The 56904-nt window shown below is 73.0% G+C and carries 55 protein-coding genes (2 of these 55 only partly in view); 38 read left to right on the forward strand and 17 right to left on the reverse strand.

The features are described from left to right. Positions 1-30, forward strand: the final stretch of a protein-coding gene (gene pcrA, locus LBW97_RS14460; RefSeq protein WP_224500046.1) for a DNA helicase PcrA. Its footprint begins 2271 nt before the window's first position; 30 of the gene's 2301 nt are visible here — the last part of the coding sequence; its start codon lies off the left edge, out of view; its stop codon occupies positions 28-30. A 136-nt stretch (positions 31-166) separates the two neighbouring features. On the opposite strand, the gene LBW97_RS14465 is transcribed toward pcrA, so the two are convergent. Further along, positions 167-1009, reverse strand: a complete 843-nt coding sequence (locus tag LBW97_RS14465) for a M23 family metallopeptidase (RefSeq protein WP_224500047.1) — start codon at positions 1007-1009, stop codon at positions 167-169. A gap of 215 nt (positions 1010-1224) precedes the next feature. Beyond that, positions 1225-2016 (reverse strand): triacylglycerol lipase, encoded by a 792-nt coding sequence (locus tag LBW97_RS14470; protein ID WP_224500048.1) that lies wholly within the window; start codon positions 2014-2016, stop codon positions 1225-1227. 284 nt (positions 2017-2300) lie between these two features. Between LBW97_RS14470 and LBW97_RS14475 the strand changes: the two genes are divergently transcribed. Continuing rightward, positions 2301-3317 carry a hypothetical protein gene (locus LBW97_RS14475; protein ID WP_224500049.1) on the forward strand — a complete coding sequence of 339 codons (1017 nt, stop codon included), beginning with the start codon at positions 2301-2303 and terminating at the stop codon, positions 3315-3317. Positions 3318-3372: 55 nt separating this feature from the next. Further along, positions 3373-3774 carry a cobalamin B12-binding domain-containing protein gene (locus LBW97_RS14480; RefSeq protein ID WP_224500050.1) on the forward strand — a complete coding sequence of 134 codons (402 nt, stop codon included), beginning with the start codon at positions 3373-3375 and terminating at the stop codon, positions 3772-3774. On the opposite strand, the gene LBW97_RS14485 is transcribed toward LBW97_RS14480, so the two are convergent. Then, complete coding sequence (locus LBW97_RS14485; protein WP_224500051.1) at positions 3771-5651, reverse strand: CocE/NonD family hydrolase; 1881 nt, start codon at positions 5649-5651, stop codon at positions 3771-3773. The two genes, LBW97_RS14480 and LBW97_RS14485, sit on opposite strands and share 4 nt — an antisense overlap. Positions 5652-5799: 148 nt before the next feature. On the opposite strand from LBW97_RS14485, the gene sucC reads away from it, so the two are divergent. The 8 genes from sucC (at position 5800) to LBW97_RS14525 (ending at position 14019) form a co-directional block, all read left to right on the forward strand. Further along, on the forward strand, positions 5800-6963 hold the full coding sequence (gene sucC / locus LBW97_RS14490) for an ADP-forming succinate--CoA ligase subunit beta (protein ID WP_224500052.1): 1164 nt from the start codon (positions 5800-5802) through the stop codon (positions 6961-6963). A 30-nt stretch (positions 6964-6993) separates the two neighbouring features. Beyond that, positions 6994-7872 carry a succinate--CoA ligase subunit alpha gene (sucD, locus tag LBW97_RS14495; protein WP_224500053.1) on the forward strand — a complete coding sequence of 293 codons (879 nt, stop codon included), beginning with the start codon at positions 6994-6996 and terminating at the stop codon, positions 7870-7872. A 212-nt stretch (positions 7873-8084) separates the two neighbouring features. Then, positions 8085-9134, forward strand: a complete 1050-nt coding sequence (locus LBW97_RS14500; RefSeq protein ID WP_224500054.1) for a phage holin family protein — start codon at positions 8085-8087, stop codon at positions 9132-9134. Positions 9135-9208: 74 nt separating this feature from the next. Then, entirely contained in the window at positions 9209-10405 is a 1197-nt protein-coding gene (locus LBW97_RS14505) for a DUF6350 family protein (protein ID WP_224500055.1), read from the forward strand. Between the two features lie 48 nt (positions 10406-10453). After that, a complete protein-coding gene (gene purN, locus LBW97_RS14510; RefSeq protein ID WP_224500056.1) occupies positions 10454-11065 on the forward strand; it encodes a phosphoribosylglycinamide formyltransferase in 612 nt (203 codons plus the stop codon). After that, positions 11062-12615 carry a bifunctional phosphoribosylaminoimidazolecarboxamide formyltransferase/IMP cyclohydrolase gene (purH, locus tag LBW97_RS14515; protein ID WP_224500057.1) on the forward strand — a complete coding sequence of 518 codons (1554 nt, stop codon included), beginning with the start codon at positions 11062-11064 and terminating at the stop codon, positions 12613-12615. The genes purN and purH overlap by 4 nt, the downstream gene beginning before the upstream one ends. Positions 12616-12683: 68 nt before the next feature. Continuing rightward, positions 12684-13295, forward strand: coding sequence for a pentapeptide repeat-containing protein (locus LBW97_RS14520; RefSeq protein WP_224500058.1), 612 nt, complete (start codon positions 12684-12686; stop codon positions 13293-13295). A gap of 250 nt (positions 13296-13545) precedes the next feature. Beyond that, entirely contained in the window at positions 13546-14019 is a 474-nt protein-coding gene (locus tag LBW97_RS14525) for a PH domain-containing protein (protein ID WP_224500059.1), read from the forward strand. 66 nt (positions 14020-14085) lie between these two features. Here LBW97_RS14525 and LBW97_RS14530 read toward each other — a convergent pair whose 3' ends face one another. Further along, entirely contained in the window at positions 14086-14613 is a 528-nt protein-coding gene (locus tag LBW97_RS14530; RefSeq protein WP_224500060.1) for a hypothetical protein, read from the reverse strand. Between the two features lie 69 nt (positions 14614-14682). Here LBW97_RS14530 and LBW97_RS14535 point away from each other — a divergent pair, with 69 nt between their 5' ends. From LBW97_RS14535 to LBW97_RS14555, 5 genes are all read left to right on the forward strand, one after another. Then, positions 14683-15537 carry a bifunctional methylenetetrahydrofolate dehydrogenase/methenyltetrahydrofolate cyclohydrolase gene (locus LBW97_RS14535; RefSeq protein ID WP_224500061.1) on the forward strand — a complete coding sequence of 285 codons (855 nt, stop codon included), beginning with the start codon at positions 14683-14685 and terminating at the stop codon, positions 15535-15537. Beyond that, positions 15534-15833 (forward strand): DUF3017 domain-containing protein, encoded by a 300-nt coding sequence (locus LBW97_RS14540; RefSeq protein ID WP_224500062.1) that lies wholly within the window; start codon positions 15534-15536, stop codon positions 15831-15833. The genes LBW97_RS14535 and LBW97_RS14540 overlap by 4 nt, the downstream gene beginning before the upstream one ends. Positions 15834-15876: 43 nt before the next feature. Beyond that, positions 15877-16830 carry a malate dehydrogenase gene (mdh, locus tag LBW97_RS14545; RefSeq protein WP_224500063.1) on the forward strand — a complete coding sequence of 318 codons (954 nt, stop codon included), beginning with the start codon at positions 15877-15879 and terminating at the stop codon, positions 16828-16830. 81 nt (positions 16831-16911) lie between these two features. Then, positions 16912-18126: an NADP-dependent isocitrate dehydrogenase gene (locus LBW97_RS14550; RefSeq protein WP_224500064.1), complete on the forward strand. Its 1215-nt coding sequence runs from the start codon at positions 16912-16914 to the stop codon at positions 18124-18126. Positions 18127-18340: 214 nt separating this feature from the next. Then, a complete protein-coding gene (locus tag LBW97_RS14555; RefSeq protein WP_224500065.1) occupies positions 18341-18922 on the forward strand; it encodes a hypothetical protein in 582 nt (193 codons plus the stop codon). A gap of 20 nt (positions 18923-18942) precedes the next feature. Here LBW97_RS14555 and LBW97_RS14560 read toward each other — a convergent pair whose 3' ends face one another. Together LBW97_RS14560 and galE are read right to left on the reverse strand one after the other, a co-directional pair. Beyond that, entirely contained in the window at positions 18943-19731 is a 789-nt protein-coding gene (locus LBW97_RS14560; RefSeq protein WP_224500066.1) for a CAP domain-containing protein, read from the reverse strand. 315 nt (positions 19732-20046) lie between these two features. Continuing rightward, positions 20047-21003 (reverse strand): UDP-glucose 4-epimerase GalE, encoded by a 957-nt coding sequence (galE, locus tag LBW97_RS14565; RefSeq protein ID WP_224500067.1) that lies wholly within the window; start codon positions 21001-21003, stop codon positions 20047-20049. 32 nt (positions 21004-21035) lie between these two features. Here galE and hisC point away from each other — a divergent pair, with 32 nt between their 5' ends. From hisC to LBW97_RS14585, 4 genes are all read left to right on the forward strand, one after another. After that, a complete protein-coding gene (gene hisC, locus LBW97_RS14570; RefSeq protein WP_224500068.1) occupies positions 21036-22145 on the forward strand; it encodes a histidinol-phosphate transaminase in 1110 nt (369 codons plus the stop codon). 83 nt (positions 22146-22228) lie between these two features. Next, positions 22229-23251 (forward strand): tryptophan--tRNA ligase, encoded by a 1023-nt coding sequence (gene trpS, locus LBW97_RS14575; RefSeq protein WP_224500069.1) that lies wholly within the window; start codon positions 22229-22231, stop codon positions 23249-23251. Beyond that, positions 23248-23817, forward strand: coding sequence for a 2'-5' RNA ligase family protein (locus LBW97_RS14580; RefSeq protein WP_224500070.1), 570 nt, complete (start codon positions 23248-23250; stop codon positions 23815-23817). The genes trpS and LBW97_RS14580 overlap by 4 nt, the downstream gene beginning before the upstream one ends. 36 nt (positions 23818-23853) lie before the next feature. Then, positions 23854-24852, forward strand: a complete 999-nt coding sequence (locus LBW97_RS14585; RefSeq protein WP_224500071.1) for a YihY/virulence factor BrkB family protein — start codon at positions 23854-23856, stop codon at positions 24850-24852. Here LBW97_RS14585 and LBW97_RS14590 read toward each other — a convergent pair. Then, a complete protein-coding gene (locus LBW97_RS14590; RefSeq protein ID WP_224500072.1) occupies positions 24737-26014 on the reverse strand; it encodes a D-alanyl-D-alanine carboxypeptidase family protein in 1278 nt (425 codons plus the stop codon). The two genes, LBW97_RS14585 and LBW97_RS14590, sit on opposite strands and share 116 nt — an antisense overlap. A gap of 241 nt (positions 26015-26255) precedes the next feature. On the opposite strand from LBW97_RS14590, the gene LBW97_RS14595 reads away from it, so the two are divergent. The 11 genes from LBW97_RS14595 to LBW97_RS14645 all read left to right on the forward strand — a co-directional run bounded on the left by LBW97_RS14595 (position 26256) and on the right by LBW97_RS14645 (position 38644). Continuing rightward, a complete protein-coding gene (locus tag LBW97_RS14595; RefSeq protein ID WP_224500073.1) occupies positions 26256-27323 on the forward strand; it encodes a BMP family protein in 1068 nt (355 codons plus the stop codon). 267 nt (positions 27324-27590) lie between these two features. After that, entirely contained in the window at positions 27591-29162 is a 1572-nt protein-coding gene (locus LBW97_RS14600) for an ABC transporter ATP-binding protein (protein WP_224500074.1), read from the forward strand. Further along, complete coding sequence (locus tag LBW97_RS14605; protein ID WP_224500075.1) at positions 29159-30337, forward strand: ABC transporter permease; 1179 nt, start codon at positions 29159-29161, stop codon at positions 30335-30337. The genes LBW97_RS14600 and LBW97_RS14605 overlap by 4 nt, the downstream gene beginning before the upstream one ends. After that, positions 30334-31608: an ABC transporter permease gene (locus tag LBW97_RS14610; protein ID WP_224500076.1), complete on the forward strand. Its 1275-nt coding sequence runs from the start codon at positions 30334-30336 to the stop codon at positions 31606-31608. Before LBW97_RS14605 ends, LBW97_RS14610 begins: the two co-directional genes overlap by 4 nt. 53 nt (positions 31609-31661) lie before the next feature. Next, positions 31662-32030 carry a cytidine deaminase gene (locus LBW97_RS14615; protein ID WP_374490036.1) on the forward strand — a complete coding sequence of 123 codons (369 nt, stop codon included), beginning with the start codon at positions 31662-31664 and terminating at the stop codon, positions 32028-32030. After that, entirely contained in the window at positions 32030-33316 is a 1287-nt protein-coding gene (locus LBW97_RS14620) for a thymidine phosphorylase (RefSeq protein WP_224500078.1), read from the forward strand. The genes LBW97_RS14615 and LBW97_RS14620 overlap by 1 nt, the downstream gene beginning before the upstream one ends. A 59-nt stretch (positions 33317-33375) precedes the next feature. Then, positions 33376-34284, forward strand: coding sequence for an ABC transporter ATP-binding protein (locus LBW97_RS14625; RefSeq protein WP_224500079.1), 909 nt, complete (start codon positions 33376-33378; stop codon positions 34282-34284). After that, positions 34281-35111 carry an ABC transporter permease gene (locus LBW97_RS14630; protein WP_224500080.1) on the forward strand — a complete coding sequence of 277 codons (831 nt, stop codon included), beginning with the start codon at positions 34281-34283 and terminating at the stop codon, positions 35109-35111. Before LBW97_RS14625 ends, LBW97_RS14630 begins: the two co-directional genes overlap by 4 nt. A 34-nt stretch (positions 35112-35145) precedes the next feature. Then, positions 35146-36207: an adenosine deaminase gene (locus tag LBW97_RS14635; RefSeq protein WP_224500081.1), complete on the forward strand. Its 1062-nt coding sequence runs from the start codon at positions 35146-35148 to the stop codon at positions 36205-36207. 4 nt (positions 36208-36211) lie between these two features. Then, positions 36212-36913, forward strand: a complete 702-nt coding sequence (locus LBW97_RS14640) for an MgtC/SapB family protein (RefSeq protein WP_224500082.1) — start codon at positions 36212-36214, stop codon at positions 36911-36913. Positions 36914-37156: 243 nt separating this feature from the next. Next, positions 37157-38644, forward strand: coding sequence for a DEAD/DEAH box helicase (locus tag LBW97_RS14645; protein WP_224500083.1), 1488 nt, complete (start codon positions 37157-37159; stop codon positions 38642-38644). A gap of 68 nt (positions 38645-38712) precedes the next feature. Here LBW97_RS14645 and LBW97_RS14650 read toward each other — a convergent pair whose 3' ends face one another. The 5 genes from LBW97_RS14650 to deoC all read right to left on the reverse strand — a co-directional run bounded on the left by LBW97_RS14650 (position 38713) and on the right by deoC (position 45081). Next, a complete protein-coding gene (locus tag LBW97_RS14650; protein WP_224500084.1) occupies positions 38713-40104 on the reverse strand; it encodes a hypothetical protein in 1392 nt (463 codons plus the stop codon). A gap of 94 nt (positions 40105-40198) precedes the next feature. After that, a complete protein-coding gene (gene lpdA / locus LBW97_RS14655; protein WP_224500085.1) occupies positions 40199-41602 on the reverse strand; it encodes a dihydrolipoyl dehydrogenase in 1404 nt (467 codons plus the stop codon). 148 nt (positions 41603-41750) lie between these two features. Beyond that, entirely contained in the window at positions 41751-42623 is an 873-nt protein-coding gene (locus tag LBW97_RS14660; RefSeq protein WP_224500086.1) for an aldehyde dehydrogenase family protein, read from the reverse strand. Next, a complete protein-coding gene (locus LBW97_RS14665; RefSeq protein WP_224500087.1) occupies positions 42620-44062 on the reverse strand; it encodes an aldehyde dehydrogenase family protein in 1443 nt (480 codons plus the stop codon). The genes LBW97_RS14660 and LBW97_RS14665 overlap by 4 nt, the downstream gene beginning before the upstream one ends. A gap of 5 nt (positions 44063-44067) precedes the next feature. Continuing rightward, positions 44068-45081, reverse strand: a complete 1014-nt coding sequence (gene deoC, locus LBW97_RS14670; RefSeq protein WP_224500088.1) for a deoxyribose-phosphate aldolase — start codon at positions 45079-45081, stop codon at positions 44068-44070. Between the two features lie 238 nt (positions 45082-45319). Between deoC and LBW97_RS14675 the strand changes: the two genes are divergently transcribed. The 4 genes from LBW97_RS14675 to LBW97_RS14690 all read left to right on the forward strand — a co-directional run bounded on the left by LBW97_RS14675 (position 45320) and on the right by LBW97_RS14690 (position 48576). Further along, positions 45320-46558, forward strand: coding sequence for a DUF222 domain-containing protein (locus LBW97_RS14675; protein ID WP_308010479.1), 1239 nt, complete (start codon positions 45320-45322; stop codon positions 46556-46558). Positions 46559-46649: 91 nt separating this feature from the next. After that, the gene (gene upp, locus LBW97_RS14680; RefSeq protein WP_224500089.1) at positions 46650-47273 is read left to right on the forward strand and encodes a uracil phosphoribosyltransferase; all 624 of its coding nucleotides are present in this window, start codon (positions 46650-46652) and stop codon (positions 47271-47273) included. A gap of 2 nt (positions 47274-47275) precedes the next feature. Then, the gene (locus LBW97_RS14685; RefSeq protein WP_224500090.1) at positions 47276-48166 is read left to right on the forward strand and encodes a Gfo/Idh/MocA family protein; all 891 of its coding nucleotides are present in this window, start codon (positions 47276-47278) and stop codon (positions 48164-48166) included. Further along, positions 48163-48576: a DUF805 domain-containing protein gene (locus tag LBW97_RS14690; protein WP_224500091.1), complete on the forward strand. Its 414-nt coding sequence runs from the start codon at positions 48163-48165 to the stop codon at positions 48574-48576. Before LBW97_RS14685 ends, LBW97_RS14690 begins: the two co-directional genes overlap by 4 nt. 23 nt (positions 48577-48599) lie before the next feature. On the opposite strand, the gene LBW97_RS14695 is transcribed toward LBW97_RS14690, so the two are convergent. From LBW97_RS14695 to LBW97_RS14715, 5 genes are all read right to left on the reverse strand, one after another. Then, a complete protein-coding gene (locus LBW97_RS14695; RefSeq protein WP_224500092.1) occupies positions 48600-49196 on the reverse strand; it encodes a hypothetical protein in 597 nt (198 codons plus the stop codon). A 316-nt stretch (positions 49197-49512) separates the two neighbouring features. Continuing rightward, complete coding sequence (locus LBW97_RS14700; RefSeq protein ID WP_224500093.1) at positions 49513-50094, reverse strand: DUF6318 family protein; 582 nt, start codon at positions 50092-50094, stop codon at positions 49513-49515. A gap of 94 nt (positions 50095-50188) precedes the next feature. Then, positions 50189-51820 (reverse strand): phospho-sugar mutase, encoded by a 1632-nt coding sequence (locus LBW97_RS14705; RefSeq protein ID WP_224500094.1) that lies wholly within the window; start codon positions 51818-51820, stop codon positions 50189-50191. Further along, positions 51817-52638, reverse strand: a complete 822-nt coding sequence (locus tag LBW97_RS14710; protein ID WP_224500095.1) for an NAD-dependent epimerase/dehydratase family protein — start codon at positions 52636-52638, stop codon at positions 51817-51819. Before LBW97_RS14710 ends, LBW97_RS14705 begins: the two co-directional genes overlap by 4 nt. Continuing rightward, entirely contained in the window at positions 52635-53444 is an 810-nt protein-coding gene (locus LBW97_RS14715; RefSeq protein WP_224500096.1) for a purine-nucleoside phosphorylase, read from the reverse strand. The genes LBW97_RS14710 and LBW97_RS14715 overlap by 4 nt, the downstream gene beginning before the upstream one ends. 126 nt (positions 53445-53570) lie before the next feature. Here LBW97_RS14715 and LBW97_RS14720 point away from each other — a divergent pair, with 126 nt between their 5' ends. The 3 genes in view from LBW97_RS14720 to LBW97_RS14730 are tightly spaced (each overlapping or abutting the next) and all read left to right on the forward strand, a layout consistent with a single transcriptional unit that may run on beyond the window. Then, positions 53571-54737: a glutamate--cysteine ligase gene (locus LBW97_RS14720; protein WP_224500097.1), complete on the forward strand. Its 1167-nt coding sequence runs from the start codon at positions 53571-53573 to the stop codon at positions 54735-54737. Next, the gene (locus tag LBW97_RS14725; protein WP_224500098.1) at positions 54734-56020 is read left to right on the forward strand and encodes an amidohydrolase; all 1287 of its coding nucleotides are present in this window, start codon (positions 54734-54736) and stop codon (positions 56018-56020) included. Before LBW97_RS14720 ends, LBW97_RS14725 begins: the two co-directional genes overlap by 4 nt. Continuing rightward, positions 56017-56904 carry the start of a methylmalonyl-CoA mutase family protein gene (locus LBW97_RS14730; RefSeq protein WP_224500099.1) on the forward strand. The gene runs 1053 nt beyond the window's last position, so only the first 888 of its 1941 coding nucleotides appear in the window; its start codon is at positions 56017-56019; its stop codon lies beyond the right edge, outside the window. The genes LBW97_RS14725 and LBW97_RS14730 overlap by 4 nt, the downstream gene beginning before the upstream one ends.

Below are 56904 nucleotides of genomic sequence, written 5' to 3' on the forward strand. Positions count from 1 at the left end.
CTCCGCTACGCCCCCCTCGTCAAGCTCTGACCTGTCGAGCGGGGCCCGGCGTGTCCCCGACGAGCGTCAGGGACACGCTCGACGCAGTAGGGGAACGGCATGTGGCCGCGGTGTCGGCCGTAGGTCGACGAGAGACCTGGCCGCGGTGATCGGCGGAGCCGATCGATCAGATACCGACGCCCCGGTCGCGCAGGTACTTCGCCGGGTCGATCGGGCGGCCGTCCATGCCACCGCGGTGGATCTCGTAGTGCAGGTGGGGGCCGGTGGACTGGCCCTCGTTGCCGATCTTCGCGATCTGGTCGCCGGCGGTGACGAGGTCGCCCTCGCTGACGTTGTAGTAGCGCATGTGGCCGTAGATGTGGACGTTGCCGTCCGCGTCCTGGATGTAGACGGCGTTGCCGTAGCCGGAGGCGCGGCCTGCGCGGATCACGACGCCGTCGGTGGCGGACACGATGGGGGTTCCGAGCGGTCCGGCCAGGTCCAGGCCGTAGTGCATGGTGCCCCAGCGCATGCAGAAGCAGGTGGTCATCACGCCACGCGTCGGCAGCGCGGTCTTGGGCTGACGGGCGGCGCGGGAGGCGGCCAGCTCGTTCAGGCGGAGAGCGGCCTCGGCCTCGGAGATCCCTCGGCGCGCGTCGGCGCCCTCGAGACCGCCGGCGAAGCTGACCTCGGTGCTCTCGCCCAGCCCGTAGTCCGACGCGGTGGCGTCGACCGCCGGCGGCTCACCCAGCGTCGCGGGGACGTAGGCGACGAGGGCGCCGGCGACGAGGGCGGCGAACCAGATCGGTGCCCGGCGGCCCGGAGGGTGGGGGAGACGGCGCCCGGCGAACAGCCGCCCCAGCGGGGAGGTCTTCTCGGTGGCGGGCGCCTCGTCGGGCGCGGCGTCCGTCTCGGCGCGCGAGGCGCGTGCGGCGCGTCGGCCGGCGAGCGCGCGGGCCACGGCGGACGACTGCTTCTCGACGGCGTCGGTCGCCGGTCGCTCCAGCACCTGTGCACTGCTGAGAGACACGGCGAACCTTCCCGGACTGTGTATCCGGCGAGCGCTCGGGGGCGTTCGTCGGGGGAGCGACGACGGCGGGGACACCGGGCTGGCGTCCGCCGGTTCTCACCGGCGCCGTGATCGAACCGTAACGATCCGTGAGGGGGCGTCCAAGCACCGGACGCTGCGTGTCGTGATGTGTGCGAGTCGTGATGTCGATGAGTCGACGGCGACCTGTGTGCCGCTCAGGCGACGGCGGCGATGTGCCGGCCCGTGCGCGGCGTCTCCCGGTGGCCGGCCAGTGTCGCGGCGACCTCGTCGAGGACCCCCCGGTGCATGGGGAGCGACATGTGCCCCACGCCGCGGAACAGGAGATTGCGCGCGCCGAGGTCGGGGTGGTCGCAGCGTCCGGACTGGGTCGGCAGCACCATCTGGTCCAGGTCGCTGTAGACGGCGGTGACGCGCGTGCGGCAGCGGGGTGCGGGCTGCTCCAGCTCGCGGAGCACAGGGGAGCCCGGGCGGAGCTGCCGGACCAGCGGGGTGGGCAGTGCGTGTGCCAGGACCGAGCCCTGGTGCGGCGTGCCCAGGGTGATCAGCGAGTCGACGTGCCGGTCGCCGCCCTGGCGCTGCACGTGGTACCGGGCGATCAGGCCGCCGAGGCTGTGGCCGACGACGTGCAGCCGGTCGTGCCCGGTCTGCGCGCAGATCTGCTCGATCTGGCGGCCGAGGTCGGCGGCGGCCTGGGCGATGTCGGTGAGGAACGGGCTGTAGTTCCAGGAGCAGACGTGGGCGAACCCGCGGCGACGCAGGTTCCGGCGCATCACGGCGAAGATCGACCGATTGTCGACCAGGCCGTGCACGAGCAGGACCGGGACGCGGGCGGCCAGGGGATCGGCGGAGAAGAGGGCGCGGACGGCGGGCGGCTGTTCGCCGGTGCGCCGGCGCGGGTCCGGCCGCAGGGCCTCCATCCGGGTGCCCAGCGGGTACATGAGCACGTGCGCACCGACCCAGGCGAGCTCGGTCAGCCCACCGGTCACGGTGGTCCGTGAACACAGTCCGCGAAGCCCTCGCGCCGTGCCTTCGCTGTGTGAGCCGGTGTGCGACGCTGGAGCGGAGACCGGATCGATCGATGGCCGCATCACTACTTCTCCCCGTTCGTTCTGCGGCGGATCGTGGGCTCGAGCCGTCCCGCTGGTGGCGGTGCACATGCTGTGCTCCGTTCACGCGACGGTAATGCCTAGGTGTGACAGACGTCACACGGATGCCTTCGACGGTCCGCCGATCGTGGCCTGTTCGTGACCAGCCAGCTGAGGGGGAGACCGTGCCCGCCCGCGACGCCCGCACCGGGACCGACCGCACCCGAGCCACCGCCCGCCGAGTTGGGGGAGGAACCAAGCCCGAGGCTCCGCGGCTCACCGGCGACCGGCTGGTCGTCGGCACCGTTGCGCCGCTGGTCCGGGTGTCAGGTGTCCTCCTGGTGCTCGCCGGACTGGTCGGGCTGGCCGCCGCGTTCCCGACCTACCTGACCGTCGACGGCGAGCAGCTCCGCCAGGTGCGCGGACTCGGGAGTGTGCTGGTCGCCCTGCTCGTGCCTGCGGTGCAGCTCGCCGTGGGGACGACGCTGGTGCGGCGCACGCTGCCCAAGTTCGGGCTCGCCTACGCCGGGGTCGCGGCGGCGCTCGCCGTCGGGCAGCTGCTCATCGAGGTCTACCGCGGCCAGAGCTCCACCTCCCGGCCCGGCGTCGAGGTGCTGGCCGGCGAGGTGGTCCTCACCAGCGGCGTCCAGGTGGGCCCCGGCTGGGTCCTCGGGATCGTCGCGCTCGTGCTCACGGTGCTCGCCGGCGCCACCGGCATGGCGGCCTGGGGCCGGACCGTGATGGACGACCGCGGTCCGATCGACGGCGTCCGGTCGCTGCTGGCGGGACCGGCGGTGCTGCTCGGGGTGGCCACGGTCATCTGCCTGACCGTCCCCGCCGCCGACGTCCCGGACGAGCTCAGCACCGATCCGGCCACCGGCATGCAGACGGTGGTGACGCAGGAGGGGCCGCAGGCGCTGCTCGAGCGCCCCGGCCTCGCCCTGCTCGGCGGCCTGCTGCTGGCCGGTGCGCTGCTCCTGTGCTCGGTGGTCGCTCCCTCGTTGCGGCCGCGTCTGGCCGTCGTGGGCGGGCTGCTCGGCGTCGCCGTCGCAGTCCTCGCTGCCGGGCTCGGCGGCCTGCGGGACGCCGCGTCCTCCGACGAGCTGGAGTGGACGGTGCCCGGCGTCGGGCTCGTCGTCCTCGGCCTGGCGTTCACGGCCCTGACGGCCGTGGCGTGGCGGATCCGCCGCTCCGCCGGCTGAGCGGTTCGGGGCTCGGTAGTTCCCGAGCCGGGCCGCCGGCCATAAGCTCCGGTGCGTGGACGAACGCATCCGGGTGGTCATCGCCAAGCCGGGTCTCGACGGGCACGACCGCGGCGCCAAGGTGGTCGCGCGGGCACTGCGCGACGCCGGCATGGAGGTCGTCTACACCGGCCTCCACCAGACGCCCGAGCAGATCATCGAGACCGTGGTCCAGGAGGACGCCGACGCCGTGGGGCTCTCGGTCCTCTCCGGCGCCCACATGACGCTGTTCGCCCGGCTCGCCGAGCTGATGCGCGAGCGGGGCATCGACGACGTCGTCGTCTTCGGCGGCGGCATCATCCCGGCCGACGACGTGCCGGAGCTCGAGCAGCTCGGCGTCGCCGGGGTCTTCACCCCCGGTGCCACCACCACCGAGATCGTCGACTGGGTGCGCGCCCACGTGGGCGCCCCCGCCTAGCGCTGGGGGACGACCGGCACGGTCAGCTTCTGCCCCGCGCCCGGGCCGGTGGCCAGGGTGGTCACCAGCGGGAGCGTGGAGCCGCGGTAGGCGAGGTCGCCGCCGGCGAGGACGACCGCGAGCCGGTGGCCCTTGTCGAACCGGTGCACGATCCCCGGCAGCTCGATGGTCACCGGCTTGCTCACGTCGGTGACGCGCACCGGCGAGATCAGCCGGTTCGGGAGCTCGATCGCCTTTCCGTCCGGGCCGATGTCGTAGACCTTCGCGTAGGCCACCAGCTGCCCGATCGGCCCACCGTCCTGCGTCGCCTGGGCGGTCGACGAGAGCCGGACGGTCAGCCGGGGCGAGCCGACGACGTCCAGCGGGGCGGTCAGGCGCGGGGTGGCGAACCGGATCGCCGTACCCGCGGGATCGACGACCGGGAACGACTGGTCGATCGCCGAGGTCTCGGTGTAGTTGGGCCCGATCGGCGCGAGGGTGCCGAACGTGCTCAGGCCCGGCACCACCGGCGCCCCGCCGGTCACCAGAGCGCCGTCGGCCCCCGGCGTGCTCGTCCCGGACAGGTGGAAGGTCTTCTCGGTGCCCACCGGGTAGGACGACGCGACGCCGTAGGACTTGGCGATGTTGCCGGTCGCCTCGTAGACCCAGTCGCGGTAGTAGGCGAAGCCCTGCGGCGGCTTGGGCCCGCGGTCGCGCACGTAGTGGTCGAACCACACCAGCGCCGCCTTGCCCTGCAGCGACCGGGCCGGGTGGCGCTCGTCCAGCTCGCCGGGCTGCGGGGAGGAGTCGCTGTGACCCCACGACTGCCACATCAGCGAGACCGGCGTCCCCTGCCGCTTCAGCGCTGTGTAGGTGGCCACCGACTCCTGCAGGTTGAACAGGGTGTCGGCCTGGCCCTGACCCAGCAGCGTGGGCACCCGGACCTTCGACATGTAGCTGGCCACCGAGTTCGAACGCAGGTAGTCGATGGACGCCTGGCTCGGGAAGCCGACGGTGGCGACCTCGGACAGAGCGATGCAGACCTGCGGCTCGAAGTTGGCGCAGTTCTCCGCCCGTGACGCCTGATCGAAGAACTGCTGGAACTTCACGGGGTCGGCGAGGGCCCGCAGGTCCTGGGCGCCGTTCGCGGCGCCGAGCGCGGTGAAGAGCGCCGCCCACTGGTACTTGAAGACGCCGGTGCCCGAGGCGCTCACCGACCCGCTGCGCGCGGTGCCCTGCGGCAAGCTGCTGTTCTCCGGCGCCAGGGAGTAGGAGAGGTCGTTCCAGGTGATCTGCGGGACGATCGCGTCCAGCCGGTTGGTGCCGGCGGCCTTCTCGAACCCCGCTGCGGCGAACTGGATCTGGCCGCCGTAGGAGCCGCCGATCATCCCGACCTGCGGGTCGTGCCGCACGCGAGTCCGGGCGTCCTCCCGGACGACCTCGCTGACGACGACGCGCTTGCCGGTCGCGTCGTCGACGGCCTTGATCGCCGGGTCGCCACCGAAGAAGCGCAGCAGCTGGCTGGCGGCCGCTCCGTCGTGCTCGACGTCGTCGAGGGTGATGGGGCAGAGGTCGTCGTCGACGAACCCGAGGCCGGTGTAGGCGAGCGTCACGTAGCCGTGGTCGCCGAAACCGAGGGCGAAGTCGGCCTGGTCGTCCTTGGTGCCGCCGAAGCCGTTGGTGGTGAGCAGCGCCGGCCCCGGCTTCTTCTTGCTGACGCCGGCCGGGACGTACAGGTCGGCGTCGATCCGGCACGTGCGCTTCTCGGGCCCGATGCCGGTCACCGTGATCGTCAGGTCGCGCACGGTGGGCTGGGTCGCGGCGGCCATCGGCGCGAGCGTCACCAGGCCCCCGGCCGCGAGCGCGGAGGACAGCAGGACGGTCGCGGTGCGGCGCACGGGGGCTCCTCGGGTCGGGGACACGCGGCGGGCCTGCACCGTTCCTGCTGCGAACGGGTGAGGAGTCGTGTGATGCACCCCACGCGGGACCCGTCTCTGTAACGCCCGGGGCAGCGCGGAGGTTACGGGCGGTCTACGGTGCCTGTTCGTGGATCTCTTCGAGTACCAGGCCCGTGACCTGTTGGCCTCGCACGGCGTCCCCGTGCTCCCCGGCGGCGTCGCCGACACCCCTGACCAGGCGGAGGCGATCGCCCGCGAGATCGGGCAGACCGTCGTCGTCAAGGCGCAGGTGAAGGTGGGCGGACGCGGAAAGGCCGGCGGCGTCAAGCTCGCCGACAACCCCGAGGACGCCAAGGCGCGCGCCCAGGACATCCTGGGGCTGGACATCAAGGGGCACATCACGCACCGCGTGATGGTGGCCCAGGCCAGCGACATCGCCGAGGAGTACTACTTCTCCTACCTGCTCGACCGCTCCAACCGCACCTTCCTGGCCATGGCCTCGAAGGAGGGCGGCATGGAGATCGAGCAGCTCGCCGTCGAGCGGCCCGAGGCCCTCGCCCGCATCGCGATCGACGCCAGCGTCGGCGTGGACGCGGCCAAGGCCGCCGAGATCGTCGACGCCGCGAACTTCCCCGCCGAGGTGCGTGACCAGGTCATCGCCATCGCCGTCCAGCTGTGGGACGTCTTCTCCAAGGAGGACGCCACGCTGGTCGAGGTGAACCCGCTGGCCAAGGCGCCGGACGGCACGGTCCTGGCCCTCGACGCCAAGGTGACCCTCGACGAGAACGCCGGCTTCCGGCACACCGAGCACGCCGCGCTCGAGGACGCCGCCGCCGCCGACCCGCTCGAGGCGCGCGCCAAGGAGAAGGACCTCAACTACGTCAAGCTCGAGGGCTCGGTCGGCATCATCGGCAACGGTGCCGGGCTGGTCATGAGCACCCTGGACGTCGTCGCCTACGCCGGCGAGGAGTTCGGCGGCGTCAAGCCGGCCAACTTCCTCGACATCGGTGGTGGCGCCTCGGCCGAGGTCATGGCCAACGGCCTGGAGATCATCCTCTCCGACCCCGCCGTGAAGAGCGTGTTCGTCAACGTCTTCGGTGGCATCACCGCCTGCGACGCCGTCGCGAACGGCATCGTCTCCGCGCTGAGCATCCTCGGCGACGAGGCCACCAAGCCCCTGGTCGTCCGTCTCGACGGCAACAACGTCGAGGAGGGCCGGCGGATCCTCGCCGAGGCCAACCACCCCCTGGTGACCGTGGTCGACACGATGGACGGCGCCGCGCGCCGGGCCGCCGAACTCGCCGCCGCCTGATCGCCCCGACTCCGGACTAGGACACAGCAGATGTCGATCTTCCTCAACGAGAACAGCAAGGTCATCGTCCAGGGCATGACCGGCTCCGAGGGCAGCAAGCACACGTCGCGCATGCTCGCCTCCGGCACCGCGATCGTCGGCGGCGTGAACCCCCGCAAGGCGGGCACCAGCGTCGACTTCGACGGCACCAGCGTGCCGGTGTTCGGCTCCGTCGCCGACGCCATGAAGGAGACCGGCGCCGACGTCAGCGTCATCTTCGTGCCGCCGCCGTTCGCCAAGGCCGCCGCGATCGAGGCCGTCGACGCCCAGATCGGGCTCGCCGTCGTCATCACCGAGGGCATCCCGGTGCACGACTCGACCTACGTCTGGGCGCACGCCCAGGGTGGCTCGACCCGCATCATCGGCCCGAACTGCCCCGGCCTCATCAGCCCCGGGCGCTCGAACGCCGGCATCATCCCGGCCAACATCACCAAGCAGGGCAAGATCGGCCTGGTGTCGAAGTCGGGCACGCTGACCTACCAGATGATGTACGAGCTCCGGGACATCGGTTTCTCGACGGCCGTCGGCATCGGTGGCGACCCGGTCATCGGCACCACGCACATCGACTGCCTCCAGGCCTTCCAGGACGACCCGGAGACCGAGGCCATCGTGATGATCGGTGAGATCGGTGGCGACGCCGAGGAGCGGGCCGCCGACTTCATCAAGGCCAACGTCACCAAGCCGGTCGTCGGCTACGTCGCGGGCTTCACCGCCCCCGAGGGCAAGACGATGGGCCACGCCGGCGCGATCGTGTCCGGCTCGGCAGGCACCGCCGCCGCCAAGCAGGAGGCCCTCGAGGCCGCCGGCGTCCGCGTCGGCAAGACCCCGTCCGAGGCCGCGCGCCTCATGCGGGAGATCGTCGGCGCCTGACGAAGGACCGCACTTCCCCCCACGCCTCGCGAGCTCGGCGCGGGACCCTGAAGGGCGGCCGTTCCAGTCCGTCACCAGCTGCCCGGTACCCCGTCGAGGGGTGCCGGGCAGCGTCGTTCCCGGCTCCGGGGACGGCGCGCCGCGCCCCGGCGTTGCGCCCTTGTGAGCGCCGCCGTCAGATCATGGAGTCCCACCGTTCCGGAGGAGAGCCTGTGACCGCCAACCAGCCCCCGCACCAGCCCGAGGGCGGGCCCCCGCCGGACGGTGGGCGGCCGGAGGCGCACGGGTCCCCGGCGGCGGGTGCCCCGATGCAGCCGCAGGCCCCGCAGCCGCAGGGGCCGCCCCAGTACTACGGCGGGCCTCAGGGTCAGCCGCCCCACGGCCAGCAGCAGTACGGGCAGCCGCGGCAGTGGCAGCCTCAGCACCCCGGCCAGCCGCCCGCCTACGGGCAGCCCCCGTACGGCCAGCCCCAGTACGGCCAGCCGCCCGCCTACGGGCAGCCCCCGTACGGCCAGCCCCAGTACGGACAGCCGCAGTACGGGCAGCAGTCGCAGTGGCAGCCCCAGTACTACGGGCAGCCGCCGGCCTACGGGCAGCCCCCGCTCTACGGACAGCCAGGGGCGCAGCACCAGCAGCCTCCCTACGGAGCGCCCAACCCCTACCTGCGGAAGCCGGGGCCGAGCGCGGAGTTCTCTGTCGACCTCAAGCGGGTGCGGGTGCTCGACTGGATCGTCGCCGGTGGGGCCCTCGTGTTCCTGGGGGTGGCGCTCCTGCCCTGGTGGCGGCTCGGCAACGAGACGTTCGGCGTGAGCCTCAGCGGCTTCAGCAGCAGTTCGGTCGCCACGGCGTTCGTGCTGTTCCTGCTCGCCGCCCTCTGGGCGCTGCTGCCCGGCATCGTGAAGGCGACGGTGACGTTCCCGCGGGCCGCGGTGACGGTCGGACTGGCCTCGTTGGGCCTGGTGCTCACGTTCTTCGCCTGGCTCGACACGCTGCAGCTCGCCTTCTCGTTCTGGGCGCTGCTCGGGTTCCTCACGGCGGTGGGAATCACCGTGGCCGCTGGGCTCGCCCTGCGCCGTGACCTGGCGGAACGGCCCCCGAAGCCGAGCCCTCCGGCCGGCGGCGGGTACTGGCCGGGCGGGTACCCGCAGCAGCCCTACCTCCAGCCGTACCCGCCGCAGTCGGCGCCGTGGCCCGCGGCGCCGGGTCCCGCGCAGGGCCCTGCTCCGCATGCGGAGGGTGAGCGTCCCCGCACGGACACCTGATCCCGGCCGGTCCGCGGGTGTCGGCCCGGCGCGTGCGCCCGGCATCTGCTCCGCCCGCTTGGGAGAGTGGACCCGTGGTCGCCCTGCTCGCACGCCTGCCCTTCCGGCGCGGCGACGGCGAGGCCGCACGGCCGGCGCCCCCGGCCCTCCTGGCACTGGCCGCCGCCGTTGCCGTCACCGTCGTCGGGTTGATCGGCCTGGGGCTCGCGGTCGTCGTCGTCAACACCCTGGATCCGGCCGGCGGCATGTCCACCGGCGCCTCGGCGGTGCTGTCCGCGCGGCTGTGGCTGCTGGCCCAGGGGGCCGAGCTCACCCTCGCGTCGGGGCCGCTCGTGCTCGCCCCGCTGCTGCTCAGCGTCCTGCTGGCCTGGGCGCTCTCCTGGGCCGGGCGGGTCGCGGTGCGTGTTCTGGACGACGACGCCTCACGGGGTCAGGTGCTGCGGGCCGCCGCAACCGTGGTCGCGCTCCACGTCGGCCTGACCCTGCTGGTCGCCCTGCTCGCGCAGGGGGACGGCGTGGGCATCGGCTGGCCGCGCACCGTCCTCGGTCCGCTCCTGGTCGCCCTGGTCGCCGTCGGCTGGGGCGCCGGCCGGGAGTCCGGTCTCCTCGACGTGGCCCTCGACCGGCTGCCCGGCGTGCTCCGGCCGGTCCTGCGGGGCGTGCTCGCCGGGCTGTTCACGGCGTTGGCGCTGGCGACCTGCGTCGTCGCGATCGCGCTGGCCAGCGACACGTCCGGTTACGCGGCGGTCTCCGGCTCGCTCGGCGGAGCGGCGGCGGGCGCGGCGGGCCTCGTCGCCCTCGGCGCCCTGCTGCTCCCGAACGCCTCGCTCGCGGTCCTCGGCCTGGCCGCCGGCCCCGGCTTCGCCGTCGGCACGGGCACGCTGGTGTCGGTGCACGGCGTCACGCTGGGGGCCGTCCCCGCGCTGCCGCTGCTCGCGGCGCTCCCGGACACCCAGGCGGTGCCGCTGGTCGCCTTCGTCTCCCAGGTGATCCCGGTCGTGGCCGGGCTGGTCGCGGGGACGACGGTCGGCCGCTGGTGGGGTGACGCCGACGGCGGCTCGGTCACGGCGGGTCTGACCGGGGTGCTCACCGGTGTCCTGCTCGGCGTCGTCGTGGGCCTCCTGGCCTGGATCGGCGGCGGCACGCTCGGCGACGGCGCGCTCGCGGTGGTCGGCGCCCCGGCGGTTGCCACCGGCATCGCCGTCGCCGCGCAGAGCGGGATCGCCGCGGCAGTGGCCGCGGCGGTGACCCGCTGGCGGGCCCTCGGCTGAGCGGGTAGGCCCTCGGGCGCTTCCGGAGCCCCGGCTACTGTCGGCACCGTGCCCGCCGACGAGCCTGCCCACCGGGCACGCGTGGTCGTGCTGATCTCCGGCACCGGCTCGCTGTGCGCCGCCCTGCTGGCCGCCACCGACGACCCCGCCTATCCGGCCGAGGTCGTCGCCGTGGGGGCCGATCGGGACGCGCCGGGGCTCGAGCACGCCCGGAACCGGGGCCTGCCCACGTTCGTCTGCGCGCTCGGGGAGCTGACCGACCGCGCCGCCTGGGACCGAGCGCTGGCCGAGCGGATCGCCGCCTTCGAGCCCGACCTCGTGGTCTCGGCGGGGTTCATGAAGATCGTCGGGCCGGCGGTGCTCGACCGCTTCGAGGGCCGTCTGATCAACACCCACCCGGCGCTGCTGCCGCTGTTCCCCGGCGCGCACGCCGTGCGGGACGCGCTGGCCGCCGGTGCCGGCGTGACCGGATCGACCGTGCACGTGGTCGACGCCGGCGTGGACACCGGGCCGGTGCTGGCACAGCGCGAGGTGCCGGTCCTGCCGGGCGACGACGAGGCGAGCCTGCACGAGCGGATCAAGGACGTGGAGCGCGAGCTCCTGGTGGAGACGGTGGCGGCCTTCGTCACCTCCAGAACGACGAGGAAGAGCCCCGAATGAGCGAGCGCAGCCCCATCCGTCGTGCCCTGCTGGGCGTGTACGACAAGACCGGGATCGAGGAACTGGCCCGTGGGCTGGCCGCCGCGGGCGTCGAGCTGGTCAGCACCGGCGCGACCGCCCGCCGGATCGCCGAGGCAGGGGTGCCGGTCACGCCGGTGGAGCAGGTGACCGGGTTCCCCGAGTGCCTCGACGGCCGCGTGAAGACGCTGCATCCCGCCGTGCACGCGGGCATCCTGGCCGACCGCCGCAAGCCCGACCACGTGGCGCAGCTCGAGGACCTCGGCATCGCCGCCTTCGACCTCGTCGTCGTCAACCTCTACCCGTTCACCGAGACCGTCGCCTCGGGCGCGACGTCGGACGAGTGCGTCGAGCAGATCGACATCGGCGGGCCCGCGATGGTGCGCGCCGCGGCGAAGAACCACCCCTCGGTCGCGGTCGTCGTCGACCCGGCGAACTACGACGACGTCCTGGCCGCGGTCTCCGCCGGCGGCTTCACCCTCGCCGGGCGGCAGAAGCTGGCCGCCGCCGCGTTCCGGCACACCGCGAGCTACGACACCGCCGTCGCCTCCTGGATGGGCAGCGTGCTCGCGCCCGACGAGGAGACCGCCTTCCCGGAGTGGGTCGGCGCGACCTGGGAGCGGGCCGACGTCCTGCGCTACGGCGAGAACCCGCACCAGCAGGCCGCCCTCTACCGGGGTGGAGCGGCGCTCGGCCTCGCGCACGCCGAGCAGCTGCACGGCAAGGCCATGTCCTACAACAACTACGTCGACACCGACGCCGCCTGGCGGGCCGCGCACGACCACGACGAGGCCTGCGTCGCGATCATCAAGCACGCGAACCCGTGCGGGATCGCCGTCGGCGCCGACATCGCCGCCGCGCACCGCAAGGCGCACGCCTGCGACCCGCTGTCGGCCTTCGGCGGTGTCATCGCGGCCAACCGCGAGGTGGACCTGACCATGGCCGAGCAGGTCTCGGAGGTGTTCACCGAGGTCGTCGTGGCGCCGTCGTTCACCGAGGACGCGCTGCGCGTGCTGACCGGCAAGAAGAACGTCCGGCTGCTCCGCCTGCCGCACGCACCCGCCGGCGGGGCGGAGATCCGCCCGATCGGCGGGGGACTGCTGATGCAGACCGTCGACCGGATCGACGCCGAAGGTGACGACCCCACGACCTGGACCCTCGCCACCGGCGAGCCCCTGGACGCCGCGGGCCTGGACGACCTGGTCTTCGCCTGGCGGGCGGTGCGCGCGGTCAAGAGCAACGCGATCCTGCTGGCCCACGACCGCGCGACGGTCGGCGTCGGCATGGGCCAGGTCAACCGGGTCGACTCGGCGCGGCTCGCCGTCTCCCGGGCGGGGGAGCGGGCCGCGGGTTCGGTCGCCGCGTCCGATGCGTTCTTCCCGTTCGCCGACGGCCTGCAGGTGCTGCTCGACGCCGGCGTGCGAGCGGTCGTGCAGCCCGGCGGCTCGGTGCGGGACGAGGAGGTCGTCGCCGCCGCGGCGGCCGCCGGCGCGTCGCTGTACCTGACCGGCACACGCCACTTCGCGCACTGATGAAGGACCCCCTCGCCCCCCGTCCCTCGCAGGCCCGGGCCGGGTCCCTGCGAGGGGGCCGGCCTCATGTGGGGCCACCCGAGAGCGGAGCAGTCCTCGAGGGGGAGGACTTCGCCCGCGTCGACTGGTTGGGCGCCGAGCTCGACGGCGTCACCTTCACCCGCTGCCGGTTCGACGACGCCGAGCTGGAGGACCTGGTCACCCGGCGCTGCGTGTTCGACAACTGCGTGCTCACCGGCGTCCGCATGGCCGGTGCGCGGCACCTCGGCTCGGCGTTCCTGTCCTGCCGGTTCGATCGCGCGAAGCTCATCGACGTCACCTGGGACGGCTGCAAGCTCACCGGCTCGCAGTTCCCCGGGGCGCAGCTGCGGCCGATGACGGCAACGGAGTGCGACTGGAGCTTCACCTCGCTGCGCGGCGCCGACCTGTCGGGGCTGGACCTGTCCCGTCAGCGGTTCCGGGACGCCGATCTGACCGACGCCGACCTGCGCGAGTGCGACCTGACCGGCGCCCTGCTGGACCGCAGCCGACTGCAGGGCACGAAGCTGCGCGGCGCGGACCTGCGCGGCGCGTCGACCGACGAGATCAACTGGCGGGCCTTCGACCTCACGGGCGTGCGGCTGGACCTCGCGCAGGCGGTGCAGTTCACCAGCTCGCACGGCGCGCTCATCGGCGACTGAGCGCGACCGGATCCGCCGCTGAAGCCCTGCTCGTGGACCGGTACGACGACGAGCCGTGGACCGTCGTCGTGGAGAGGCGCCGGATGCCGGGCTGAGTCCCAGCCCTTCCGCGATCCGGTGACCAGGGTCGCGACCGAGCCGACCGCGGCTCCGACGCCGAGGCGACGGCGCTGGCGTGGTGGCGGCTGCTGACCCTCGCTCGGGCGCGGCGGGGGCATCTTCCACTGCGTCGGCATCGAGGAGCGGCACGATGTCCGATGTGACGGCACCGACCGCTTCTCCCTCTCGCGTGTGGCGCGTCAGCCGATCCGGCCGGATCTGGGTGGCGGTCATCGCCGGCCTGCCGACGTTGGCGGCACTGACGATGTCGATCCAGGCGCTCGTCCACCTGTCCAGCGACTACGCGATCGACGGTCTGGCCGCCGGCGGGACCGCTGCGGTGCTCTGGCTAGGGGCCTGGTGGGTGGCCCTGCGTCCACGGCTGGTCCTGACCGCAGACGAGGTGACCGTGGTGAACCCGTGGAGCACCCGGCATGTGCCTCTCGCCGATGTGGTCACCGTGGCGCCGGGCTTCGCCGCGGCCCGAGTGCAGCTGCGCAGCGGGTCCTCCGTGGCGGTGTGGGCGTTGGCCGATGTGGCCGGGGCACTGTCGACCCGAGGCCGCCGGGCACGCGAGGCGGCCTCGGCCATCGCCGAGGCGCAGCATCGGGCCGGTCTGCGGTAGCAGGCGGCGGGTGCATCCGGCGCAAGTGCGGGGCAGTGCCGTAGAGGTGGCTCAGCACACGGAGCGTCAGCCCTTCCGCGGCCCGGTGACCAGGGCTGCGCCCGCGCCGAGCAGGCCGAGGACGGCGACGGCGATCGCCCACCAGAAGCCGGTGCCGAAGAAGCCGAGGTCGAAGTCGGCGGCGATCAGCGGCACGAGCACGGCCCAGACGACGAGCGCGCTCACCACACCGGCGAGCAGGCCGAGCGGCCGGTGGTTGCGCGCGGGCCTGAACATCAGCAGGCCGAGCACGAGCAGCACCCCGCCGCCCAGCACGATCACCACCGGCTGCCACAGCCCGGTGTCCACGACGTCGCCGAGGTCGGTCAGGCCGCGCCGCACGAAGTCCAGGCCGGTGGCGTCGTCGTCGGCCAGCCACCGCAGCACCAGGCTCACCCCCGCGGCGAGGCCGGCGAGCAGGAGAAGCACCCCGGCCCACGGGTCGGGGCGCCGGAAGACCGTCCGGTCGGTGGACCAGGACGGTGCCGTGGCGCCGCCGGGCATCGAGGCGGCGGACATCTCGGTCGTGGCGGGTTCCTGCTCGCGCTCGGTCATCGCGCACCTCCTGCCGGGAGCCTAGGGCCGCGGGCGCCGTCCCGGGGGTGGCTCGGGCAGACTGTCTCCGTGACCGCGACGACTCTGGACGGCAAGGCCACGGCGGCAGCGATCCGCACCGAGCTCACCGAGCGGGTGGCCGCCCTCACCGCGGCCGGTCACCGGCCCGGCCTCGGCACCCTGCTGGTCGGCGACGACCCGGGCAGCCGCTGGTACGTCAACGCCAAGCACTCCGACTGCGCCCAGGTCGGCATCGCCAGCATCCAGCGCGAGCTGCCGGCCGACGCGACCGAGCAGGACGTGCTCGACGTCGTCGCCGAGCTCAACGCCGACGAGTCGTGCACCGGCTACATCGTCCAGCTGCCGCTTCCGAAGCACATCGACGAGGCGAAGGTCCTGGAGGCCATGGACCCGGCCAAGGACGCCGACGGCCTGCACCCGGTGAACCTGGGCCGGCTCGTGCTCGGCGTACCCGGGCCGCTGCCGTGCACGCCGGTGGGCATCGTCGAGCTGCTCCGCCGCTACGACGTCCCGCTGAACGGCGCGGAGGTCGTCGTCGTCGGCCGTGGCATCACCGTCGGCCGGCCGCTGGGCCTGCTGCTCACCCGCCGCAGCGAGAACGCGACGGTCACGCTCTGCCACACCGGCACCCGCGACCTGGCCGCCCACCTGCGGAACGCCGACGTCGTCGTCGCCGCGGCCGGCGTCCCCGACCTGATCACCGCCGAGCTGGTCAAGCCCGGTGCCGCCGTGCTCGACGTGGGTGTCAGCCGGGTCGACGGGAAGATCGCCGGCGACGTCGCGAAGGACGTCGTCAAGGTCGCCGGGCACGTGGCGCCGAACCCCGGGGGAGTCGGGCCCATGACCCGCGCGATGCTGCTGCAGAACGTCGTCCTCGCCGCCGAGCAGGCCGCCGCCCGGTGACCCGCCCGCCGCTCTACGTGCGCCGGCCGTTCCTGGCCGGGCTGGTCCGCCAGCTGCCGCTGCTGGCGGTGCTCGTGGCCGTCGCGGTCGGCCTGCTGTTGGTCACCTTCGAGCACTGGCGCATCGGCCTGGTGGTCGTCGGCCTCTCGCTCGTGGGCGCCGCGCTGCTTCGGCTGCTGCTCCCGGTTCGGCGGGTCGGCTTCCTCGCCGTGCGCAGCCGCGCGGTCGACGTCGTCCTGCTCGCGACGGCCGGACTGGTGCTGACCGCCTTCGCACTGGCGATCCCCGGCGCGTGACCCGCAGCAGCGCAGGGAGCCGGTGAGGGCTAGGTTGGCGGCCATGGCAGCGCAGCCCAGGAACGGCAAGGTCACCGTCGTCGGTGCCGGCTTCTACGGCTCCACCACCGCACTCCGCCTCGCGGAGTACGACATCTTCGAGACCGTTGTCCTCACCGACATCGTCGAGGGCAAGCCCGAGGGCCTCGCCCTCGACATGAACCAGTCCCGGCCCATCGAGGGCTTCGAGACGAAGGTCGTCGGCGTCGGCGGTGGCTCCTACGAGGGCACCGAGGGTTCCGACGTCGTCGTCGTGACCGCCGGGCTGCCCCGCAAGCCGGGCATGAGCCGCATGGATCTCATCGAGACCAACGCCGGGATCGTCCGGCAGGTGTCGGAGAACATCGCGAAGACCTCGCCCGACGCGGTGGTCATCGTCGTCTCCAACCCGCTGGACGAGATGACCGCGCTGGCGCAGATGGCCACCGGCTTCGAGCACCAGAAGGTCATGGGCCAGGCCGGGATGCTCGACACGGCCCGCTTCACCAACTTCGTGGCCGAGGAGCTCGGCGTCCCCGTGCACTCGGTGCGGACGCTGACCCTGGGCTCGCACGGCGAGACGATGGTGCCGGTGCCCTCGCGCTGCACCGTCGACGGCAAGCCGCTGGCCGACGTGCTGGCCGCCGACCGGATCGAGCACCTCGTGCAGCGCACCCGCAACGGTGGCGCCGAGGTCGTCGCGCTCCTGAAGACCGGGTCGGCCTACTACGCTCCGTCCGCCGCTGCGGCCCGCATGGCCCGCGCGGTCATGGAGGACTCCGGCGCCGTGATGCCGGTGTGCACCTGGGTGGACGGCGAGTACGGCATCTCCGGGGTGTACCTGGGGGTGGAGGCCGAGATCGGCCGGGGCGGCGTGACGCGCGTCGTCGAGAGCGACCTGTCCGACGACGAGCTGGCTGGTCTGCGCGAAGCGGCCGAAGCGGTGCGCGCGAAGCAGGCCGACGTAGCCGACCTCTGAAAACGGACCCCACTGCCCCCCACCGCTCGAAGCTCGCGGCGGGGCCCTGCAGCGGGGCCACGAGAGCAACAAGGAGAACGCGTGAGCAAGATCAAGGTCGAGGGCACCGTCGTCGAGCTCGACGGCGACGAGATGACCCGGATCATCTGGCAGTTCATCAAGGACCAGCTGATCCTCCCGTACCTCGACGTCAACCTCGAGTACTACGACCTGGGCATGGAGTCGCGTGACGCGACCGACGACCAGATCACCATCGACTCCGCCAACGCCATCAAGAAGCACGGCGTCGGCGTCAAGTGCGCGACCATCACGCCGGACGAGGCGCGGGTCGAGGAGTTCGGCCTGAAGAAGATGTGGCGGTCCCCGAACGGGACGATCCGCAACATCCTCGGCGGCGTGATCTTCCGCGAGCCGATCATCATGCAGAACGTGCCGCGCCTGGTGCCGGGCTGGACCAAGCCGATCATCGTCGGCCGTCACGCCTACGGCGACCAGTACCGCGCCACCGACTTCAAGTTCCCGTCGGCCGGCAAGCTCACCGTCACCTTCACCCCGGACGACGGCTCGCAGCCCATCGAGCACGAGGTCTTCCAGGCGCCCGGCGCCGGCGTCTCGCTGTCGATGTACAACCTCGACGACTCGATCCGCGACTTCGCGCGCGCCTCGCTGAACTACGGCCTGGACCGCAAGTTCCCGGTCTACCTGTCCACGAAGAACACGATCCTCAAGGCCTACGACGGCCGGTTCAAGGACATCTTCGAGGAGACCTTCCAGGCGGAGTTCAAGGACAAGTTCGCCGAGGCCGGCATCACCTACGAGCACCGGCTCATCGACGACATGGTCGCCGCCTCGCTCAAGTGGGAGGGCGGCTACGTCTGGGCCTGCAAGAACTACGACGGTGACGTGCAGTCCGACACCGTCGCGCAGGGCTTCGGCTCGCTCGGCCTCATGACCTCGGTGCTCGCGACCCCGGACGGCCGCACGGTCGAGGCCGAGGCCGCCCACGGCACGGTGACCCGTCACTACCGCCAGCACCAGCAGGGCAAGGAGACGTCGACCAACCCGATCGCGTCGATCTTCGCCTGGACCCGGGGCCTCGCGCACCGCGGCAAGCTGGACAACACCCCCGAGGTCACCCGCTTCGCCGAGACCCTCGAGCGCGTCTGCATCGAGACCGTCGAGAGCGGCAAGATGACCAAGGACCTGGCGCTGCTGATCTCCAAGGACAGCCCCTGGCTGACCACCCAGGACTTCCTGGCGGCGATCGACACCAACCTGCAGAAGGCCATGGCCTGATCCAGGCGCTGACAGAGCGGCCCTTCGCCTCCGGGCGGGGGGCCGCTCTGCGTTCAGGCGGGCGCCTAGACGCGCCGAATGGGGGCTGCGGCGTCCCTCCGAAGCCCTATCTGACGACTCTCGGTGGCCTGTGGACGGCGGCAGCACCCTGGCTCGCGGTTCGGCAGGCGTGCGCGGTGCCCACACCCCGCCGACCGGAGGTCCTGCGGGAGCGGTGTTCCGGAGTCGGGGCGTCGTGGCGGACGGCGTCCTGACCAGGGACGAGCTTCGCAGTGCGGCGTGGAAGCGGCTGTTCCACGGGATCTACGCCGACGCCGAGCTGCCGGAGTCGTTCGCGGTCGACACACCCGGCCCGATCGAGATGGTCGTACCGCCGGGATCGCGATTCGGGGCCGCGGCCGGTCTGCGCGTTCGGCGAGCTCCGCTACCGATCACCGACGTCGTGGTCCGCGGTCGGTTCCGGTGCACCTCCGGGTTGCGCACCGCCCTCGACATCGGACGCCTGGAGCCGCTCATGGAAGCGGTTCCTGCACTGGACCAGCTCCTCGCCGCGGGGGTGGTGTCGCGGACGACCCAGGAGGCAGCTGCGGGAGAGCTGATCGGTGGGCGGGGCGTGCGCCGATGCCGTCAGGCGGTGTCGCTGCTCGACGAGCGGGCCGAGTCGCCGCCGGAGTCGAGGCTTCGGGTGCTCCTGGCGCTGGCGGGGATGCCGGCCAGGGGCCGCCGGCGGATGAAACGGCTCACCGCCCCGGGGTGGCGCGTCGTCCTCGTGACCGCGGCCGCGCTCGCGGAGTGATCAGCCGGGCGAGGGCTGGATCAGCCGAAGAGCTGGGTCCAGAAGGGGCCCTTGCCGCTGTCGGCGATGCCCACGCCGAGTCGCGACAGGTCGCAGTTCAGGATGTTCTTCCGGTGCCCGGAGCTGTTCATCCACGCGGTCATCACCGACCCCGGGTCCTGCTGACCCCAGGCGATGTTCTCCGCCCGCGCGTCCTGACCGGCGGCGTCGGCGCGGTCGAAGGGGTCGAGGCCGTCGAGGTTCACGTGGTCGAAGTAGTCGCGGTCCCGCATGTCCGCGCTGTGCGCCGCGGCGACCGAGGCGAGTCCGGCATCGGCCACGACCGGACCGCAGCCGGCGGAGGCGCGCTCCTGGTTGACCAGCGCGATCACGGCGGCCTCGCGGGAGCTGTCGACAGGGGCGGGGGCCGGGGCCGGCGCGGCCTCCAGCGGCTCCTCCGCGGGAGGCTCCTCGACGACCGGGACCTCGACGGGGGCGGGCTCGGGCGGCGGCGCGGGCGCGACGGGGGCCGGGGCCGGCGGTGGCGGCGGCGGCGCTGCCGGTGCCGGCGCAGGAGCGTCCACGACCACCGGCTCCGGGGTCAGGGCGAACACCGACGTCGACGACTCGGGCGCGACGCCGGCCTCGTTCGGGGCCGGGGTCATGACGTCCGGCGCGAGGAGCGCGAATCCGGCAGCCCCGATCGACAGAGCCAGGCCGAGGCCGAAGCGTCGCACGTAGGAGGAGTGGCGTCGGACGACCACGCGGCGGGAGCCGGAGACGGCGGCCCGGTGGCGCGAGGGCGGACCAGCGGCGGGGGTGTGCTGCACAGGGTCACTCCGAGATCACGTTTCGTTATCAAGGTGAGACTAACCGTGAGCGGGAGATCACGCTAGGTGCAGCGGTCGATCTGGTTTCGGGACTGGTGGGCACCAGTACCGACCGGACCGGCCACCCTGGTTCCGACCGGGCCGCGCGGCCCGGCTGGTGGCACAGTCGAACTGGTCGCGGCTCCCGGTGGTCGGCCGCAGGAACAGGACGCGGACGTGCACGAAGCCGACGCGACGGGCGGCGGCTCGCCCGGCTGCGGGTCAGCCCGCCGCCGGCGACGACGCTCGGCGAGAGGGCGACCGCACCGAGGTGGGCTAGCCGCGGGCCTGCGCGACGTCCCAGGCGTCGCGCACGATGCCGACCAGGTCGGTGTGCTTCGGGGTCCACCCGAGGTCGGCGCGGATCCGGTCGCTGGAGGCCACCAGCTGGGCCGGGTCGCCGGCCCGCCGCTCGCCGACGGTCACCGGGATCGGGTGGCCGGTGACCTCGCGGGCGGCCTCGACGACCTCCTGCACGGAGAATCCGGTGCCGTTGCCGAGGTTGTAGATCCGGTGCTCGCCGGCCGCCGGGGCCGGCAGCGCCAGCAGGTGGGCGTCGGAGAGGTCCTCGACGTGCACGTAGTCGCGGATGCAGGTGCCGTCCGGGGTCGGGTAGTCCTGGCCGTAGACGGTCAGGGACTCCCGCGTGCCGGCGGCGACCTGCAGCGCGATCGGGATGAGGTGGGTCTCGGTGGCGTGCCGCTCGCCGAGGCCGTAGGCGGCGCCGGCCACGTTGAAGTAGCGCAGGCTCACCGCCGCGAAGCCGTGGGCCACCGCGTAGGAGGTCAGCATGTGGTCGACGGCGAGCTTCGAGGCGCCGTAGGTGTTCGTCGGGCGGGTGGGTGCGTCCTCGCGGATCGGCACCTGGTCGGGCTCGCCGTAGGTGGCGGCGGTCGAGGAGAAGACGATCCGCCGGCAGCCGGCCGCCCGCATGGCCTCGAGCAGCGCGAAGGACCCTCCGACGTTGGTGTGCCAGTAGTCCTCCGGCTGCTGTTGCGAGACGCCGACCAGCGACTTGGCCGCGAAGTGCAGCACCGCCTCGGGGCGGAAGTGGGCCAGCACGGGAGCCGAGTCGTGCAGCGACACCTGGGCCAGCGTGGCGCCCTCGGGAACGGCGTCGGCGTGACCGGTCGAGAGGTCGTCGAGGACCGTCACCTCGTGCCCGTCGGACAGCAGGGCCGCCGTCACTACGCTGCCGATGTAGCCGGCTCCACCGGCGACGAGTACGCGCATGGCCCCACCCTAGGGGGCGTCAGGAGGATCTCGTGGTCAGTGCCCGACCGGCGGTGCAGTCGCTCCCGGCCTACAAGCCGGGGCGCAACCCCGCCGACCTCGCCCGCGAGATCGGGGTCGAGCGCGCGGTCAAGCTGGCCAGCAACGAGGTCGCGTTCCCGCCGCTGCCCGCTGTCGTGGAGGCGGTCACCGCGGCCGTCGTCGAGACCAACCGCTATCCGGACAACGGCGCCGTCGTCCTCACGCGGGCGCTCGCCGAGCGGTACGGCGTCGACCCGGCGCAGGTCGCCGTCGGCTGTGGCGCGGTGGCGATCTGCCAGGAGCTCGCGCAGGCCTACAACGACCCCGGCACGAGCCTCGCCTTCGCCTGGCGCTCGTTCGAGATGTACCCGCTGCTGGCCCGCGTGGCCGGCGCCCGCGCGATCCAGGTGCCGCTCACCCCGGGCCGCGACGGCGGCGCCGCCGACACCCACGACCTCGACGCGCTGGCCGCCGCGATCGACGACACGACCCGCCTGGTCTTCGTCTGCAACCCGAACAACCCCACCGGGACGGCGGTGCGCCGTCCCGAGCTCGAGCGGTTCCTCGACGCCGTCCCGGCGGACACCCTGGTGGTTCTCGACGAGGCCTACCGCGAGTTCGTCACCGACCCCGAGGTCCCCGACGGCGTGGAGCTGATGCGCGGCCGGCCGAACGTCGCCGTCCTCCGCACGTTCTCCAAGGCGTGGGGGCTGGCGGGCCTCCGCGTCGGCTACCTGCTGGCCGAGGACCCGGCGGTCGCCCAGGCGGTGCGCAAGACGCACCTGCCGTTCAGTGTCGGGATGGTCGCCCAGGCCGCGGCCGTCGCCGCGCTGGCCAGCGAGGACGAGGTGCGCCGGCGGTGCGCCGTCGTCACCACCGAGCGCGAGCGGCTGACGACGGAGCTGCGCGAGCGGGGCATGGAGGTCGCCGACAGCCAGGCCAACTTCGTCTGGCTGCCGGTGGGGGAGCGGACGGCGGAGCTCGCCGCGGCGCTGGAGGCCCGCGCGGTGATCACCCGGCCCTTCGCCGGCGAGGGCATCCGGGTCACCGTCGGCACCCCCGAGGAGGACGACGTCTTCCTCGCCGCGCTGGACGACACGCTCGGCGGCGCGGGTCGCTGACCAGCATCTCGGCGACCGCTCCCGCGCCTCGGGGCGCCGCGGGAAGGGGGAGCCCGGAACCTGCGGGCGCCGCGGCTGGTTTGATGGCCGACGTGGCTCTTCCCCGTGTCCTCTCCGGCATCCAGCCGACGGCGGGCTCGTTCCACCTCGGCAACCACCTCGGCGCGCTGCGCCAGTGGGTCGCCCTGCAGGACGGGCACGACGCCTTCTACTGCGTGGTCGACCTGCACGCCATCACCGTGGCGCAGGACCCCGCCGAGCTCCGCCGCAACAGCCTGGTGTCGGCCGCCCAGCTGATCGCGCTGGGCGTGGACCCGTCGCGCAGCGCGGTGTTCGTGCAGAGCCATGTGCCCGAGCACCTGCAGCTGTCCTGGGTGCTGGAGTGCCTCACCGGCTTCGGCGAGGCCAGCCGCATGACGCAGTTCAAGGACAAGAGCCAGCGCGAGGGCACGACCGGGACGACGGTCGGCCTGTTCACCTATCCCGTGCTGATGGCGGCCGACATCCTGATCTACCAGGCCGACCGGGTGCCGGTGGGCGACGACCAGCGCCAGCACCTCGAGCTCTCGCGCGACCTCGCGGCCCGCTTCAACGGCCGCTACGGCGACACGTTCCGCATCCCCGAGGGCTTCATCCCCGAGGGTGCGGCCCGGGTCATGGACCTGCAGTCGCCCGAGAAGAAGATGAGCAAGAGCCTGCCGCCGGCCGGGTGCATCCAGCTGCTGGACGACCCGAAGGTGACGGCGAAGAAGATCCGCTCGGCCGTCACCGACACCGGCCGAGAGATCGTCGCCGACCGGGAGAACAAGCCCGGCATCACCAACCTGCTGACGATCCACAGCGCGCTGTCGGGTATCTCGGTGCCCGCCCTCGAGGAGCAGTTCGCCGGCCGTGGCTACGGCGACCTCAAGAAGGAGCTCGCCGAGGTCGTCGTCGAGTTCGTGACTCCTGTCCAGCAGCGGACCCAGGAGCTCCTGGACGACCAGGCGGAGCTGGAGCGGATCCTGGCCGCGGGCGCGGCCCGTGCGCGCGAGGTGGCCGCGGCGACCGTCGCCGACGTCTACGAGCGGGTGGGCTTCCTCCCGCCGGCGGGGCAGAAGGCATGAACGACGACACCTTCGTCGGACGGCTGGCCGGCCCCCCGGAGACGGCGGTGCTCGGGGTCATCGTGCCGGTGCCCGAGCCGTGGGCGTCGCTGCTGGTCGAGTGGCGCACCAAGCTCGGGGACCCGCAGGCGAGCATCGTCCCGCCGCACGTGACCCTGCTCCCGCCGACCGAGGTGCCCGTCGCCGACCGGGCCGCCGTCGCCGAGCACCTCGCCGCGGTGGCGGCGAACCATCCGCCGTTCGACATGCACCTGTCGGGCACCGGCACGTTCACCCCCGTCTCCGACGTGGTCTTCGTGACCGTGGCGCGGGGCATCGGCAACTGCGAGCTGCTGGCCACCGACGTCCGCACCGGACCGCTGCACCGGTCGCTCTCGTTTCCCTACCACCCGCACGTCACCGTGGCCCACGACGTCCCGGCCGACATGCTGGAGCTGGCCTACAGCGGCCTGCAGAACCTCTCCGCGGAGTTCCGGGTCGAGCACTTCACCGAGTTCGAGCAGACCGCCACCGGCGCCTGGTCGGTCGTGCGCGAGCACCGGCTCACCGGCCCCGCCCACCTGTGACCTGCGACTGAGCCGCGCAGCCAGCAGACTCGGGCGGTGAGCACCGCCAGCTCCGGGGACGCGCCGGCCCGGAAGGCGTGGCCCGCCCGCCTCTGGGACCGCGTCGAGTCGACGATCGACGCCGGACGCGCCCGCTACGGCTGGTTCGACCACCTGGCCCGCGCCGGCGGCCGCTACCAGCGCACCCAGGGCGACCTCATGGCCGCAGGGGTCACCTACTTCGCCTTCCTGGCCCTCTTCCCGGTCCTGCTGCTCGTCGCCTCGGTCATCGGACTCGTCATCGCCGGCGACGAACTGCTCCAGCGCGAGCTGTTCACCACCATCCGCGAGACCTTCCCGGGCGGCCTCGGGCGGCGGCTGGTCGAGCAGCTGTCCGGCGCCATCGACTCGGCCGGGTTCGTCGGGCTGATCGCGCTCGGGGGTTTCCTCTACGCCGGGCTGCGGACGATGGACAAGCTCCGCGTGGGCATGGAACGCATCTGGAAGGGCCGGGTCGACGAACCCGAGTTCCTCCGCGACAACCTGCAGGACGTCGTGGCGCTCGTCGCGCTCGGCGGCCTCGGCGTGGCCAGCCTCGGGGTCACCGGGCTGGTGAGCCAGGGGACGTCGCGGGTGCTGGACTTCCTCGACCTCGCCGACGAGCCGGGATACGGGGTGCTCACCTGGCTGCTCGGGATCACGCTGGCGATGGCGGGCAACATCGTCGTCTTCCTGTGGATGCTGCGGGTGGTGCCGGCCGTCTCGACGCCGGTGCGACGGCTCCTGCCCGGAGCCCTGTTCGGCGCCGTGGGCTTCGAGGTGCTCAAGCTGGTCGGTGGCTACTACCTGTCGCTGATCTCCGACAGCGTGACGGCGTCGGCCTTCGGTGGCGCCGTCGGCGTGCTCGTGTGGATCAACCTGGTGGCGCGGTTCTCCTTCTTCACCGCCGCCTGGACGGCCACCGGCCTCGCGGGGGAGCCGTCGGTCCCGGCTCCGGTGGACCCGCCGGTCGACGTCGACGACGGGCCAGTTCCGCACCCAGCAGCGTCACGCTGAGCAGCGCGGCGGCGCCCAGCGCCGGAACCGGCCAGTGGGCGGCTTCCGGTCGCGGCTGCGCCTGCTCGCGGGTGGGGGAGTCGGTGGGCGCCGGTGTGGGCGCGGCGGTGGACAGGAGGTCGGCCGGGCGGACCAGCCGGCCGATCCCGGGGGTGCCGGCCGGGACGGCGAAGCCCCAGTCGAGCAGGAGCGCGGCCTGGTCGGCGGCCCGTAGCGGCAGGCGCTCGGTGTCGAGCACGCTGACCACGAGACGGCGGCCGTCCCGTTCGGCCGCCGTGACGAACGTGTGCCGCGCGGCGTCGGTGAACCCCGTCTTGCCGCCCAGTCCACCCGGGTAGTCGGCCAGCGGGTTCTCGTTCTGGATCTGGTAGCCGGGGGAACGGCCCTCGACCGGGGGCATCACGGCGCTGGGCACCCGCAGCACCGCGGCGGCCGCCGGGTTCTCGAGCAGGGCACGGAAGATCAGCGCCAGGTCGTAGGCCGAGCTGGTCTGACCGGCCACGTCCAGCCCGGACGGGGACCCGACGACGGTGTCGTACGCACCGAGCGCGGCGGCGGTCCGGTTCATCAACTCCACGGTCGTCCCGACGCCGCCGGCCGTGCGCGCCAGGGCGGACGCCGCGTCGTTGCCGGACTGGAGGACCAGCGCCTCGAACAGCAGCGAGACCGGATAGCGGCCACCGGTGACGAGCCCGACCCGGCTGCCCTCGATCCGCTCGTCCTCCTCCGTCGCCGTCACCACCTCGGCCGGATCCAGGCGGGGGAGCAGGGTCAGCAGGGTGAGGGTCTTGAGCGTGCTCGCCGGATAGCGGCGGCCGTGTGCGTCCCGCGCGGCCAGGACCTGCCCCGACGTGGCGTCGGCGACCAGCCAGGAGCCGGCCACGATGCCCGGTGGCAGGGGCGGGGCCTCCTCGGCGACCACGACGCCGCGCGCACCGAGCCGCTCGCCGCCCACCGTGCTGCCGTCGGGGGCGGTGCCGCGCCGGGGCAGGCCCGTCAGGGGTGCCGACGGCGTCGGTGCGGCAGGGTCCGCGGTCGGCCGGGGGGAGGACGGCGTCGTCGCCGCGGGGGTGGCGGACGCAGGTGCGGCGGAGGCCGCAGGAGCGGGCAGCAGCAGGACGGCGAGGCCGATCAGGAACCCTGTCGTACCGCGTGGTCGCATGTCGGCACGGTAGGCGGCGTGACCTGCTTCACCGCAATCGGAGTCTGCGTCCCCGAAGGGATGAGCCTTCGCAACGATCGTGTCTCAGTCCGGGCAGAGGTTGGAGCCCCCTCGGGTGCCGCGATTAGCGTCCCTGGCGGTGCCCCGCACGGTCCGCTTCCCCGCGGATCGTGGGCGCCGGTATCCGAACCCGGAACGCGCCGCCGACCGGCGCGCGTCCCCCCAATCAGAGGAGATCGTCTTGCGCCGAGCGCGGATGACGAAGGCCGCGGCGCTGCTGCTGGCCGGCGGCCTGGCCCTGTCGGCCTGTGCCAGCGACGAAGAGGGCAGCAGCGGCTCCGGCAGCAACGGTGGCGGCGAGGGCGACCTCAAGGTCGGCGTCGCCTACGACACCGGTGGTCGCGGCGACAAGTCCTTCAACGACTCGGCGATCGCCGGTGTCGAGGCGGCCGTCGAGGCCCTCGGCGGCGACGTCAAGGAGGACATCCAGGAGCTCTCCCCGAACGATGACGGGTCCGACCGCGGCGAGCTGCTGACCCAGTTGGCCGAGAACGGCTTCAACCCGGTCATCGCGGTCGGGTTCGCCTACGGGGACATCATCGGCGACATCGCCGCCGACTACCCCGAGACCCAGTTCGCCATCGTCGACACGTCGGTCGAGGAGATGGGCGTCGACAACCTGACCGGGCTGATCTTCGCCGAGGAGGAGGGCTCCTTCCTCGCCGGCGTCGCCGCCGCCTCCAAGAGCGCGACGGGCCACATCGGCTTCGTGGGTGGGCAGGAGAGCCCCCTCATCGGCAAGTTCGAGGCCGGCTACAAGGCCGGTGCCGAGGCCGTGAAGCCCGGCATCATCGTCGACGTCAAGTACCTCTCGCCCGCCGGTGACCCCTCCGGCTTCGGTGACTCCGAGGGTGGCAAGGTCGCGGCGCAGGGCATGTACCAGGCCGGCGCGGACATCGTGTTCCACGCCGCCGGTGGTTCGGGCGAGGGCGTCTTCGAGGCCGCCGTCGAGGCCGGTCAGCGCGCCATCGGCGTCGACTCCGACCAGTACCTGAGCGCCACCTCCCCGGAGCAGCAGGCCGTCATCATGACGTCGATGCTCAAGCGGGTCGACAACGCGGTGGAGTCCTACATCACCGACTTCTCCGAGGGTGACCTCCAGGGTGGCACCGACATCCTGAGCGACCTGGAGACCGGCGGCATCGACCTGTCGACCTCCGGCGGTTTCATCGACGACATCCAGTCCGTCATCGACGACTGGCGTCAGCAGATCGTCGACGGCGAGGTCGAGGTCCCGACCACCCCGTGATCCTGGCGCGGGCCCTCCTCCGGGTGGGCCCGCGTCCATCGGGCGCTCCACGACGGGCCCGGGCGCACGCGCCCGGGCCCGTCGTCGTGGGATCGGCGTCCCTCCGGGGCCCGGCTCCGGCGGGAGCGCGGGCTGCGGGATCATTCCCGTACCGGTCGCCGGCCGGGCCAGCACGACATCGGTGAGGACGCACGAACTGCGTCCCCGCCGACGCACACGAGTGGACGTGCGCCGCCACCGCGGCCGCACCGCGAGAGAGAGGCCCCCATGGCCGCAGCAGGAGCGACCGGCGGCACCCCGCCCGCCGACGGCGTCCCGTACGCCGTAGAGCTGCGTGGCATCACCAAGCGTTTCCCCGGCGTCGTCGCCAACCGTGACATCGAGCTGCGTGTCCGGCGCGGTGAGGTGCACGCGATCGTGGGCGAGAACGGCGCGGGCAAGTCCACGTTGATGAAGACGCTCTACGGCATGCACCGGCCCGACGAGGGAACGATCCTCCTCGACGGCCGCGAGACCACGCTGCGGAGCCCCGCCGACGCGATCGCCGCGGGCATCGGCATGGTCCACCAGCACTTCATGCTGGCCGACAACTTCACCGTCCTGGAGAACATCGTCCTGGGCAGCGAGCCGACGCGCGGTGGCCGGCTGGACCGCGCCGAGGCGCGACGCCGGATCCGCGACATCTCCGAGCGCTACGCCCTGAACCTCGACCCCGACGTCCTCGTCGAGGACCTCGGCGTCGGTGACCGCCAGCGGGTGGAGATCGCCAAGGTGCTCTACCGCGGCGCCACCACGCTGATCCTGGACGAGCCGACGGCTGTGCTCGTGCCGCAGGAGGTCGACGAGCTGTTCGGCAACCTCGGCGAGCTCAAGCGCGAGGGCCTCACCGTCATCTTCATCTCGCACAAGCTCGACGAGGTGCGCAAGGTCGCCGACTCGATCACCGTGATCCGCCGCGGCACGACCGTCGGCACGGCCGACCCGAAGACCACCACCGCTCGGCAGCTCGCCGAGCTCATGGTCGGCTCGGAGCTGCCCTCGCCGGAGACCCGGACGTCGACGGTCCGCGAGGCGGCGGTGGTGCAGCTGACCGGTCTCACGGTCCCGTCGGCCGTCGGCCGGCCCGCGGTGGACGACGTCGCGCTGACCGTGCGCGAGGGCGAGGTGGTGGGCATCGCCGGCGTCGAGGGCAACGGCCAGGCCGAGCTGGTCGAGGCGATCATGGGCCTGCGCCCGCTCGCCTCGGGCACCGTCACGTTCGCCGGGCAGGACATCACCGGCTGGAGCACCCGCGCCCGCCGCGAGGCCGGGCTCGGCTTCATCCCCGAGGACCGCCACCGCCAGGGGATGCTGCTGGAGGCTCCTCTCTGGGAGAACCGGATCCTCGGCCACCAGACGCGCCCGCCGGCGGTCAAGGGTCCGTTCATCGACCGCCGCTCGGCCCGCAAGGACACCGAGCGGATCATGCGTGAGTACGACGTCCGGGCACCCGGCCCGGACACGCTGGCGCACGCGCTCTCCGGTGGCAACCAGCAGAAGCTGATCATCGGCCGCGAGATGAGCGCGGCGCCGAAGCTGCTGATCGCCGCGCACCCCACCCGTGGGGTCGACGTCGGCGCGCAGTCCTCCATCTGGGAGCTGCTCAAGGACGCCCGCGCCGAAGGGATGGGGATCCTGTTGATCTCGGCCGACCTGGACGAGCTGATCGGCCTGTCCGACACCCTGCACGTGATGCTGCGCGGCCGGCTGGTGGCCACGCTCGACCCGTCGTCGCTGACGCCGGACGAGCTGGGCGGTCACATGACCGGCGCCCACGACGGCTCGGTGGGTGCCGCGTGACCGCCCTCCGCCGCATCGGCACCTCGCTGGCGGCCCCCGCGCTCGCCGTCGTCGTCGCGCTGGTCATCACGACCCTGGTGATCCTGGCCATCGGGCAGAACCCGATGACCGCCCTGCAGGTGCTGCTCGACTTCGGCGACACCCCCGCGCAGCAGACGCAGGCGATCGTGGTGATCCTCAACCGCGCGGTGCCGCTGTTCCTCGCCGGTCTGGCGGTCTCGGTCGCCTTCCGCATGGGCCTGTTCAACATCGGCGTCGAGGGCCAGTACCGCATGGCCACCGTCGTCGCAGCCGGCGTCGGCGCGGCCGTCGTGCTGCCGGCCCCGCTGCACATCCTGCTGATCATGGTGGTGGCCATGGCCGTGGGCGCGATCTGGGCGGGCATCGTCGCCGTCCTGAAGGTCACCCGCGGCGTCAGCGAGGTGATCAGCTCGATCATGCTGAACTTCATCGCGCTCGGCACCGCCTCCTGGCTGCTCACCGGACCGCTCCGGGGCAGCGAGGAGGGCGCGGCGATCATCACGACCACCGACATCCCCGAGTCCGGCCGCTTCCCGGCGCTCAACGGCCTCTTCGACGCCATCGGGCTGGCCCAGCCGCGCGGGCAGCTCTTCGGCTTCCTGATCGTGGCGGTCGTCGTCGGCATCGTGATCTCGGTGCTGCTCAAGCGCACCCGGTTCGGCTTCGACCTGCGCGCGACGGGCCTGTCGCCCTCGGCCGCGACGGCCAGCGGCATCGACGCCCGCGCCATGGTCGTCAAGACGATGCTCATCTCCGGCGCGGTCGCGGGGCTGATCGGCCTGCCCGACCTGCTGGGCCGGACCTACCACTTCGGCACCGAGTTCACCGCCGGCCTGGGCTTCCTCGGCATCGCCGTGGCGCTGCTGGGGCGCAACAGCCCCCTCGGCATCGCGTTCGCCGCGCTGCTGTTCGCCTTCCTCGACCGGGCCGCGGTGCCGCTGCAGTTCGCCGACATCCCGGCCTCGGTGGTCACGATCATCCAGGGCACGATCGTGCTCTCGGTGGTCATCGCCAACGAGATCGCCCGCCAGGTCTCCCGGCGCCGGGCCGAGCACGGCACCGGGCAGGCATCGGCCCCGGCTCCCGACGACGGCGCGACCGGCACCGGTCCCGCCGGCACCCGTATCGACGCGCGACAGGAGGCGGGCGCGTGACCGCGACTTCCGCACCGGCCAAGACCGCGGACCGCGGGCCCCTGACCGAGCTGTTCCTGGGCGGCGGGCGCAGCCGGCGGATCGCCTGGACCGTCGTCGGCCTGATGCTCCTGATGTCCGTCGTCCGGATCGTCTCCGGCGAGCAGGCCCTGACTTCGTCCTCGACCTTCGCCGCGGCGCTGCTGCTGGCGGTGCCCATCGGCCTGGCCGCGCTCGGCGGACTGTTCGCCGAGCGCGCGGGCGTGGTCAACATCGGCCTCGAGGGCATGATGATCCTGGGCGCCTGGGGCGCCGGCTGGGCCGGCTACCAGTGGGGCTGGGCCGCGGCGATCATCGGCGGCGCCGTCTTCGGTGCCCTGGGTGGCCTGCTGCACGCGATCGCCACGGTGAGCTTCGGCGTCGACCACGTCGTCTCCGGCGTCGCGATCAACATCCTCGCCGAAGGCGTGGTCCGCTTCCTCTCCGAGCTGCTGTACGGCGGCGCGACCGGTGGTGGCGTCACGCAGTCACCCGGGCTGGCGGGCCGCCCCCCGAGCTTCTCGCTGCCGTTGCTCTCCTCGGGCCCGGACCTGCTGGGCGACGTCGAACGCGCGGAGCTGTTCCTGGTCTCCGACGTCGCCGGGCTGCTGCGCGGCCTCACCAGCGGCGTCGGCGTGCTGACCCTGCTGGCGGTGCTGCTCGTGCCGGCGACCTACCTGCTGCTGTGGCGCACCGCCTTCGGGCTGCGGCTGCGCTCCTGCGGTGAGAACCCGGCGGCCGCGGACTCCCTGGGCGTGCCGGTCTACCGCCTGAAGTACCTCGCGGTGATCATCTCCGGGTCGCTGGCCGGTCTCGGCGGTGCCGCGCTGGTCTTCGTGGCCAACAGCTACCGCGAGGGGCAGACGGGTGGCCGCGGCTTCATCGGCCTCGCGGCGCTGATCTTCGGCAACTGGCGTCCCGGCGGCCTGGCCGCGGGCGCGGGGCTCTTCGGCTTCGCCGACGGCCTGCAGCTGCGCAGCCAGGGTGCGGTCGTGGCCCTGCTGCTGCTCATCGCGATCCTGCTGGTGGGCGTGGCGGTCCTCCAGTTCGTCCGCCGCCGGCTGGTCCAGGCGGGTCTGGCGCTGGTCTTCGCCGGCGCGACCCTGGTCGCGTTCCTGACCATCGAGGAGCTGCCCGAGGGCATCGTCTCCTTCACTCCGCACCTGATCACGCTGCTCGTGCTCTCGTTGGCCGCGCAACGGCTGCGGATGCCGAAGGCCGACGGTCTGGTCTACCGACGAGGAGAGCACTAGTGAGCACCCCGCAGCCGGACTGGGACGCCCTGCGCGCGGCCGCCCGCGAGGCGATGACGCATGCGTACGCCCCGTACTCGAAGTTCCCCGTCGGCGTCGCCGGCCTGGTCGACGACGGTCGCGTCGTCACCGGGTGCAACGTGGAGAACGCCTCCTACGGCCTCGCGCTGTGCGCCGAGTGCGGCATGGTCAGCGACCTCGCCCGCACCGGCGGCGGCCGGCTGGTCGCGGTGGCCTGCGTGGGCGGCGACGGCCAGCCGCTGATGCCGTGCGGCCGCTGCCGCCAGCTGCTGTGGGAGCACGGAGGCGCCGAGATGCTCATCGAGACGGTGTCGCTCGGGATCGTGCCGATGCGCGAGGTGCTGCCGGACGCCTTCGGGCCCGACGACCTGGTCGCCGCGGCGGAGCGGGGGCAGGGCTGATGGCCGCCTTCGACGCCATCGACGTCATCCGCACCAAGCGCGACGGCGGCCGGCTATCCGGCGACGAGATCCGTTGGATCATCGATGCCTACACGCAGGGCGTCGTCCCGGACGAGCAGGTCAGCGCACTGCTCATGGCGGTGTTCTTCAACGGCATGGCGCCCGAGGAGCTCGCCGCCTGGACCCAGGCGATGATCGACTCCGGCGAGCGCAAGGACCTCTCGTCGCTGGGCCTGCCCACCGCCGACAAGCACTCCACCGGCGGTGTGGGCGACAAGATCACCCTGCCGCTGGCGCCGCTCGTGGCCGCCTGCGGTGTGGCCGTGCCGCAGCTCTCCGGCCGCGGCCTGGGCCACACCGGCGGGACGCTGGACAAGCTCGAGGCGATCCCCGGCTGGCGTGCCGACGTGCACGAGGAGGCCTACCTCCAGCAGCTCCGGGATGTCGGCGCCGTCATCTGCGCGGCCGGCCACGACCTGGCGCCCGCGGACAAGAAGCTCTACGCGCTGCGCGACGTCACCGGCACCGTCGAGTCGATCCCGCTGATCGCCAGCTCGATCATGAGCAAGAAGATCGCCGAGGGCGCCGACGCGCTGGTCCTGGACGTCAAGACCGGGTCGGGTGCCTTCATGAAGAACGCTGACGACGCCCGCACCCTGGCCCGCACGATGGTCGGCCTCGGCGAGGCCGCCGGCGTGCGCACCGTGGCACTCGTGACGGCGATGGACCGTCCGCTGGGCCGCAGCGCCGGGAACGCCGTCGAGGTGGCGGAGTCCGTCGAGGTGCTGGCCGGAGGTGGGCCGGCCGACGTCGTCGAGCTGACCCTGGCCCTGGCCCGCGAGATGCTGGCCGGCGTCGGGCGGGACGACGTCGACCCGGCCGAGGCGCTGCGCGACGGGCGGGCCATGGACGTGTGGCGGCGGATGATCGCCGCGCAGGGCGGCGACCCCGACGCCCCGCTGCCGAAGCCCGCCGAGACGCACGTGGTGACCGCCCCTGCCAGCGGCACGCTGACCGAGCTGGACGCCTATGCGCTCGGCGTGGCCGCGTGGCGGCTCGGCGCCGGCCGGGCGCGCAAGGAGGACCCGGTGCAGGCGGCGGCCGGGATCACCTGGACCGCCGGCGTGGGGGAGCAGGTGACCGCCGGGCAGCCCCTGCTGGAGCTGCAGACCGACGACGCCGACCGCATCCCGCGCGCGCTGGAGGCGCTCGAGGGCGCGATCGGCGTCGACACCGCCGACCGGCCGCTGCCGCTGATCCTGGAGCGGATCACCGCCCAGGCGTGATCCCCTCCCGGACGGGGTCCGGGAGGGGATCACAGGTTCATGGAGGACACTGTCACCTCGTGACGAGTTCCCCCGTGGCCGCGCCGGCCGGTATCCGGCCCCGGGCCGGCGACCCGCTCGACCCGGACGCCGCCATCTCCATCCGTGGTCTGGTCAAGCGGTACGGCGACTTCTCCGCCGTGGACGGGCTGGACCTCGACATCCGGCGCGGCGAGATCTTCGCGCTGCTCGGGCCGAACGGTGCCGGCAAGACCACGACGGTCGAGATCTGCGAGGGGTACCGCCGGCAGGACGCCGGCGAGGTGCGCGTGCTGGGGGAGGACCCGGCCAACGGTGACCGTCGGTGGAAGTCCCGACTCGGCATCGTGCTGCAGTCCGGCGGCGGCGACAGCCAGCTGACCGTCGGCGAGCTGGTGCGGGCGCAGGCGTCGTACTACCCGGATCCCCGGGACCCGGACGAGGTGGTGGCGCTGGTCGGCCTCACCGAGAAGGCGGGCATCCGCGCCCGGGCGCTCTCCGGTGGGCAGCGGCGCCGCCTCGACGTGGCGCTGGGCATCGTCGGCCGGCCGGAGCTGCTCTTCCTCGACGAGCCCACGACCGGGTTCGACCCGGAGGCCCGCCGTCAGTTCTGGTCGCTGATCCGGTCGCTGCGCGACCTCGGCACGACCATGCTGCTCACCACGCACTACCTGGACGAGGCCGAGGCGCTGGCCGACCGGGTCGGCGTCATCGCCCGCGGGCGGCTGGCCGAGGTCGCGGTGCCCAGCACGCTGGGCGGCCGGGAGACCGCGCCCGCCGTCGTCAGCTGGACCGAGGACGGTGCCCGCCGCACCGAGCCCACCGCGACGCCGACCGCCTTCGTCCGCGAGCTGGCCGCCCGGTTCGACGGCGAGGTCCCCGACCTCGCGGTCGCCCGGCCCACGCTCGAGGACGTCTACCTGAAGATGATCGGGGAGGCCGGCCGATGACCGCCGCACGCCAGTCGACCGGGGCGCGGACGGCCCTGCCGTCGCTGCCCTCCGTCTACCGGGCGCGAGCCTCGGTCGAGCTCAAGGAGTTCTTCCGGCAGCGCGAGTCCGTCGTCTTCACCATCCTGCTTCCGGTGCTCCTGCTGGTGGTCTTCGGCGCGGTGCTGGACTACGAGCTCCGCGGCGGCGTCGCCTTCACCCAGTACTTCATCGCGGGCATCATCGCGGCCGGCATCCTGGGCGCCAGCCTGCAGAACATGGCGATCAGCATCGCCACGGAGCGCTCCGACGGAACGCTGAAGAGCCTGGCGGGCACGCCGATGCCGCGCAGCGCCTTCTTCGTCGGCAAGGTCGTGCAGGTCCTCGCCGTCACCGCGCTGATCATCGTCGTGCTGCTGCTGGTCGCCGTCGTGTTCTACGGCGTCGACCTGCCCTCGGGCAGCGACTGGCTGACCTTCCTCTGGGTGACCGTGCTGGGTTCGGCGTCGTGCACGCTGCTGGGCATCGCGCTCTCCAGCCTCGCGAAGAACGGCCGGTCGGCGTCGGCCACGGTCACCCCGTTCGCGCTGGTGCTGCAGTTCATCTCCGGGGTGTTCTTCCAGTTCAGCCAGATCCCGGAGTGGATGCAGACCTTCGCCGCGATCTTCCCGCTGAAGTGGATGGCGCAGGGGCTGCGCTCGGTGTTCCTGCCCGACGCCCTCGCCGCCGAGGAGCCGGCGGGCAGCTGGGAGCTGGGCCGGGTGGCCCTGGTGCTGGGGATCTGGTGCGTCGTGGGGCTGGTGCTGTGCGTGCGGACGTTCAGCTGGCAGGACCGCGGGAGTCGGTGACGGCCGGGTCGACCGGTAGGTCGACAATGTCGCAGTGCCTGCACCGCTGAACGCCGAGAACGTCCGCCGCGCCCCGAAGGTGCTCCTGCACGACCACCTGGACGGCGGTCTGCGGCCGCGGACGGTGCTGGAGCTGGCCGACGAGCTGGGCTACCGCGACCTGCCGGCCGGCGACGTCGAGAGCCTGGGCCGCTGGTTCCGCGAGGCCGCGGACTCCGGCTCGCTGGAGAGCTACCTGGAGACGTTCGCGCACACCGTCGCCGTGATGCAGACGCCCGAGGCGGTGCAGCGGGTCGCGCGTGAGTGCGCGCTGGACCTCGCCGCCGACGGCGTCGTCCATGCCGAGGTGCGCATGGCTCCGGAGCTGCTGACCGCGATGCCCATGGAGGCGGCGGTCGAGGCGATGCTGGACGGCTACGCCCAGGGTGCCCGCGAGGCGGGATCGCCGATCCGGGTAGGCACGCTGCTGTGCGCCATGCGGCAGGCCGACCGGTGGGAGGAGGTCGCCGGGCTCGTCGTCCGCTACCGGGACGCCGGCGTCGTCGGCTTCGACCTCGCCGGTCCGGAGGACGGCTTCCCGCCGGACCGCATCCCCGCCGCCCTCGCGCTGCTGGACCGGGAGGGCGCGCACCGCACGGTGCACGCCGGTGAGGCGGCCGGCATCGAGAGCATCCGCGCCGCGCTCGACGGCGCCCGCGCCGAGCGGCTGGGACACGGCGTGCGGATCGCCGACGAGCTCGCCGCGGACGGCTCCCTCGGCCCGGTGGCGCAGCGGGTGCTCGACGAGCAGGTGACCCTCGAGGTCGCGCCGTCGTCCAACGTGCAGACCGGCGCCTATCGCTCGCTCGCCGACCACCCGGTGGACCGGCTGCACCGCGCCGGCTTCGCCGTCACGATCAACACCGACAACCGGCTGATGAGCGGGGTCTCGGTGACCAGCGAGGTCACCGACGTGGCGACGACGTTCGGCTGGACGTGGGACGACGTGCGGACGGTGACGGAGCGGGCCCTCGCCGCTGCCTTCCTGCCCGACGACGAACGCCGCCGGCTGCTCGACGACGTCGTCCGCCCCGGCTACGCGGCACTGGCGGACTGACCTCGTGGACCTCCAGCTCCCCGACCTGACGGGGCAGTCGCTCGAGCAGGTCCGCGACCTCGGGATCGCCTTCTTCCTCTCCGCCCTCATGGGGCTGGAGCGGGAGCTCCGGCAGAAGGCCGCCGGCCTGCGCACCCTGACGACGGTGGGCTTCGCCTCCGCGCTGTTCGTGGCGATCAGCGAGTCGGCGTTCGGGGACTCCCGGATCGCCGCCCAGGTGGTGTCCGGCCTCGGGTTCATCGGCGGCGGGCTGATCTTCGTGCGGCGTGACGCCGTCCGGGGGCTGACCACGGCGGCGGTCGTCTGGCTCACCGCGGCGATCGGCATGGCCGCGGGCGCGGGCCTGTGGCTCTTCGCGGTGGTGGCGGTGGTCGCGCACTTCCTGGTGTCCTACGGCTTCACCCCGCTGGCCCGCCGGCTCTCCGGGCGGATCGAGCGGGCGCACTCGCTGGTGTTCACCTACCGCGACGGCGAAGGCGTGTTGCGCCGGGCACTGGCGGAGTGCACGCAGCGGGGGTTCACGGTGCGCGAGCTGGCCACGGCGGCCGAGGACCTGGGCGGGGTCAGCCCGCCCGGGGGACGGCAGGCGACCGTGCGGCTCACCGTCGAGGGCACCGGGTCGGCGACGGAGCTGGCCGCCGGGCTGTCCGACCTCGAGGGCGTCGTCGCCATCGCGGTCGGGGCGACGGACGAACAGGCCGACTGACCAGGGTGGGGGCCGTCACCCCCGTACGCGGGAACAGCGTGGCGATCTTCGCTGCTACCCTCGGTGTACCGGCACAAGGCCGGTCATCCTCTCGGACGGTTTGTCCGGGCATGAGCGCATCCGTGCAGATCCCGCGTTCCACACCTGGGCGCAAGAGATCGCCAAGTGAGGACCGCCGGTAGTCGACGGCGCTCCTTCTTTTCCACGGGACGCGCTCCGAGCAGTATCGGAGCCCCACCCCGCATGACTTTGGTTCACCCTGTCGCCTTCGAGTCCACGTCGGACGAGACCGCTGTCGAGAACACCATCGAGAACGTCGAGAACGCCCCCGAGGCCGCTGAGGCCGTCGAGGCGGCTGCAGCCCCCGAGGGCCCCACGTTCGGCCAGCTGGGCCTGCCCCAGCTGCTCGTGACGGCCCTCGAGCGTCGCGGCATCCACCGGCCGTTCGCCATCCAGACCTCCGCCCTGCCGGACGCCCTCGCCGGGCGTGACGTGCTGGGCAAGGCGGCCACCGGCTCGGGCAAGACCCTCGCCTTCGGCCTGCCGCTGCTCGCCCGCATCGGCGCCGAGGTCAAGCAGGGCCGCCGCGCCCCGCGTGGCCTGGTCCTGGTGCCGACCCGCGAGCTGGCCCAGCAGGTGCACGACAACCTGGCGCCCCTCGGCCAGGCCACCGGCGTGCAGCTCGCCACCGTCTACGGCGGCGCGCCCATGTACCGCCAGATCCAGCAGCTGCGTCGTGGCGTCGACGTCATCATCGCCACGCCCGGCCGCCTGCAGGACCTGATCAACCAGGGCGAGGCCACCCTCGCCGAGGTCGTCATCACCGTGCTGGACGAGGCCGACTTCATGGCCGACCTGGGCTTCCTCCCGGTCGTCAAGGAGCTGCTCGACCAGACCGCCCGCGACGCCCAGCGCCTGCTGTTCTCGGCGACGCTGGACGGCGAGGTCGACAGCCTGGTCCGCCGCTACCTCAAGGACCCGGCCCGGCACGAGGTCAAGCGCGCCGGCGACGACGCGCCGCCCGCCGAGCACCTGGCCTTCAGCCTCGCGTTCCGCGACAAGCTGCAGGTGGCGACGGAGCTCGCCGGCCGCGCCGGCCGGACGATCATCTTCGCCCGCACCCAGCTCGGCGTCGACCGCCTGGCGGAGAACCTGAAGGCTGCCGGCATCAAGGCCGAGGCGATCCACGGTGGTCTTCCGCAGGCCGCGCGCAAGCGCGCCCTGGAGGAGTTCACCGACGCCCGCTCGCCGGTGCTCGTGGCCACGGACGTCGCCGCCCGCGGCATCCACGTGGACGACGTCTCGCTGGTCCTGCACTACGACCCGCCGACGGACGCCAAGACCTACCTGCACCGTTCGGGCCGCACCGCCCGCGCGGGTGCCGCCGGCGTCGTCGTCTCGCTGCTCCTGCCCGACCAGGTGGGCCAGTCCAAGCGCCGTTTCCGCACGGCCAAGGTGGACCCGCAGATCGACCGCATCCGGCCCAGCGACAAGGTCATCCTCGACCTGGTCGCCTCCGGTGTGCCGGTCGAGCCCAAGGAGCGCACGCAGCGCGACATGCGCCGCGGCGGCGGTGGCCCCGGTGGCCGTCCGCGTCGTGACGGCGACCGCCCCGGCGGCCCCCGTCGCTCCTACGGCGACCGCAACCGCTCCGGCGGTGGCGAGCGCCCGGGTCGCCCGGGTGGTGGCGAGCGCCGCTACGGCGGGGAGCGCCCGGCCCGTCAGGGCTGACATCTGGAACCGCAACGGCGGCCCGTCCCGGATTTCCGGGGCGGGCCGCCGTCGTTCGTCCTCGTGCGTCAGCTGCGGAAGACCAGGGCTCCGCTGACGGCGGTGACGACCTCGTCCCACGCCGGGCGCAGGGTGGCGGCGTCGGCGGCGGACAGCGCGGCGTCGGGCTCCCGGTCGGCGCGGGCCACGGCCCGGCCCAGGGGAGCGGTCGGCGCCAGCAGCTCGCCGACGCGGGTGAGGCCCGCGTACTCGGCCAGGTCGCGCACACCCTCCACCGGCTGCGCCAGCGCCTGGTGGGTGACCAGCCCGGAGGCGCCGTCGGCGACCTCGGCGAGCAGCTCGGCCAGTTCGGTGAGGTCGTAGCGGTCCAGGTCGGCCGGCAGCGGCGGCGTGTCGGTGTCGGCCACCTCGGGCCAGGAGGCGATCTCGCTCAGGTCGTGCGCCTCGTTGCCGGCGCAGAAGCGGCTCAGGTCGGCCGGGGTGTCGAAGACGAAGACCTCGCCGTCGCGACCCAGGAAGCGGGCGACGTCCTCCACGTAGCAGCGCAGGGTCACCCCGGCGCCGTCGGGGACGACGATCTCCACGGGCAGGATGCCGACGGCCTCCCAGAACTCCGCGGCCGCGGCGACGGCGGCGGGGGAGGCGGTCACCTTGCTGCCACGCGCGATCGTGCTCACGCCGACGGAGGCGGCGGTCGCACCGGCCGGAGCTGCGTCAGCGTCATCCGTGTCGTCGGCCGGCTCGTCGACGTCCGGCTCCTCGGCCGCCTCGGACGCCGAGGGGTAGGTCTCGACGGACACGGTGCCGCCGCCGGTCCAGTCGAAGTGCTCGGAGAGCTCCTCGACGACGTCCTCCCAGAGGTCGTCCAGGATGCTGCCGACGCCGATCCAGGCGTCCTCGCCGGAACGCCCGGCGAACGCCTCCACGCCGAGGCCCAGGGAACCGATCTCGGGCTTGGCGACGAGCTCGGCGACGGCCTCGAACTCGGTCTCGTCCTCGCCCAGGTCGTCGTCGTCCTCGTCGTCGGTGGCGTCGAGGCACTCGGCCAGGCGACCCACGATGTCGACGGTGGCGGCCAGCTCGTCGACGGCCCAGCGGTCGGGGTCCTCCGCGGCGATGTCGTACACGCCGTCGAGGTCGAACCGGTGGTCCTCGTCGGGCGTCAGGTCAGCGGCACCGAGGCCCGCGACGACCGGCCACACCGGGTGGTCGGAGAGGTCGTGGTCGTTCCGGCTGCGGCAGTACGCGGCGAGCGCGGCCGGCGAGGGGAAGAGGTGGACGACGGCCCGCGCGGTCGGGCTGTCGGGGTCGTCGTCGTTGATGTCGGCGCGCACCTCGACGGTCGTGCCGAGGAACGCCTGCCACTCCTCGCCGTCCTCCTCCCACGGCGGAGCCCACAGGGTGTACCCCGTGCGGTCGTCGAGAGTGAGGGCGATCGGGACGATGCTCGGCCTGGCCACCCGACCATCCTGCCCTGTCGCCCCGGCGGCGCATCCCCGGGGCGGAAACTGCCACCGGCCCCTTCCGGTGTCGGAAGGGGCCGGTGGTCGGACGTCAGAGGTTGATCATGTGGCCGGCGAGGCCGTGGATGGCCTCCTGCAGGCCCTCGCTGAGCGTGGGGTGCGCGTGCACGTTGCGTGCCAGCTCGGTGGCCGTGAGGTCCCACTTCTGGGCCAGGGTGAGCTCGGGCAGCAGCTCGGTGACCTCGGGGCCGACCAGGTGTCCGCCGAGGAGCTCGCCGTAGGTGTCGTCGGCGATCAGCTTCACGAAGCCGTTCGGCTCGGCGAGGCCGTGGGCCTTGCCGTTGGCGGTGAAGGGGAAGGAGGAGACCTTGACCTTCCAGCCCTTCTCCTCGGCCAGCTCGCGGGCCTGCTTCTCGGTGTAGCCGAAGCTGGCGACCTGGGGGGAGCAGAAGGTGGCGCGCGGCATCATCACGTAGTCCAGCTCCATCGTCTCCGCGCCCGCGAGGGTCTCGGCGGCGACGACGCCCTGCGCCTCGGCGACGTGGGCGAGCATCAGCTTGGCGGTGACGTCGCCGATCGCGTAGACGTGCGGGACGTTGGTGCGCATCCGGTCGTCGATGGCGATGGCGCCGCGGTCGGTGAGCTCGACGCCCAGCTTCTCCAGGCCGTAGCCCTCGGTCCGCGGTACGAAGCCGATCGCCTGCATGACCTTGTCGGTCTTCAGCTCCCGGGTGCCCTTGGCGTCGGAGACGGTGACGGTCACCTGGTCGCCGGAGTCGTCGATCTTCTCGACCTTGGTGGAGGTGAGGACGTCGACGCCGAGCTTGCGGTAGGCCTTGGCGAGTTCCTTGGAGACCGCCTCGTCCTCCAGCGGCAGGACCCGGTCGGCGAACTCGACGATGGTCACCTGCACGCCGAAGTTGCGGAGCACGAAGGCGAACTCGACGCCGATCGCACCCGCACCGGCGATGACGATGCTCTTCGGCAGGTCCCGGGTGGTGATCTGCTCCTCGTACGTGACCACGCGCTCGGAGAGCTCGGTGCCGGGCAGCAGCCGGGTCTTGGCGCCCGGGGCGAGGATCGCGTTGTCGAAGGTGACGGTCTCCTCGCCACCACCGTTCAGCGACACCTGCAGGGTGTTCGGGTCGGTGAACGTGCCCCAGCCGTCGAACTCGGTGATCTTGTTCTTCTTCATCAGGAAGTGCACGCCCTTGACCCGGCCGTCGGCGACCGAGCGGCTCCGGTCGAAGGCGGCACCGAAGTCGAAGGAGACCTCGCCGGAGATGCCGAAGGTCTTGGCTTCGTCACGGACGAGGTGGGCGAGCTCCGCGTTGCGCAGGAGCGCCTTGGACGGGATGCAGCCCACGTTGAGGCAGACACCGCCCCAGTACTTGGACTCGACCACGGCAACGGTCTTGCCGAGCTGGGCGGCGCGGATGGCGGCGACGTAGCCACCAGGGCCCGCACCGAGGACGACGACGTCGAAATGAGGCACGTATCGAGGGTAGTGCGACGACGGCCGGTACCCCCGCTGAGGCACCGGCCGTCGTTCGTTCCGTTGTTCACACACCCATCGGGTGCCACGAGAAGGACCCCGTCCCTCTCGCCGCTCGCAGGCCCACGTCGAGCCTCCGGACGGGGCCTCACACGCCCATCGGATGCCAGACCGTCTTGGTCTCCAGGAACGGCGTCATCCGGGTGAGCCCGGGGTCGGCGGTCCAGTCCGGCTCGGTGGCCGGCGGGCGGATCACGCGCTTGATGGTGCCGGCGGCCTCCCGCTCGAACTCCATCGCGCGACTCACCGGCGCACCGGTCAGGTCGATGCCGTCGACGTCGGCGTGCTCGGCCAGCCAGGGCCCGAGCTCCTCGGCGTCACCGGTGAGCAGGTTGACCACGCCGCCGGGGACGTCGCTGGTCGCGAGCACCTCGCCGAGCGTGACGGCCGGGATCGGCCGCTCCTTGGAGGTGACGACGACGGCGGTGTTGCCCGTCGCCAGGACCGGGGCGAGCACGCTGACCAGGCCGAGCAGCGACGACTGCTGCGGCGCGAGGACGGCGACGACGCCGCTGGGCTCCGGCGTGGAGAAGTCGAAGTACGGCCCGGCGACCGGGTTCGACCCACCGAGGACGGCGGCCAGCTTGTCGGTCCAGCCGGCGTACCAGACCCAGCGGTCGATGGCGGCGTCCACGGCGGCCCGCGCCTTCGACGTCGACAGGCCCTCGGCGTGGGCGACCTCGTCGCAGAACTGGACGTGCCGGCCCTCCATCACCTCGGCCACGCGGTAGAGCACCTGGCCGCGGTTGTAGGCGGTGGCGCCCGACCACTTCGCGAAGGCGCCGCGGGCGGCGACGACGGCGTCCCGGGCGTCCTTGCGGCTGGCCCAGGCGACGTTGCCCTGGAAGTGGCCCTTGGCGTCGGTGACCTCGTAGGTGCGGCCGCTCTCGGAGCGCGGGAAGGCGCCGTTCACGTAGAGCTTGTAGGTCTTGCGGACGGCGAGACGGTCGTTGCCGATCACTGGTCAGCACCCTTCAGGTACGCAGCGAGCCCGTGCCGGCCGCCTTCGCGGCCGTAGCCGGACTGCTTGTAGCCGCCGAAGGGCGACGTCGGGTCGAACTTGTTGAACGTGTTTGCCCACACCACGCCGGCGCGGAGCTGGTTCGCGATCTTCAGGATCCGCGAGCCCTTCTCGCTCCAGATGCCGGCCGAGAGCCCGTAGGTGGAGTTGTTCGCCTTCGCCACGGCCTCGTCGGGGGTGCGGAAGGTGAGCACCGAGAGGACCGGGCCGAAGACCTCGTCGCGGGCGATGCGGTGCGCGGGGGAGACGTCGGTGAAGATCGTCGGCGGGAACCAGAAGCCGCGGTCGGGCAGCTCGCAGGCCGGCTGCCAGCGGTTCGCGCCCTCGGCCTCGCCGATGTCGGAGAGCTCCCGGATGCGGGCGAGCTGCTCCGCGGAGTTGATCGCGCCGATGTCGGTGTTCTTGTCCAGCGGATCGCCGACGCGCAGCGTGCCGATGCGGCGCTGGAGGCTTGCGATGACCTCGTCGTGGATCGACTCCTGGACCAGCAGCCGGGAGCCGGCGCAGCAGACGTGCCCCTGGTTGAAGAAGATCCCCTGGACGATGCCCTCGACGGCCTGGTCGATCGGGGCGTCGTCGAAGACGATGTTCGCCGCCTTGCCGCCGAGCTCCAGCGTCAGCTTCTTGTTCGTGCCCGCCACCGCGCGGGCGATGGACCTGCCCACCTCGGTCGAGCCGGTGAAGGCGACCTTGTCGACGTCGCCGTGCTCGACGACCGCGCGACCGGTGTTCCCGGCGCCGGTCACGATGTTGACGACGCCCGCCGGCAGATCGGCCTGCTGGCAGATCTCGGCGAACAGCAACGCGCTCAGCGGGGTGGTCTCGGCCGGCTTGAGGACGACGGTGTTGCCCGCGGCCAGCGCCGGCGCGACCTTCCACGCCAGCATCAGCAGCGGGAAGTTCCAGGGGATGACCTGGCCGGCGACGCCCAGGGGGCGGGGTGCGGTGCCGAGGCCGACGTGGTCGAGCTTGTCGGCCCAGCCGGCGTAGTAGAAGAAGTGCGCGGCGGCCAGCGGGACGTCGACGTCGCGGGACTCGCGGATCGGCTTGCCGTTGTCCAGCGACTCCAGGACGGCGAACTCGCGGGCGCGCTCCTGCAGCAGGCGCGCGATGCGGAACAGGTACTTGCCGCGGTCGGCGGGGCGCATCGGGCCCCAGGTCTTCTCGAAGGCGCGCCGGGCGGCGCGGACGGCGCGGTCGACGTCGGCGTCGCTGGCCGAGGAGACCTCGGTGAGGACCTCCTCGGTGGCCGGGTTGACGGTCTTGAAGGACTCGCCGGTGCCGTCGACGAACTCGCCGTCGATGAACAGGCCGTAGGACGGCGCGATGTTCACGATCGACCGCGACTCGGGGGCGGGGGCGTACTCGAATACGGACATCTCGTTCAGTCCACCGTCACGTAGTCGGGGCCGGAGTAGTGGCCGGTGCGCAGCTTCTGCCGCTGCAGGAGGAGGTCGTTGAGCAGGCTCGAGGCGCCGAAGCGGAACCAGTCGGCATGCAGCCAGTCCGGGCCCACGGTCTCGTTGATGAGCACGAGGTGCTTGACGGCGTCCTTGGTGGTCTTGATGCCGCCGGCGGGCTTGAAGCCGATCTGGCGGCCGGTGGCGATGCGGAAGTCGCGGACCGCCTCGAGCATCACCAGGCTCACCGGGAGGGTGGCCGCGGGGGTCACCTTGCCGGTGGAGGTCTTGATGAAGTCACCGCCGGCGAGCATGGCGATCCAGCTGGCGCGGCGGACGTTGTCCAGGGTCTTGAGCTCGCCGGTCTCGAGGATGACCTTGAGGTGGGCGGGGGCGCCTCCGTCAGGCCGGGAACAGGCCTCCTTGACGGCGACGATCTCCTCGTAGACGTCGAGGTAGCGGCCGGTCAGGAAGGCGCCGCGGTCGATGACCATGTCGATCTCGTCGGCGCCGTTCTCCACGGCGTCGCGGACGTCGGCGATCTTCACCGCGCGGCTCGCGCGGCCGCTCGGGAACGCGGTGGCGACGGCGGCGACGTGGATGCCGGTGCCGACCAGGGCGTCGCGGGCCACGCCGGCCAGGTCGCCGTAGACGCAGACGGCGGCGACGCGGGGCGTGGTCGGGTCGGACGGGTCGGGCTGCTTGGCCTTGGCGGCGAGGCTGCGGACCTTTCCGGGGGTGTCGGCACCCTCGAGCGTGGTCAGGTCGACCATCGAGATCGCGGTGTCGATCGCCCACGCCTTCGAGGTCGTCTTGATCGAGCGGGTGCCCAGCTGTGCGACACGGGCCTCGGCGCCGACCTGGTCCACGCCCGGAAGGCCGTGCAGGAAGGCTCGGAAGGCCGAGTCGGAGCGGATCACGTCGTCGTACGGCGGCAGCGGCGCGTGCACCGCGGGGGTCGCCCCGGGCAGCGCGTCGGGGTCGAGCACGTGGGTCATGCCGCCCATTCTCCACTGGCGGGAGCTGCTTCCCGACCGCCGCTCACCCGCCCGGAGCATGCGGCGCCGCCCCGATGGTCGGCGGGCGGGGCCAGCAGGTGGTTCGGCTCGTCCGACCTGTCGCTGTCCAGGCTCGGCTGACATCTGTGAACAGGCCCCTGACCTGGGGATTCATGCTGCACGCTCGGGCCATCTCAGCTAGAATTCGTACATACGTTCGAGTCGTCCGGGAGGTGTCGTGCAGCAGCTGGAGTCGTTGGGGTCGCTGCTCGACGAGCTCTCCGGTGAGCGGCTGGAGGGGATGTTCGGCCCGCAGTTGCTGGAGCGGCTGAGCCCGCTGCTGACGTTGCAAAACCGGATCGCCGCCGAGGTGGCGCGCACGGTGCGGCAGTGCGAACTCGCGGATGCGGCGGAGTTCGACGGGAAGGCGTCGATGGCGTCCTGGCTGCGCGGGCACGCGCGGATGTCGCAGTCCGCGGCGATCAGGTTGGTGCGTAACGGCCGAGCGCTGGAGCAGTTGCCAGCCGTCGCAGCGGCAGCCGCTCGGGGCGCGGTGAGCGCCGAGGCGGTCTCGGTCATCGCACCGGCCGCCGCCCCGAAGAACGTGGCCGCCGCGCAAGCGCAGGGCGTGGACCTCGCCGAGGTCGACGCCGCCCTGGCCGATGCCGCAGCGGCAGTCTTCGACCCCGAGCTGCGCAAGGCGGTCGCCCACTACCTCGACCGGCTGGATCCCGACGGCCCAGAACCCGACCCCACCGAGCAGCGGTCGCTGACCTGGGCCAAGCACTCCGACGGCTCCGTGACCGGCCGCTTGGAACTGGACGCGGTCGGCGGGGAGAAGGCGATGGCCGCGGTCGAGTCGATCGTGCAGGCCAACCGGCCCGCCGGAGATCTGAGAACCCGCGCCCAGCAGCAGGCCGACGCCTTCGTCCAGCTGTGTGACAACCAGCTCGCCGCCGGCACCCTGCCGACGCTGCGCACCTTCAAGCCGCACGTCGTGGTCACCATCCCGTTGGAGGACCTGGTCGGCTCCGACACCGGCTCCGCGACCGCCGACCTCGGGTTCGGCGCCACCATCTCCGCCGCACGCGCCCGGTGGCTGGCCTGCGACGGCAACGTCACCCGCATCGTGATCGGCCCCCAAGGCCAACCCCTCGAACAGGGCCGCAGCCACCGGGTCGTACCGCCCCACCTGTGGCGAGCACTCACCGCCCGCGACCAGCACTGCGTGTTCAGCGGCTGCGACGCCCCCGCCCACTGGTGCGAGGCCCACCACCTCATCCATTGGGCCCACGGCGGCGACACCGACCTGCACAACCTCGCCCTGCTGTGCGAACGCCACCACACCAAGGTCCACCACGGATTCCGGATCGAACGCGACGAATCCGGCCGATGGCACACCTACCGACCCGACGGCACCGAGATCCTCGTCCTGCCCCGCATCACCACCGAACCGGTCACCACCCGCGCGGGCTGACGGTGCGGCTGAGGCTTCGGTCTCAGGCGTACGGGTGGACGGTGGGAGCGGACGCCCCGCGGCCCGGAGGGTGGCCGATACCGTGTCGCCCGTGCAGCTCACCGTCGTCGACCATCCGTTGGCCCGTGCCCGCCTCTCCCGCATGCGGGACGAGCGCACCGACAACGCCATGTTCCGGGCCGCCCTGCGCGAGCTCACGCAGATGCTGGTCTACGAGGCCACCCGCGACCTGCAGATCGCCGAGGAGCCGATCACCACGCCGGTGACGACGACGACCGGCTACAAGCTGGCTGCCCCGCCGCTGATCGTCCCGGTGCTGCGCGCCGGCCTCGGCATGGCCGACACCGCGCACGGGATGCTGCCCGAGTCCCAGATGGGCTTCGTCGGCCTGGCCCGCAACGAGGAGACCTTCGAGCCCGAGGCCTACATGGCCTCGTTGCCCGAGACGCTGGTCGACCGCGACGTCTTCGTGCTCGACCCCATGCTGGCCACCGGCGGCTCGCTGGTGCACTGCTGCGAGCTGCTCGTCGCCCGCGGCACGACGTCGATCACCGTGCTCTGCGCTCTCGCCGCCCCGGAGGGCATCCAGCGGCTCGAGGAGAGCGGACTGCCCCTGCGGGTGTTCACCGCGAGCCTCGAGGAGGGCCTGAACGACAAGGCCTACATCGTCCCGGGGCTCGGCGACGCCGGCGACCGCCAGTTCGGCGCGGTCTGACCGTGCGCTTCGGAGTGCTGGGCACCGGTCACTGGGCGCGTGCGGTGCACGCGACGGCACTCGCCGAGCACCCGTCGGCCGACCTGGTGGGCGTCTGGGGCCGCGATCTGGCGAAGGCCAAAGCCCTCGGCGCGGAGTTCGAGGTGCCCGGCTACGGCGACGTCGACGCGCTCCTGGCCGACGTCGACGCCGTCGCGATCGCGCTGCCGCCGGACGTGCAGGCGCCGCTCGCGGTGCGCGCCGCCGAGGCCGGCAAGCACCTGCTGCTGGAGAAGCCGATCGCCCTCGACGCCGCCGGTGCCGACCGCGTGGTCGACGCCGTGCGGGCGGCAGGCGTCGCCTCCGTCGTCTTCTTCACCTTCCGGTTCCAGGAGGCGACGTCCACCTGGCTGACCCAGGCAGGGCGCACCCGGCTGGCCGGTGGCTCGGGCTCGTGGCTGTCGTCGCTGGCCGGCACCCCCTTCGCCGCCTCGCCGTGGCGGCAGGAGCACGGCGCGCTCTGGGACATCGGCCCGCACGCGCTGTCGGTGCTCGTGCCGGCGCTCGGTCCCGTCGTCGCCGTGCAGGCCGGTGCCGGCCGCGGTGACACGGTGCACCTCGTCCTCACCCACGAGTCCGGCGCCGCCTCCACGGTCACGCTCTCGCACACGGTGGCCCCCATGTCGGCGGGCATCGAGTTCTACGTGCACGGCGACGCCGGCCGGCTGGTCCTGCTGCCCGAGGTCGACGAGCCGGTGGCCGCCTTCCAGGTGGCCGTCGACGAGCTGACCGCGGCGGCTCTCACCGGTGGGACGCACCCCTGCGACGTCGGCTTCGGTCGCGACGTCGTCGCTGTCCTTGCCGCCGCGGTCCGCGCGCTGGACTCCGGCTGTCGGGAGTCCGTGCCGGGATGACGACAGCGCTCCGGGGGAGGGCGGGGAACTGGCTCGTCCCCACGGGCCGCATGCGCCGGCGGGACTGGTGGCTGCGCTATGTGCTGGTCATCGTCATCCTGGGTGCCGTCACCACGTCGATCGACGCGGAGTGGTTCCCGGATGCCTACCCCCGGCTGATCGGCGGAGACGGATTTAACGTGCTCTGGCCCTTCCCCGACTCGGGCGGTCCGGTCACGGCGATCACGGCTCTCGTCCTCTTCGTGCCGAACGTCGCGGCGACGGTGACCCGGCTGCATGATCGAGGCCACTCCGCCTGGTGGTTGCTGTGGAACCTCCTTCCGGGCATCGGCTGGCTGGTGCTGATCGTGACCGTCGGGCTGCTGGGTACCGAGCCGCGCGCCAATGACTACGGCCCGCCACCAGCCTGAGCGGCGTGACCTGATGCAGAGGCTCAGTCGAAGGGGTTCGTGAGCACTGACCTGGCCTGCAGGACGTCGAAGGTGACCGGCGGGCCCTCGGTGGTCGTGGTGCCCGGGACCTCGACCGAGGCGCCGCCGTCGACGCTGAAGGTCGCGCCCCAGGTGGTGGTCAGCGAGGCGGTGTAGGTGCCGCTGCGGTAGTCGTGCGTGACGGTGTGGTCCGGATAGGGCGCGCCCGGGTCGGTGGTGGTGAGGTCGGTGCCGTCGCCGGTGTGCCAGGTGAAGGCCGTGGCTCCGGCGGTGATGGTGACCGTGAAGCCGCGGATGTCCACGGTGAACGTCTGGGTGGTGGGCGAGTCGGTGAAGAAGATGACCGGCAGGCCGACCAGGGCGTCGCCCGGGGGCTGCTGCCGTGTGGCCAGCTGGGGGAGCGGCAGGGTCTGGAAGAACCGGAACACCTCGTCCGGCGACGGCGGCGGGTTCAGTGCCGTGACGTCGATGCAGGCGCGGTTGCCGGTGATCCACGGCCCGACGGGCGTTCCGACGGGCGCTCCTCCAGTGGGGAAGCCGTCCTGGGTGACCGTCGTGCCGTCCGGGCCGGAGAGGGCCAGTCGCCGCTGCTCGGGCACCAGGTCTTGGACCACACGGCCGGGCGGCGCAGGGCAGGTGCGGAAGTCGCTCGGCTGGCACGCGCCAGTCTCGCGATCGTTGATGACGCAGGGCCTGGAGAGCCGATACGTGTAGGGGTGTTCGAGCGGGGCTGAAGTGGAAGCGAACCAGGCGCCACCGGGCGCTTGCCCCAGGTAGCTCGCAGTGAGGGAGCCGGGCCCAGTGGTGACCGCCGGTTCGTCGCAGTCGAGGCCGACGCAAGCCTGGGCCGGCGCTGCGCTCAGCGCGACGCAGGCGGCCACGAGGCCGAGCGCGAGTAGGAGCCGGCGCATCCCCTCAGCCCACCGTGAGGCCAGTGATGACCCAGCTCTGGAGAGTTTGGTCCCAGACGAGAGAGGCCCCCGACTGCAGCTCCTGTGGAGTCGGGGCAGAGCGAGTCGGAACTACCTGGCCGGAGCGGTCTACCGCGGTGATGGGCCCCTGGACGTAGCTGAATCCCATCTCGGCCTTGTCGCCGTCAACCAGGGCGGGCCCGTACTCGTCGAACTCGTAGACGTAGTCCCGGTAGCTGTAGCCGGCGCCGAGGTCCGCCTCGAATGCGTCGGCGATCTGGCCGCAGGTCCGGCAGTCCCGGCTGAGTTCGAGCAGTGGGGTCGGGTCTTCCGACTGGAGGGCGAGATGGCCGGTGAGAGCGACGTAGTAGCGGACGAACTCGACGGCGCCGTCGGCTGTCTGCTCGCGGGCCTGCTTCGGCACGGGGAACGATTCCGGGCCGAGCGGCGGGAGCGCATCTTCGCTCGCCTCGGCGGTGGCCGTCGGCAGCGAGGTGCTGGCCTCCTGCTTCTCCGAGCAGCCGGTGAGCGCCGCGGCACCCACGAGCAGTACCGCCCCGAGCCGCGTGCTCCAGCGCCGAGTCACGATCGCACCTCCGAGTTGATCACCGACCGCCGGAGACTACGCAGAGCAGGAACCAGCGCGCAGCCGTGCCTGTGGAGAACCACCCGGCTGTGCGTCAGAGCCCCAGCGCCGCCGACATCTCCGCGCGCAGCTGGTCCAGCTCGTCGGCCCCGCGACCGCGGGCGGCGATCAGCCCCGCGTCGTCGTACACGGGCACCACCGTCTCGAGGTAGGCCTTGAGCTTGGGCTCGGTCCCGGACGGCCGCACGATCACCCGCACGCCCTCGCCCAGCAACCGCACCGCGTCGATCGACGGCGTCTCCAGAGCAAGGTCGGCGTAATCGACCGCCCGCCCCAGCAGCGTCGCCGGCGGGGCCGAGCGCAGCCGCGCCATCGCGTCGGAGATCAGCGTGAGGTCCTCCACCCGCACCGACAGCTGGCCGGTGACGAAGAGGCCGTGCTCGTTCGCCAGCTCGTCGAGCCGGTCGAGCAGCGTGCGCCCGCCGGCCTTGAGCTCTGCCGCCAGAAGCGCGACGGCGAGTGCCGCGGAGATGCCGTCCTTGTCGCGCACGACCGACGGCGCCACGGAGTAGCCCAGCGCCTCCTCGTAGCCGTACACCAGCGGCGCCTGATCCGAGCCGGCCCGCATGATCCACTTGAAGCCCGTCGGCGTCTCCTCCGACGGCACGCCGTGGGTCTCCGCGATCGCGTGCATCAGCGAGCCACTCACCAGCGACGACGCGTAGGTGCCGCGCACTCCGCGCCGGAGCAGCCAGTCGGCCAGCAGGGCGCCGACCTCGTCGCCGGTCAGCTGGCGCCCTCCGACGACCACCGAGCAGCGGTCGGCGTCCGGGTCCTGCGCGATCGCGACGTCGGCACCGACCCGCGCGGCGAGCGCGGTCAGCAGGTCGACGGCGCCCGGCTCCTCCGGATTCGGGAAGGAGACGGTCGGGAACGCCGGGTCCGGCACGTCCTGCTCGGGGACGCCGGCCGGCTCGGCGAACCCGGCGGCGGCGAACACCAGCCGGGTCGTCGAGGCGCCCACGCCGTGCATGGCGGTATAGGCGACCCGCAGCGCGGCGCGGTCGTCTGCCGGCACCTGCCCGGGGTCGAGCTCGCGCACCACGGCGGCGACGTACTCGGTGAGGACGTCGTCCCCGAGGATCCCGTGCCCGCCGGTCAGGGGGATCTCGCGCGCCGGCCCGACGGCGGCGATCGCGGCCTCGATCGCCGCGTCGGCCGGGGGCACCAGCTGGGCGCCCTGCTCCAGGTACAGCTTGTAGCCGTTGTCGTCGGGCGGGTTGTGGCTGGCGGTCACCATCACGCCGGCCACCGCCCCGAGGTGCCGGACGGCGAAGGCCAGCACCGGCGTCGGCAGCGGTCGCGGCATCAGCTGCACGGTGAAGCCGAGCCCGGAGAACACCTGCGCCGAGAGCTGCGCGAACTCGTCGGACCGTCGCCGGGCGTCGAAGCCGATGACGACGGTCCCGCCGGCGAGCCCGGTGTCCTGCAGGTACCGGCCGACCCCGGCGGCGGCGCGCAGCACCACCGCGGCGTTCATCCCGGCAGGCCCGGCGCGCAGCGGCCCGCGCAGCCCCGCCGTCCCGAAGGTCAGGGGGCCGGCGAACCGGCGGCCGAGCTCCTCGGTGTTCCCGGCGTCCACCAGGGCGAGGATCTCGGCCCGGTCGCCGTCGTTCGGGTCGGCCTCGGCCCAGGCGCGGGCCGTGTCGAGCAGGTCGTGCGTCATGCCGGGAAGTTCTCCGCGTCGAAGTCGGCGGTCGTGTACTCGCCACCGACCCGGCCGTGCACCGGATCGGAGAGGTCGGGCTCGCCGTGCTCGGCGACGAGCGCCTCGGCATATGCCTCGGCGTCGTCGACCGACTCGTAGCCCAGCTCCTGCGCGGCGGTGAGGTCCCACCAGCGCCGGGTGTTGTCCGAGACGCCCCAGACGACGCGGAAACCTGGCGCCGGCGCGCTGAGCGCGGCGTCCACGAGCGAGATCTGGTCGGCGGGGGAGAGCCAGGTGGACAGCTGCCGGGTCGTGGTCGGCTCGGGGAACGCGCTGCCGATGCGCAGGCAGACGACGTCGAGGCCGTACCGCTCGACGTAGAGCGAGCCCAGCGCCTCCATCGTGACCTTGGAGACGCCGTAGTAGGTGTCCGGCCGCGGCGGGGCGTCGGCCTCGCGCAGCAGGCTCCCGTCGGCGGGACGCTCGGTGTAGCCGCTGGCGTGGTTGCTGCTGGCCAGCACCACGCGCGGGACGCCGGCCAGCCGGGCTGCCTCCAGCGCGGCGAACGTGGACTGGATGTTCGTGTCCCGGATCGCCGGCCAAGTGGACTCACCCGAGATGCCGGCCATGTGCACGATCGCGGACGCGCCCTGCGCGGCATCGGTCATCGCGGCGAGATCGGCGGCGTCGGCGACGAGCTGCTCCTCGCCGGGCCGGACGTCGGGAATCGGGACGACGTCCAGGGAGCGCAGCGCCCAGCCGCGCTCGGGCAGTCCGCCGCGCAGGACCGTGCCGATCCGCCCGGCCGCGCCGGTCAGGAGGACCAGGCCGCTCACGGGAGCCGACCGATCATCTCGACCAGGAACTCGCCCAGCCGCCCGGCAGCGGCCTTGCCGGCCGCCAGCACCTCCGCGTGGTTCAGCACCTCGCCGGTGATGCCGGCCGCGGCGTTGGTGACCATCGACAGGCCGAACACCTCGAGCCCGGCGGCACGGGCGGCGATCGCCTCGAGCCCGGTGGACATGCCCACCAGGTCGGCGCCCATCGTGCGCAGCATCCGGATCTCGGCAGGCGTCTCGTAGTGCGGCCCGGGCAGCTGGGCGTAGACGCCCTCGGCCAGTGACGGGTCGAGCTCGCGGGCCAGCGTGCGGAGTCGCGAGGAGTACAGGTCGGTCAGGTCCACGAATTCCGCGCCGACCAGCGGGGAGCGGGCGGTCAGGTTGAGGTGATCGCTGATGATGACCGGCTGCCCGACGCGGTGATCGGGAGCGAGTCCGCCGGCGGCGTTGGTGAGCAGCACCGTCCGCACGCCCGCGGCGGCGGCGGTGCGCACCCCGTGCACGACCGGCTCGACGCCGCGGCCCTCGTAGAGGTGCGTGCGCCCGAGGAAGAGCAGCACCTTCCGGTCGCCGACGCGGACCGACCGCACCTCGCCGCCGTGCCCGACGGCGGTCGGGGCGGCGAAACCGGGGAGGTCGCCGACGAACACCGACGACCGCGCGGCGCCGAAGGCGTCCGCGGCCGGGGCCCAGCCGGAGCCCATGACCACCGCGACGTCGTGCGGCCCGTCGAGAGCGGTGGTGAGGTCCCCTGCGGCCCGGGCGGCGAGGTCGTGCGGATCGTTCGAGTATCGCTGGCTCACGCACGGACGCTAGCGCAGCGACCGCATCACGCATCGCGGAAGGGCCCGTCCATCGGCCGGGTGATCATGCTCGCCGACCCCGCTCTCAGGCGGTGGGGGCGGGCTTTCGAACCTAGACTCCGCGGCGTGGAAATCCCCTTCCGTAGCTCGGAGCGTGCCAGCCTCGGCGTGGAGTGGGAGCTGCAGCTCATCGACCCGGAGACCCGCGAGCTGGCGTCCGGTGCGGTGGAGATCCTCGAGGAGCTCCGCCCCGAGGGCGCCGAGGAGCACCCCAAGGCCAAGCACGAGCTGCTGCAGTCGACCATCGAGATCATCACCGGGATCTGCGGCACCGTCGCGGAGGCCAAGGCCGACCTCGCCGGCACGCTGGCCGAGGTGGTCGCCTCCGCGGAGCGCCACGGGCGCGGCGTGATGTGCGCCGGCAGCCACCCGTTCACCCGGTGGGACTCCCAGGAGATCTCCCCGAAGGAGCGCTACCACCAGCTCGTCGAGCGGATGCAGTGGCCGGCTCGCCGACTGCAGATCTTCGGGGTGCACGTGCACGTCGGCGTCCGGTCGCCGGAGAAGGCGATCCCGATCGTCAACGCGCTCACCCAGTACCTGCCGTACTTCCTGGCGCTGTCGGCGTCCTCACCGTTCTGGTCCGGCTGCGACACCGGGCTCGCGTCCGCGCGCACCAAGGTGTTCGAGGCCATGCCGACCGGCGGGCTGCCGCACCAGCTCGCCGACTGGGCGGCGTTCGAGGACTACATGGAGACCCTCATCCGGGCCGGGGCGATCGAGAGCGTCCGCGAGGTGTGGTGGGACGTCCGTCCGCACCCGGACTTCGGCACCGTGGAGCTCCGGGTGTGCGACGGGCTGCCGACTCTCGACGAGATCGGCGCGGTCGCCGCGCTGACCCAGTGCCTGGTCGATCAGTTCGACACCCAGCTCGACCGCGGCTACACGCTGCCCACGCCGACGGAGTGGGTGGTGCGGGAGAACAAGTGGCGTGCGGTCCGCTACGGCCTCGACGCCCGGATCGTCGTCGACGACAACGGCACGCTGCAGCCCGTGCGGGAGGCGCTCACCGACCTGGTCGAGGAGCTCATGCCCACCGCAAAGCGACTGGAGTGCGAGACCGAGCTGCGCGACGTGCTGCGCATCCTCGAGGTCGGCGCCTCCTACCAGCGCCAGCGCGCCGTCGCGCAGCAGCACGGCGGCGAGCTCGCGCCCGTCGTCGACAGCCTGCTCGCCGAGCTGCGGGACGGCCTGCCCGCCTCGAGCCCGGCCGCGGGTGGGCATGCCGCATGACCCCCGTCGTGGAGAAGCTGTCGGCACAGGTCGACGAGTGGGCCACTGCCCACCGCCAGGAACTGGTGTCGGTCCGCCGGCACCTGCACGCCCACCCCGAGCTGGCTTTCGCCGAGTTCGAGACGACGGCCTTCCTGGAGCAGCGGCTGCGCGGCGCGGGGCTCAAGCCCCGCCGGCTGCCCACCGGCACGGGCCTGGTCTGCGAGGTGGGCAGTGGGGAGCCGGTCGTGGTGCTCCGCGCCGACATCGACGCGCTGCCCCTGGCCGATCTCAAGGACGTGCCGTACGCCTCCACCCGCGAGGGCATGTGCCACGCCTGCGGCCACGACGTCCACACCACCGTCGCGCTGGGGGTCGCCCTCGCGCTGGCCGGCCTGGACGGGCTGCCCGGCCGGGTGCGGTTCGTCTTCCAGCCGGCGGAGGAGACGGTTCCCGGCGGCGCCACCGAGGTGGTCGCCTCCGGCGTCCTCGACGGCGCCTCCCGCGCGTTCGCGGTGCACTGCGACCCGGCCGTGCCGGTCGGAAAGGTCGGGCTGCGCACCGGCCCGATCACCGCGGCCTGCGACCGGATCGACGTCACGCTCACCGGCCCGGGCGGGCACACGGCCCGCCCGCAGATGACCGTGGACCTGGTCGACGCGCTCGGCCGGCTGATCACCGACCTGCCGGGCCTGCTGTCGCGGCAGGTCGACCCGCGTTCGGGGATGAGCCTGGTCTGGGGCGCGGTCAACGCCGGTGTCGCCGCCAACGCGATCCCGCAGCGCGGCACCCTGCGCGGCACCGTCCGGGTGCTCGACCGGGACGCCTGGAAGGGCGCCGAGGAGCTGCTGACCTCGCTGGTGGAGCGGGTCGCCGGCACCACCGGCGCCGAGGTGGGCGTCGACTACATCCGCGGCGTGCCGCCGGTGGTGAACGACCCGCGGTCGGTGGCCCTGCTCCGCTCGGCGGTGCTCTCCTCCGTCGGCGCCGACAACCTCGTGCTCTCCCAGCAGAGCATGGGCGGCGAGGACTTCGGCTGGTTCGCCGACCTCATGCCCATCGCCCTGGCCCGGCTGGGCACGCACGGCGGCGGTGCTCCGCTGGACCTGCACCGCGGCACCTTCGACGTCGACGAGCGCGCGATCGGCGTCGGCGTCCGGTTGCTCGCGCGCACCGCGCTGCTGGCCCTGGAGGCGGACGCCGAGTCGGCGACCGCGGGCTCCCCGGCACCCCCTCGCACGCGCCGACCCGCGCCTGGGGACACTTCTGCCCGACCGACCGGCGAGGAGACGCACCGAGGATGAGCACGACCGACCAGACGAGCGGCCAGGGCCCAGCGGCGGCGGACGCCGAGGTGCCGGCCGAGCACGCGGTCCCCGAGGACCTCGCGCTCGCCGGTGAGTTCGACGCGGTCACCCGCGACCAGTGGCGTGACCTGGTCGCCGTCGTGCTGCGCAAGGCCGGCCGCGAGGACCTGCCCGACGCCGTCGAGGAGGCGCTGCGCCGCCCGGTCGCCCCGGGCGTGACGGTGGCCCCGCTCTACACCGCCGAGGACGCCGCAGGCCTGCCGACCGGCGTCGGCGTCCCCGGGCTGCCGCCCTTCGTGCGCGGCGCCCGTCCCGGCGGCGGCCCGGCCGGTTCGGCCGAGGTGGCTGCGGCCGGTGGCGCCGACGGCGGCGCGTCCGGCGGCTGGGACATCCGCCAGCGGCACGCCAACCCCGACGTCGCAGCCACCAGGGAGGCCATCGCGGCCGACCTGGAGAACGGCGTCACCTCGCTCTGGCTGGTCCTCGGCGAGGGCGCGATCCCCGTCGACTCGCTCGGCGACGTGCTCGCCGACGTCTACCTGGACCTGGCGCCGGTGAGCGTCTCAGGCGGGTTCGCGGCGGCGGAGGCGTTCCTCTCCCTGGTCGAGGGTCGCACCGACCTCGCGCCCGGCAGCTCGCTGGGCCTGGACCCGCTCCGCGTCGAGGCGGCCTCCGGTGAGCAGCAGGACCTCTCCGGGCTCGCCGACGTCGCCCGCCGCGCGGGTGCGCATGCGGGACTCCGCACCGTCGTCGTCGACGGCACGGTCTTCGCCGACGCGGGCGCCTCCGTGGTCGAGGAGCTCGGCTGCTCGCTCGCCGCGGGCGTCGCCTACCTGCGGGCACTGACCGAGGCTGGGCTCTCGGTCGACGAGGCCGCCGCG

Source organism: Blastococcus sp. LR1 (assembly GCF_020166105.1).
Classification (GTDB): Bacteria; Actinomycetota; Actinomycetes; order Mycobacteriales; family Geodermatophilaceae; genus Blastococcus.

Coding starts and splice junctions, on each gene's coding strand:
- LBW97_RS14725 (WP_224500098.1), top strand. CDS start 54,734: ATGACCCCCGTCGTGGAGAAGCTGTCGGCACAGGTCGACGAGTGGGCC.
- LBW97_RS14530 (WP_224500060.1), bottom strand. CDS start 14,613: ATGACCGAGCGCGAGCAGGAACCCGCCACGACCGAGATGTCCGCCGCC.
- deoC (WP_224500088.1), bottom strand. CDS start 45,081: ATGACCCACGTGCTCGACCCCGACGCGCTGCCCGGGGCGACCCCCGCG.
- LBW97_RS14590 (WP_224500072.1), bottom strand. CDS start 26,014: ATGCGACCACGCGGTACGACAGGGTTCCTGATCGGCCTCGCCGTCCTG.
- LBW97_RS14665 (WP_224500087.1), bottom strand. CDS start 44,062: ATGTCCGTATTCGAGTACGCCCCCGCCCCCGAGTCGCGGTCGATCGTG.
- LBW97_RS14600 (WP_224500074.1), top strand. CDS start 27,591: ATGGCCGCAGCAGGAGCGACCGGCGGCACCCCGCCCGCCGACGGCGTC.
- mdh (WP_224500063.1), top strand. CDS start 15,877: ATGGCAGCGCAGCCCAGGAACGGCAAGGTCACCGTCGTCGGTGCCGGC.
- LBW97_RS14525 (WP_224500059.1), top strand. CDS start 13,546: ATGTCCGATGTGACGGCACCGACCGCTTCTCCCTCTCGCGTGTGGCGC.
- LBW97_RS14690 (WP_224500091.1), top strand. CDS start 48,163: ATGACGACAGCGCTCCGGGGGAGGGCGGGGAACTGGCTCGTCCCCACG.
- LBW97_RS14645 (WP_224500083.1), top strand. CDS start 37,157: ATGACTTTGGTTCACCCTGTCGCCTTCGAGTCCACGTCGGACGAGACC.
- LBW97_RS14705 (WP_224500094.1), bottom strand. CDS start 51,820: ATGACGCACGACCTGCTCGACACGGCCCGCGCCTGGGCCGAGGCCGAC.
- LBW97_RS14620 (WP_224500078.1), top strand. CDS start 32,030: ATGGCCGCCTTCGACGCCATCGACGTCATCCGCACCAAGCGCGACGGC.
- LBW97_RS14580 (WP_224500070.1), top strand. CDS start 23,248: ATGAACGACGACACCTTCGTCGGACGGCTGGCCGGCCCCCCGGAGACG.
- galE (WP_224500067.1), bottom strand. CDS start 21,003: ATGCGCGTACTCGTCGCCGGTGGAGCCGGCTACATCGGCAGCGTAGTG.
- LBW97_RS14615 (WP_374490036.1), top strand. CDS start 31,662: ATGACGCATGCGTACGCCCCGTACTCGAAGTTCCCCGTCGGCGTCGCC.
- trpS (WP_224500069.1), top strand. CDS start 22,229: ATGGCCGACGTGGCTCTTCCCCGTGTCCTCTCCGGCATCCAGCCGACG.
- LBW97_RS14630 (WP_224500080.1), top strand. CDS start 34,281: ATGACCGCCGCACGCCAGTCGACCGGGGCGCGGACGGCCCTGCCGTCG.
- purH (WP_224500057.1), top strand. CDS start 11,062: ATGAGCGAGCGCAGCCCCATCCGTCGTGCCCTGCTGGGCGTGTACGAC.
- sucD (WP_224500053.1), top strand. CDS start 6,994: ATGTCGATCTTCCTCAACGAGAACAGCAAGGTCATCGTCCAGGGCATG.